Source organism: Shewanella sp. SM101 (genome assembly GCF_025654465.1).
GTDB classification, from domain to species: domain Bacteria; phylum Pseudomonadota; class Gammaproteobacteria; order Enterobacterales; family Shewanellaceae; genus Shewanella; species Shewanella oncorhynchi.
Genome location: NZ_JAKKRH010000006.1, coordinates 115,343 through 173,013, shown reverse-complemented (window position 1 = coordinate 173,013; position 57,671 = coordinate 115,343). Strand labels below are relative to the sequence as shown.

Below are 57,671 nucleotides of genomic sequence, written 5' to 3'. Positions count from 1 at the left end.
AGGGGTGATCCCCGATGCGCACGATGCTTCAAAACGTCATGTGCCAACCATGTTGACCACCGACCTTGCACTGATCTTCGATCCTGATTACGAGAAAATATCACGTCGATTCTTTGAAAATCCCGATGAGTTTGCCGATGTATTTGCAAAAGCTTGGTACAAGCTGACACACAGAGATATGGGGCCATGCACACGCTATTTGGGTCCTGAAGTGCCTGCAGAAACGTTTCTTTGGCAAGACCCCATTCCTGCGGTTGATCATCCCCTGGTTAATGAGCAGGATGTTACTGATCTCAAACTGAAGATTATTGGTTCTGGATTAACGATTTCAGAAGTCGTTGCCACTGCTTGGGCCTCGGCTTCTACCTATCGCGGTTCTGATATGCGCGGTGGTGCGAACGGTGCTCGAATTCGACTCGCACCGCAAAAAGATTGGCCAGTGAATCAGCCTGAACAGCTCGCTAAGGTGCTCAAAGTGCTTGAGAGTATTCAGTCTGAGTTCAATCAAGGAGGTAAGAAAATCTCCCTTGCTGACTTGATTGTGCTAGCAGGTTGTGTCGGTATTGATCAAGCGGCTAGAAATGCGGGGGTTGAAGTGACGATTCCATTTACGCCGGGTCGTATGGATGCCACGCAAGCACAAACTGATGTGGAATCTTTTGCGGTACTTGAACCTGTCGCAGATGGCTTTAGAAATTATCATCCCACTCCGTTTTCTGTTTCGGCGGAGGAGTTATTGGTCGATAGGGCGCAATTACTGACCTTAACTGCGCCGGAAATGACAGTGCTTATTGGCGGTCTGCGGGTGTTAGATACTAACTCTGATCAGTCAAAAACAGGTGTCTTGACTGCGCGTCCTGAGTTTTTGACCAATGACTTTTTTGTTAACTTGCTCGATATGGGGACGACGTGGAAACCCACTTCCAAAGCGGAGGATATGTTTGTGGGTATTGATCGCGTCAGCGGCCAGCAAAAGTGGACTGCAAGTCGTGTTGATTTGATCTTTGGCTCTAATTCGCAGCTGCGTGCACTCGCAGAAGTGTACGCGAGCAGTGATGCACAGCTGCGATTTATCGATGATTTTATCGACGCTTGGACTAAGGTGATGAACTTAGATAGATTCGATCTTCGCTGAGCTTATATTTATTAGTCTTTTTAGTGGTATATGGATCCAATTTAGGCGCCGCTGGGGTTAATGCGGACCAAGCGTTTAAGTGGATTTTCAGTTAAATGATCGCCTAATCCAAAGTGGTTAAGCGGTCATTTTTATTCATGTGCTTTGACGCTCATCAATTTAGGTGGAATATGAATATTCAGCAAATGTCGGGTTTAGCCATTTTACAGGCAATGGCAAGGGGGGAATTACCCGCACCTTCTATCTCTCTCACTATGCCAATGTCGCTGGTTCAAGCCGACGAAGGAACGGTGACATTCCATGCGACTGCCGATGATAAGCACCTCAACCCATTGGGCGGTGTTCATGGTGGTTTTGCCGCGACTGTATTGGATTCGGTTACCGGTTGCGCCGTGCATACATTGCTTGAAGCGGGTGTCGGTTACGGCACTATCGATTTGAATATTAAAATGATTCGACCTGTGCCTAAACATCAAGTGTTAGTGGCTGAGGGCAGGGTGATCAATTTATCTAAGTCTTTAGGTATTTCGGAAGGTACGCTAAAAACGCAGGATGGAAAACTGCTCGCCACTGCTACGGCGACTTGTATGATTTTAAGGCCATAAACCGATTTTGCAGGCTGGCGATATTATCTCTTCGAGTTAACACGCTGAGCAGATAATTAACCTATGCCGAAGGTGCACTTTATCTTCAGGTATTAAGCCGACGGCCTTCTTGCTGGCAGTGAGGTTTTTATGGGCGTAAATTCAGTTAATAACGGAATTTTTTAATCATATTTTCATAAATAAGCCTCAAGATTGAAAATAGCTAGCATGCCATATTCCATTCGACAGAAAGTATGCTAGATTCTGGCGAATTGTTGCTGATCGCTGTATTGTTACCTCTGTCATCAACAGTTCTCCACAGGGCCATCGCTGCAATTGAGTCAGATTTGCAGGGAAGTGTCAGGAAGTTACACCAATTCAGAGTCTGCTTATGCAACCCAATTTATTTCCCGAACAAAGAAACGTTTATCAAGAATCGAGGGTGACACTACCCTCGATTGAAGCCCAATCCTCCTCTCGTCGCGGCCGTTTGCAGCGTATGGTTGGCGGCGTATTGTTAACCTGTAGCGTATTGCTGAGTCTTTCAGCATGTGCGGCAGGTAAGCAGGCGTCACCACAAGAAGGTGAAGAGTTTAGTTACGCTTGGCTAAAGGGTTATGCCCGTACTATGGCGGCACAACCCTATGAGAGTCATAAAGGCGAATTACCTAAAAGCCTTCAGGGCATGAGTTGGGATGATTACCAACAATTCCACTTCAAGAAGAAAGCCGCACTATGGCGTGATCAAGATTCGGAGTTTCGTGCCGAACTGTTCCATCTTGGGCTGTTTTTTGATACCCCTATTCATATTTATGAGCTAAATGAGGGTAAGGCTAAGTTAATCGAGTATTCACCTTCAATGTTCGATTACGGCAAGTCAAAGGTCAAAGGTAGTCAGTTGCCTAAGGATCTTGGTTTTGCGGGTTTCCGTATGCAATTTAATACCGATTGGCAGCGTGACATTGTTGCCTTCCTTGGCGCTAGTTATTTCCGCGCAGTGGGTCAAGAAATGCAGTACGGTTTGTCGGCTCGCGGCTTAGCGGTTGATACTGCACTGCCAAAACCCGAAGAGTTTCCAATGTTCACCAATTTCTGGTTAGAAAAACCTAAACCAGGATCGAATATCACCACTGTGTATGCCTTGCTAGACTCTCCGAGTGTCACAGGGGCTTATCGTTTTGATATCGAACCGGGTGAACGTTTAAAAATGAAGGTGGATGTGGCAGTTTATCCACGTAAAGCGATTGAACGTTTAGGCGTTGCGCCACTGACCAGTATGTTTATGGTGGGTGAGAACGATCGCCGTACCGGTTATGACTGGCGTCCAGAAATCCATGATACCGATGGTTTAGCCATGCACACGGGGAATGGTGAATGGATTTGGCGTCCGCTAGGTAACCCTGAAAACCTGCGATTCAACGCCTATAGCGATGAAAATCCAAAAGGTTTTGGCTTACTGCAACGTGATCGTAACTTTGATCATTATCAGGACGACGGCGTGTTTTATGATAAACGCCCAAGCCTATGGATTGAGCCAACCAGCAGTTGGGGCAAAGGTTCAGTGCAGTTGGTTGAAATTCCAACACTGGATGAAACCTTTGATAACATAGTTGCTTTCTGGAATCCTGCTGAGCCGATTGTACCTGGTCAAGAGCTGCTGTACAGCTACAACATGTACTGGGGTGGCATTCCACCGGTTCAATCACCCCGTGCTCGGGTTGTCGATACCTTCACCGGGATTGGCGGCGTAGTTGGCCAGAAACGCAAATACTACAGTAAGCGTTTTGTGGTGGATTTCGCGGGCGGAACTTTACCTATGATAGGTAAAGACACCCAAGTTAAAGCCGTGATCACAGCATCTGAAGGCAAAGTGGAAATTGAATCAGCCCGTCCTCTAGCCTCGATTAATGGTTACCGCGCTATGTTTGACGTAGTGCCACCGGGAGACGGGACTGAGCCGATTAACCTGAGAGTCTATTTGGAGGTCGATGGTCAGCCATTGTCTGAGACTTGGATGTATCAGTGGAATCCGCCTGCTAAGGATGATCGTGAATTGCACAATGCAGGTCATCTGCAATAAGCGATTCGTGATTCATTAATCTAAAACGCCAGCTAACTTAGCTGGCGTTTTTGTTTTGATGATTAACAAGATGCGGGGAATGCCGCTCATTTGACATCTAAAAAATCAAGCCAGTTGTAATTGCAAGCATGCTACTGAGTTATTGGGGGCTAATTCACTTTTTGACAATCTAAACAATTTTTCACTGTAAAAGACCCTAAACTTGGGCGTAATCTGTGGGCGTTCTCGCCATGGGTAAGTATTTTATGTTTGAAATGTTCACAACGTTAGGCTTTGCGTGGTCGGTGGGTTTAGTCCTTGCCGTACTTTTTGTACTGGCATACGAATTTATTAATGGCTTCCACGACACGGCAAATGCGGTGGCGACGGTGATCTATACCAAGGCTATGCCGGCAAATCTGGCGGTCGTTACCTCTGCACTATTTAATTTTGCGGGTGTGTTGTTAGGGGGGTTAGGGGTGGCCTATGCGATAGTGCATTTATTACCCGTAGACTCCTTGCTCGGTATGGACTCAATCCAAGGCTTGCTGATGGTGTTTTCCCTGCTATTTTCAGCAATTATCTGGAACTTAGGTACTTGGTATTTTGGTATTCCGGCATCGAGTTCCCATACCTTGATTGGTTCGATAATGGGCGTGGGTGGCGCGTTCGCTTGGATAAATCATCAGCCTATCCTACAGGGCATTAATGTCTCTAAAGCAACGCAGATCATGCTGTCCTTGATTATTTCGCCGACCTTAGGGTTTGTGATGGCAGGGATTTTTTTGCTCATCATGAAATACGTTTGGCAGAAACATAAAATTCACCGTACCCCAGATGAGCAGATGCAGATTAATGGTAAAAAACACCCTCCATTTTGGGCAAGGGCGAGTTTAATTATCTCCGCTATGGGGGTAAGTTTCGCCCATGGTTCTAACGATGGACAGAAGGGGATAGGTTTAGTGATGCTAGTGCTGATTTGTATGGCACCGGCTTATTTTGCCTTGGACATGGGCAGTCAAACCTATGATTTAGAAAGAACTCAAGATGCTAATCGTCGCATTATGGCTATTTATGACCGTAACCAAGCCGTTATCGCGGATGTTATCGACTTTAAAGCCTTAGTCAACGTTCCCGAATATATGCTGGCCCATTGCTCATCTGCCAATGTATTACCGGCGATGTCGTTGCTTGACCGTCGCTTAGCAAAAGTCTCGACTTACAAAGATATGGATGTAGAAGAGCGACGCGAGGTGCGACGTTTATTGTTGTGCATCGATGATACTGCTCGCCAAGTGGCTAAATTGGATCTTCCTGCTAAGGATTTGAGTTCATTGGCTAAATGGCGAAAAGATCTCACTAGAACTACTGAGTATGCGCCCATTTGGGTGATTATTGCCATTGCGACTGCGCTGGGTTGCGGCACGTTGGTGGGTTGGCGGCGGATTGTATATACCGTGGGGGAAAAAATTGGTTCATCGAGTATGACTTACAGCCAAGGCATTGCCGCGCAGGTCACCGCTGCCGTCTCTATTGGGATTGCCAGTATGACGGGGATGCCGGTATCGACGACTCATATTTTGTCTTCCGCTGTAGCGGGTACCATGGTGGCTAATCGTTCAGGGCTTCAGATCCAAACCATTAAGCAAATCATGCTCGCTTGGCTGCTGACACTACCTATTACTATGTTGCTCTCCGCGAGTGTGTTTATCCTTGCCAATGCACTTTGGGGTTAGCCAAGAATACTCAAGTTGAATGCTCACATAGCCAAGCCTTGAGGGCTTGGCTTTTCGGTTCAGTGCCGTTTCCCGCGATAATTACCTAAGCCATCTTGTTAGAGTTGAGCCTTCAACACCAACAAGGACATAAGATGGCTGAGCAATCTAGAACATTTTTCAAAGCACTACATCAACAATCAGAGCCGCTGATATTAACTAACGCTTGAGATGCCGCCAGTGCGGCCATCATCCAAGCATCGGGCGCCCGTGCGATTGCGACCAGTAGCGCGGCATTGGCTTGGTCGCTCGGTTATCCCGATGGGCAAGCGCTACCTAAAGCGGCTTTATTGGGCGTAGTGAACAATATCCTACGGCTGAGCCGAGTGCCCGTGACGATAGATATTGAATCTGGTTATAGCCAAGATCCCGATGAGGTTGCTGCTTTTGTTGCGCAGCTCGCTGAGCTTGGCGTAGCAGGAATTAATATTGAGGATGGCAGTGCAAGTGTTGCTGAGATGGTGGCCAAAATTAAAGCTATTCGCGCCCATCCTTGTTGCCAAGGATTATTTATTAATGCGCGAACTGATGTGTATTTACTGGGTTTAGCCAGTGGTGAGGCCGCAGTTGTTATGACTATCGATAGGTTAACTCAATATCAGGCTGCGGGTGCGGATGGCGGCTTTATCCCTGGCGCGATTAAGGTCGAGACCGCTAAGCGCTTGTCTGCCGCTGTGGATATGCCACTGAATTTTATGCTATTGAATGAGCTGATGGATATCGGCGAGTTATTTGCCGCAGGTGTGCAGCGTTTTTCCACTGGCCCAGCTTCATTTTTACAGGCCTATAGCACTTTGCTTAATCCAATTTTGTTAAATTCAATTAAGGCAAAACCGTTTCAGCGAGAGTCAAATAATGCGGTTATTGCCGTTGATAAGGATTCAATACCTAAAGCCATTTCCCTTGGTTTTGAGCAAATGAATAACTTATTTATCCCGAGTTAAAGCTGTTTTTCATCTATACCCAAGCTACCTGAATATACGAGTTTCAGAGCGCCCAGGGTGCTTCAATTCAAGGCGCATTAATGACAGAATGTCGGCGACCTTTAGTCGCTAAAACTCATCAGAAAGAGGACGGGTCCACCTATGAAGATTACTACAATCGGTTTAGATATCGCAAAGTCTGTTTTTCATGCTGTTGGCGTCGATAAAGCGGGCAAGTTAATCAAAAAGAAAATGCTTAGACGCAAAGACTTGCTGCCCTTTGTCGCGAAAATTGAGCCTTGCCTTATCGTTATGGAGGCGTGTGGCGGCGCGAGTTATTGGGCCAGAGAATTCGAGCAATTTGGGCACGTAGTTAAGTTAATTGCCCCGCAGTATGTGGTTCCTTTTAGGCAAGGTAATAAAAATGACTACAACGATGCGCTAGCCATTGCCGAGGCTGCGCAGCGGCCCAACATGCGGTTTGTAAAACCCAAAAGTATCGAGCAGCAAGATGTGCAACTGCTCCACCGAATGCGCGAACGATTAACTAAGCAATCCACAGCGTTAATCAACCAAGTGCGAGGCATGTTAGCAGAATACGGCATCGTGATAGCCAAAAGTAAATCGGCTTTTAAAGTACAGTTCCCAGATATTTTAGCGGATGAAACCAATGCGCTGACCACTAAAGGTCGGGCCATTTTTTATCACTTATATGAAGAATTTAGTGATATAGAAAAACGGCTTAAGAGTTGTGATGCACAAGTGCTTACTGAAACTAAAAACAATGTGATTTGCCAGCGTTTAGAGACTATCCCTGGCATTGGTCCAGTCACCGCTACCGCCTTTTATGCCGCCGCAGGTGATGGTAAAGATTTCAGTAATGGCAGGCACTTTTCAGCTTGGTGTGGCTTGGTTCCCAAACAACACAGCAGCGGAGGTAAAGATAACCTCCTTGGGATAAGCAAGCGGGGAAATGCGTATTTACGCACCCTGTTCATCCACGGCGCCAGAGCGGTGTTGCAACACAGCCAGAATAAGCAAGATAAGTTTAGTTGCTGGGCAATCCAGTTAGCAGAGTTAATAATTAATCAACCAGCAAGTTGCTATGACAATTGATTTGATGATGAGACAGTCAGACTGATCTACTGAAAACCTTAGCTCGCCATAGGCTCATAATGAAGCCGCAAGGATGATAAGGACAGTAGAAGCAGATATCCATCAGGGCCAGAGGCATACCTCAATAACAGGCCGAATATATGGGTGCAATGAACTCTTCTCATAATCGCTATCGAATGTCTTGCAAACCGGATGGGTCCATATATGGCGTGAATGCCATTTATGCAGGAGCAATAAATGGCCTTGCCTAAAGTGCGTTAAATTCCCGCTGAATCCTGCATTTTCAGGTTGTTTGGGTATATACCCACGGCGAGTTTGCCGTGGGTTTCTTCTTACGTCCATTTTACTTAGCGCCCGTTTTACCAAGAAAGTCCCATCTGCGTACTTGTCTCCTCAGGTTTCTTATCAAGTAGTCTTAGCTCGGTGAGGTGAATTTGCGCTGCAATTTGGCTGCGCAATTTTTGATAGAGACGGATGGCTAGTTCAGGCGCGGCTTCATTGTCGGGAGTATGGATAAACAGATAGGGTTCTCGACCTTCTGCGAGCCACTGCGGGAGTTGGGTCAGCCAATTATCAAAAAAGGCATCGTTATCCTTAGGTAAAGCAGTAACGCCTTGCTGTGCGAGTTGTGTTACGGCATCGTCTGGTTGGCCGATAAAGCGCACCACTGGATTATTGGCGGTGGCAATCGCATGCACTGGCACTCGAGGTTTTTTCTTGTGAGCGTCGATAATCGCGACATTGCAGGGCGGCAGTGCAAACAAGGGCCTGCTGTCCATGATGATGCGATTCACTTTTTTATCGATGAGTAATCGATTAAGCGCACGCTCGGCATCTCCCTTAGCAAAAAACGCAGCATGCCTGACTTCGACGCCATAGATTAACCCTTGGGGGATTTGATCTAGAAATTGCGCTAACGCAGACAAGTTTTCTGGGCCGAAATGGGCGGGCAGTTGAATTTTCCAGATCCCTGTTTTATCGATTAATGGTGTCATTATCTGGAAAAAATCTTTCAATTCTTGGCCGCAGTGTTGCAATAATCTTTGGTGAGTGATGGTTTGCGGTAGTTTGAAGGTAAAACGAAAGCTCTCGGGCGTGGCACTGTGCCAATTCATTACCGTTTGCTGTGCAGGCGTTGCGTAGAAGCTGGTGTTCCCTTCGACAGTATTGAATATTGTCGCGTAACGGGCGAGTCGCTCCGCTTGTTTAGTTCCGTGACCATACACACTTTCTTGCCAATTCGAGTGCGACCACATGGCAAGCCCAAGGCGAAAATGGTTGGGTTGATGTAACGGAGAGCACAATCGGTCCAAAAATAAATTCCTTTAATGCGATTTGCGCGTACCAAAGCTGCGCCCTGATGTTGACCAACATTTTAGGGCATTGTGCCGATATCTGTCGTCCAGAGTCAAATAGTGCCACCGATGGCCTTAAGTATTGTGTTTGATTTTGTTTGAATTTAACTCTGTAAAAGTCGGACTTAACTTAGCCAACTCTGGAATGACATTGAAAATTAACCTACTCTAATAGTGCGTTATTATTATTTTTATGCTTATGATCAAACTTAGGACTTAGCCAAAGACGGACGTTTATTGGAGAATTACGTGAATAATGATGGCTACACTTCCTTAAGCAATTTTATCGACCTTCTCTTGGATGCTATTTGTGTCGTCGATAAAGCGGGGAGGTTTGAATTTGTCAGTGCAGGGGCAGAACGTATTTTTGGCTATACCCCAGAAGAAATGATGGGTATGCAGATGCTAGATCTTGTCATTCCAGAGGATAGGGAACGCACTCTCGCAACAGCCAATGAAATTATGGCAGGTCGCTTTAAAGTCGATTTTGAAAACCGTTATGTGCGTAAAGATGGTGTTATCGTCGATATTCTTTGGTCTGCACGTTGGTCCGATGCTTATCAACAGCGTGTCGCAGTCGCTAGAGATATTTCTAAGAGCAAAAATGCCGAACGTAGACAAGCAGCCTTATATGAGATTTCAGAGGCTGTGCATGTCGCTGAGGACTTGCTAGCCCTATATCGTAGAATTCATGAAATTATTGCTAAATTATTGCCTGCAGCAAACTTTGCTATTGCATTGTACGATCAAGATTTAAATGAATTAAGTTTTCCTTATAAAGCCGCTACTGGCGAGGATTCGCTTATCGATATTGCAAGTTTCAGTGTGTTCACTGACCAAGTGATCCGCAGTGCTGATTCTTTACTCCTGTGTCCCGTGACCTTAACTGATTATCCCCAAGCGATTCGTGAAGATTTGGGTAATGGCTGTTTAAGTTGGCTGGGTGTGCCGCTAAAGCTACAGAAAGGCGTTATCGGCGCTTTGATTATGCATAGCTTGCCCACTTCGGCTTCATATACACACCAAGACCGTGAGTTATTGGAGTTTGTTTCTACGCAAATAGCTTTTGCGATTGAGCGTCGACAAATGCTCGCGCGATTAGAGCATATTGCACTTTATGATCAGTTAACCTTGTTACCCAATCGTGAGCTTTTTTACGATAGATTTCAAAAGGCGCTATCTCGAGCCCATAGGGAATCAAGTTATTTCTCTTTGCTTTATTTAGACTTAGATAAATTTAAGTGGGTTAACGATACTTTTGGTCATAGCGTGGGCGATTTATTACTGCAAGTGACTGCACAGCGAATAGTCAGTTGTGTGAGGGGCTCAGATACCGTTGCGCGTTTTGGGGGGGATGAGTTTGTCATCTTACTTGAACGAGTCGATTCAGCACATAATACCCTGCTGGCCGCGCAAAAAATATTGCAAGTATTCGAGCACCCCTTCGAGCTTGCCGAACAGCAGATCCATATTCTGCCGAGTATCGGTATTGCTCTGTATCCAGAGCACGGTGAAAATGAGAAACAGCTTATTTCCTGTGCCGATGCCGCTATGTATAAAGCTAAAAAGAATGGCGGAAATCGAATTGAAATGGGTTATCAAGGATTAAGAAACGTACATGCTGAGCTTCGACCTGAGGCCAATATTCCTGAAAATAAAGCGATGAAGATCATTTAAGCTTGCTTTAGGTAAGCCATTGTAAGTCTATAAAGAAATAATATGTAAAGAAATGCCCGCAAATGTCACTGACACTTGCGGGCATTATTGTATGGAACTGTTGATGTAATCTTTATATAAAATAAGGCTTTTGATTACAGTTTGAAGCGATTAACTTCCTGCTGCAATGATGCGGCTAAATGGGCGAGCTCTTGAGCTTGGACCATAGACGTTTGTGCCTCAATCGAGAGATTCTCTGACACTTCACGAATCGACTCTGTATTACGGTTGATTTCGCTGGTGACTGAGGTTTGCTCCTCGGCTGCAGTGGCAATTTGGCTCGCCATATCTGAAATATCATTAATGGCTTTGCTGATTTGCAACAGACTTTCACTGGCTGAATTCGCATCGGCCACACTGGTTTCTGCCATTTCATGACTTTGAGTCATAGACTTAACGGCTTTGCCTGCGGTTTGTTGTAGGGTTTCGATCATCGCTTGAATTTCTTGTGTCGATGAATGCGTACGTTGTGACAGTACACGCACCTCATCAGCAACTACAGCGAAGCCACGACCTTGTTCTCCTGCACGTGCCGCCTCAATGGCTGCATTGAGTGCTAGTAAGTTGGTTTGCTCTGCGATGCCACTAATGGTCAACAAAATGCTGTTGATCTTTTGTGAGTGCTCGTTCAGTTCACCGATAATTCGCCCTGCAGTTTCGACTTCACTGGCTAAATTACGGATAGATTGCTGGCTTTGCATTACCTGTTTATGGCCATGGTTTGAAAGTCCGACCGCATTTTGAGCGGTCTGCGCTGTATGCTCCGCATTACTGGCAATTTCCTCGGTGGCGCTGGCCATTTCGGTCACCGCAGTGGCAACCATAGTCACTTCATCTTGCTGTACTTCAATGCGCTGACTGTTATCCGTTGCCGACGCACTACTTCCTTTGGCTTGATATTCCAATTGACCCGCAATCTTGTGCATGCGGGAAATCATACCGTGTAGACGTTCTACAAAGCGGTTAAAACCCGAAGCTAACATACCAATTTCATCGTGACTGTTGGCAGTATGAATGCGCACAGTGAGATCGCCATCGCCCTCGGCAATATCATTGAGTGCTTGGGCAACGCGTTCGAGATCTTTGAATTGAATTTTAAAGATGGCGATTAAAATCAAACCAAACAGCACCAATAGTGCAACACCTACGGCTGACATCCACCAAGCAAGATCGGTTGCCTGTGACATGATTTCTTGCTTATCCATTACGAAAATCAGCGCCCAGTCTGTTGAGGGTATTGCCGCAACATAGACTAACTTAGTGGCACCATCGAGGTTTCGCTCTTCCATCGTATTGGCATTAGTGCGCTGTGATAACCAGTTATTACTAAAATTACTATCGATTTTAGTGAGTTGTTGAGTATTTAGCTGGCTATTGGGATGACTAATAATGAGCCCTGCATTATCGACCATCAGAGTGTAACCTTTGCCTGGTACTTGGAGGCGCTGCACTGCATCTGTTAACTGATCTATGGTTAAGTTTGCAGCCGCTACGCCTATGAGCTGGCCTGAGCTCATCACAGGTTCAGCTATAGTTACGACTTGTTTTTTCAATGTGGCGCTGACGTAGGGCGCCGTCATGATCATTTTACCCGCCGTTTTAGCATCCATATACCAAGGGCGAACGCGGGGATCATAATTTGCGGTATTCAGCGACGGATCTTGGCGATACATGTTGCCTTGCTCGTCACCATAGTAAGTGAGGGCAAAGTCAACCGCAGTATGCGCTTGCAACAAATGAGGGGTAACGTTGGTACTAGGATCGGCTTCAATGGTTTGCTTTAGGCTCGTAATGGCCATTTTTCTGTCTTGCATCCACTGACCTATGCCGGATGAAAAGGTATTCGCCAGTTGGTCAATTTCATGTTGGGTGTTTTCTAACGCATTATTTCTAATGAAATAACTAGAGATACTTACGAGTACAGCAATAGTGATCAGTACAGCGGAAAGACTGCTAAACAGCAGCCGCGTTTTGAGTGTCGATCGCATAATCTATATCCTTTATATTCCGTTAGCTCTCTAACGTTGTTTTAGTATAGCGGCAGTACGGGGCAAAACATTAAATCATTGAAGAATTATAGTAATAAATTTAGAAGTGACGCCCATAATTTATGAATTTAATAATTACATGATTTTTATATCAATAACGATTGCGTCAGCGGTTGTTTATTTGATGAACGGATGGAACTTAGCAGACTAAACTGAAGAGATGAATAATATTTTACAGGTGATAAATAACATTAGTTATCGTCAGTAAGCCGTTAAAATACATAAGCTCAAGCTAACAATTTAATTAAATATGTCTCTGGTTGTGAGTGTGATTAATTCATTATTCAGAATGCTGGCTTGTTTATATCAAAGGTTAGTGAGCTTAATTTCGCGCAGGTAGCATCTTGTGTGCTGGTTCAAGTTTAAGACTCATCTGTAACAGAGCATAAAAAAGGGACTCCTAGGAGCCCCTTGTTCATTTTAAAATGACCTAAATATTAGTGGGTCATCTTATTTTTGATCAGCACACAACGCTGCTCTATTTGACGGGTTTCCAGTAGATTACGGCGGGTAAGGTTAGATAGCCCAGTTTGGCGATCAAGTACTTTGTCCAATGCCGCTATGCTAGTGTAATTACAATCGGTTGGGATGAGGAAATGGCTATAATTACGCATAAATACTGGCCCTTTTTTGTCCATATCCATTAAGCTCGTCAGACGCTCTTCCGCTGTAGCTGCGCTTAATAGTTTTTGCTCAGCAGGATAAAGATTTTGCATAATAATCCGCTGTTTGGAGAAAGGCAGGCTGTCTAGATGGACTTTACTTAACCAACGACGTTTTGCGGCCGCTTCAGGGCGGATCACTTGTGCCGCAAGTGCCGCTTTTTCACCAGAGTCTGAATTATCCTTGGCAGCTTCTTTGGTTAAGCGCTGCAGCGCGTTAGGAAAATCATAGCGATTAAGCTGGGTGATGATTGCCCATCGTAAATCTTGATCTAAGGTTAATCCCTTGATTTTTGTTTCACCGTCAATGAGTTGCGCTAAATGACGCAGTGAATCTCTGTCGCTTGCTAAACTGACATAGGCATTGAACCAGATCCGTTGGAAGTCATTATCGCCTTTATTTTCCATTGCTTTTCTCAGACTCATTTGGCTTAAGCCTTTAATTGCATTTTCAGCGTAGTTTTGCTGAATAGGGGCGATCTGAGCGAGATATTCCTTCGAGCGCAACATGCTATCGATGATCTGACCAACAATCGTGTAGTCCGTCTCAGCTGGCGCGTTAACAAACACTGTGCTTAGGTATTGATCTAAGCTCAATTTACCTTCGCGGACGCTGTCCCACAGACTTTGCCACAGCATAGATCGCAGTAGTGGATCGGAAATATTACTCAGTTGTTGTTTTGCGGTATTAAATGACTTGTCATCAAGCTCGACTTTCACAAAGCCCCAATCATCAAAGTTTGGATAGACTAGGTCTGGGCAGCGCTCACCAATCAGTTGTTTAACTTCGGTACGCTCGCCTTTGTAAGTCACTGGCACTGTAATGTCATTTCGCAGATCAAAGCGACCTTGGGTAAATAGAGCCACTTGGACTTTTTGTTCACGTAATGTGGGTAGTTCTGCGCTTGCAGGGAGCTGTCGTAGGCTAAATTCGCTGATTCGGTTGCCCTCACAACGATATTCCGCCTTGATGGTGTTAACGCCCGCGCTGTAGAGCCATTCTTGAGTCCATGCACTTAAATCGCGGCCAGCGGCTTTCCCTAGGCTATTGATAAAATCGTCTAACTCAGCGTTTTGATAACTGTATTGTTTTAAATAGTTACTGACGCCACGACGAAACACCATGTCGCCGAGTAAATGGCGTAATTGTTTTAGCGTTGATGCGCCTTTTTGGTAAGTGATAGCATCGATATTGTCGAAGGCGTTCTGAGTCGTTGCTACGGGTACTTCAATGGGGTGCGTGGTGACTAAGCTGTCTTGCTCATAGGCTTTTTGCTTGCCTTTAGCGTAGAAGGTACGCCAAGCATTGGTGAACTCTGTGGCTTCTTGAGTCGCAAGTGTGCCCATAAATGAAGCAAAACTTTCATTTAACCACAAGCCATTCCACCATTTCATGGTGACGAGATCGCCAAACCACTGGTGCGCCATTTCGTGCATGATCACGCCCGCAAGATTTTGCTTCTGATCCGCTGTCATAGCCGCTTTATGAAGGAAGAGATCTTCGGAAAAGGTCACTGCGCCTGCGTTTTCCATCGCGCCATAAAGGAAGTCGGGCACTAGAATTTGATCGTATTTCTTAAAGGGATAAGGAATACCAAAGTAATTATCGAAAAAAGTTAACCCTTGTTTTGTATAGGTAAACCAATCTTGCTCCGTGACTTGATTAGCAACGGATTGACGGGCGAACAGGCGCATAGGATAGCGGCCTGAGTTGTCTTGCCACATGTGATAAGGGCCCGCGTGCATCGAAAAGTTATATGGGCTTAGCTTAGGTGTTTGTGGGAAAGTCCAACGATTGTAAGCACCTGCTGGGGTGATTTGGCTTTCACGCATCGAGCTAATGACTTGCCAGTCTTTGGGCGCTGTTACCGTAATTTGATAGTTAGCCTTGAGATCCGGTTGGTCGAATACTGCGAACATCTGCTGAGCTGCAGCGGGTTCAAAATGAGAGTAGAGGTAGACCTTGCCATCGATTGGATCTTTAAAACGGTGTAAACCTTCACCATTGGTGCTGTGGGCACGGCTAAATTGCACTTCAATGGTATTTTCGCCTGAGGTGAGCAAACGCGTATTTAAGCTGATGTAAGCGCCATTGTAATTGGGGTATATGGCGGTACCGTTGATGATAAAGCGTTTTATCTGCGCCTTGTTTAAATCTAAGCTCAGTTGTTTTGGCACTTCACTTAATTGAAATGTCACTTTGGAGGTGGCGGAAAACTCGGCATCCCCTGTGAGCTGAAAATCCAAGTCATAGTGAATATCGGAGATGACCTGCGAGCGAAGCGCAGCCTGATATTGGCTAATATAAGCGCTAGCATCACGTGGACCCGTATTGAGTGTACTTTGGGTTGCACACGACATTAATGTGCCGCAGGTAAGGGCAACGAGACTGGCTTTAAACAAGTTCACAACTTAAATCCTTCAACGATTTGTTTTGTTTTCTGCTTGGATGTTTGCATTCAATATCGTGTGTGTAGGTTTGCCTTTGTGGCAAATTATCCCTCGCGCCAGCGCCAATTTTGAGCATCATCATCGCAGTGTATTTTGGCCGAGTACACTACCTTATTTACCTTGGATTACCAATGTTAAAAATGTAAAAAAAAGCCAGCGTTAACGCTGGCTTCTTGAGATTACTGTTTGGCAGAATTAAGTGCCAATAGGACAATTACATGCCTAAGAAAGACTTAGACTTCATCTTACGGATTTCTTTTTCATCAGACCATTCGATAAGGCCTGTTTCTAAATCCATTAAACGCATTGTCATCTTATAGTAGACGTCTTTAGTGCTACCTTCTTGCTTCACTATGCTAGATAAATTGCCATATAACATGTATTGAGCGCCAATTTGACGACCAAACTTGATGGCGGTTGATGGGTCAACCATGCCAGTGTTATTTTGGTAATCCAGTTGTTTACGGACTGAATCTACTTTAGTCATGTCGATAAAACGGAACTTGCCTGAGCGCAATAATTTGTTACTGATAGAGTCAGTGACAGACTCAGTGTCGATATGTTCTGAGGTTTTGTTTTTGATGCTATCAACAAATAAAATCGGGCGGTCATTGGCTGTTATTGCCACGATAGGAGGGAAAGTCATCATGCTATCCACCATCTTGGCTGCAATAGCTTGTAGATCCGTCGAGCCAAAGTTCTCATTGACGGTTTCAACTTCTGTGGCATCGCCATATTCGACTTTAGATTGACATGCAGCTAGACCCATAACGGCAGCCAGTACAAAAATCAGTTTAAATTGTTTCATAGTCAGTTCCATTTTGTGATTGTATAAACTTAATGACACACGTCTTATTCAAATACCACAACCGCTAGGCTAAATGATTATTGAATAAATTCGGGTGTAATTACCAGTATCAATTGCCCAGACTAAGGTGGTTTTGCCTGCTGCAACATCAATTTTAGCCGGTGGCGCTTTGTCTAACTGCAAAGTGTATTCACCTGCACTCAAATAACGCCGCCCGATCTGTGCTTGTTTAGGGAGCGTCAGCCAACTACGACGATCCGCTTGTTCTGTTACTACGTTAAAAATCTGCATCGCAATGCTGCCAATATCGGCCGCATTGTTCCCTGGTTTACCACTCTTCTCAATCTGATAGGCCATCTCAGATTTAGCATAGACCCTAGCGACTTGACGAACTAGCGTCGCGGGCAGATCTTCCTTGAGTGCTGTGATGGCTAAGGCATCGATATTGGTAATAGGTTCAGTTTTCAGCACTGTACCTAAACCTTGCACTTGCGTCTCTGGCACAAAAGTATTGTTTGGCATGTAGGTAGCGAGTGACACTGTCTGCCAGTTACCATGGATAGTAAAAGGTACCGTGAGAGCTTGTTTTGCTGGCACAAAGCCGCGCTCGACCATCAAAATTACTTGGCCATCTTTGGGGTTGGGCAATTTAGCATCGCCCCAACGGCGCTTAAACTCATCATACTGTGGCATGCCGAGTTGCTTGGCGAGGCGGACCAGATCTTGCTGTAAATAGGTGTTATCTGGAGTGATTTGTGCTGCTTTACGATAATCGATATAGGCATCGTTCGGCTCACCCAGCACTTCGTGCAGTACGCCAGTGGTGTAATAACTGTAAGCGTTTAAGAAAGAACTGGTGACTGTGCCCGCGGCTTGTCCTAGTTTGTTAACTTCGGCATCTATGGTGCCGTTTGCCATGGCTTGAACTGACTTTTGTGATTTTTGATAGCGTTCTTGCTCGCTGCTCTGTAGTTCGTTACTGCGACGAACTTCGACTAGAGCCCCCTGATAGTCGCCACTAAACAAATAGTTAAGAGCTTGGTATTGGTGCAGCATAATGCGTTCATACCCAGGGCCCCGGTACGGAATCGCATTGTCGTTTAACACTAAGCTGCTGGCTGTTGCGCCAATGTCACTAACGCTGACTTTGGCCTTATCATCAAAGGCGGTATAAGCATCTACTGCTTGCTGATAATATTTTTTACTGGCAGCAAAATCGCCGGCGACTTGAGCAATTCGTCCCGCTTCTTGGGCATAGAGTAAGCCGTCATTGCCATTGATATTGCTGGCAAGTTTGTCGATATCAGCCATGGGAGTCGCACTATTAAGCTCTTGTTTGAGTGGTTCAATCTGCGCAGGATAATTAATGAAAATACTGTTATAAGCGCAGCCAGATAAGTTTAAAACCAATCCCATTGCAAAGGTTGGTGCAATAAATGCGCGAGAAAAAGGTGTAACGAAGGACAGTTTCATTATTGCGCTTCACCTTTTTTGATGGATTGGGCTGAAATCGCCTGAGTCTGTTCTGGCATAAGTGAACGCTCGAGTAATGTGATCCCTTGAAGGTGATCAAATTCATGTTGAAAAATCCGTGCAATAAAGCCCGTTAATTCAGTTTGTTGCCACTCGCCTTGTAAATTTTGATAGCGTACTTCAATGGCTTGATGTCTTTGTATCGTAAATCTTTGCCCCGGTACAGATAAGCAGCCTTCTTCTCCGCTGACCAACTCGCTTGATGCATTAATGATTTGCGGATTAACCACGACCACAGGCGACATATTAGGCGCGTCGGGATAACGCTCATTAGGGCGAGAAGCCATAATAAATAAGGCTAAAGGGCTGTGAACTTGGGGGGCTGCGATACCAACTCCATTGGCAGCGTCCATGCTGGCAGACATTTGCTCGGCAAGATGCACGAGCTCGGCATCGAAATGGTGCACTGTGATTGCAGTCTGCCTTAGAATGGGTTCACCCACTAACGCTATGGGTAATAGAGTTGGGGTTTCTTTTGGCATTAAATGTTTAAACATCGCATTCCCTGGATATTTTGCAGTAACTGTTTTTTAATCAAAGTTAACATCTAAAGCGTCAGTGTTAATAATGTGGTGGTGGCGTTTCTTCAGCCTGAGTCGCCATATTACTCGGTTCCATGTCCTGCAACTTACCAATTAACATGTGAATTTGGTGTTGCTGGTGAGCCACCAGTCGATTTAATTTGATGACCTCTTGGTTTAATTCTTCGACTGTGAGCTCTTGAAAAGCCAATTTGGTTTCTAGATCTTCAATCTGTGCTTGTACGCCTTGCATGGCTAACCTCTATTTCTGCCAAGTTTCAACTAAGCCTTGGCTACTGATACTAACGACTTTATTGGTATCTCGAATTGCCACAGAGTATACAACGGCTCCTCGATTTTGGCTGTTTTTAGTGAGTGCAACCTGCCATTTTTCAATTTGTTTACCCGAGTCACGTTGCCAGAGTATAACTTCCCGCGCTGGCGTACCTGTTAATATCTGGCTGTCTTGTTTGATAAACCTCACCGCTGAAAAGTTCATTTGACGACGGGTAATATCCAGCTTGTTTAATAGCTTACCGCTTGTGTTATCCCAGATCTTTGCTTCATCTGTGCTGCCATTGGTAAAACTTAAACTACCACTGTCGTTGAGTGCCACTTTGGTTATACGGCTGCCGAGTGTCCACGTATGAAGCGGTTGGCCAGTTTGTGCCTGCCAGAGAATCGCCTGCATATCATTTGACCCCGTTAATGCTAATCGGCCATCAGCAGAGAGGGCAACACTATTGACGCGCTCTTTATGTCCAAGAAATTTGATTAAGGCAGATTTTTCGGCATTAAGCGACATGACTGAACCATCATTTAAACCAATAAGTAGTGCGCCATTATCGGCTACCGCGACACTTTCACCGGATGAAGGTAAGGACCACCAGCCCAAAGACTTACCGTCGGCTATTTTCCACATAGCAACTGAATCTCTGCTTAACGATGCTGCAAATATCCCGTTGGGAGAAATCGCTGTACCTGTGACGCCAGTATTAATATCGCCATGTATCCATTGGTATTTGAGGGTGTGGGTACTGAGATCCCAGCATTGAACTCCACTACTTTGAGTGGCAACTAAGGCGAATTGCCCATTACTTGATAGGCTCGCGCTATAGCTGGGCTCTGTTGTGAGAACACTGATATCTTCTGCTTTGGGGTGGCAAGCGATTAGAAAAACTGTGCAAATTACCAGCAGTAGATTTTTCTTCATGAACTTGCTCCCTAAGTTGTTGTCTTTAGACTTGATCAAGTGACATTAATCACTGTTAACCCATAAAGAATCTAGTTGGTATAACCGAGATAACTAGTATAAAGTTGTCACGCTTAGGTTATTGTAACCGCTTGAGGATGCTGAGGAAGCTTTAATGAAATCGATTTATAAATTATCGTTAGTTGCATTGGCTATTATTGGCCTATCTGCTTGTAATCAAGAAGAAAAAGCAGCTACGAGTACAAATGTTGAATTAACGACTGAAGCTCAAAAAGAAGCTTACAGTGTAGGCGCTTCAATCGGTCGTTATATGTCTGGCCATATCAAAGAGCAAGAAGAATTAGGCCTGCCAGTTGATCGCACTCTGATCGTCACTGGTTTCACTAATGGTCTGAATGACCAATTAAGTTTAACCGAAGAAGAAATGCAAACCATTCTTCAAGGTCTAGATAAAAAGTTAAACGATAAACGTCAGGAACAAGCAACAGCGATTTCTGCGAAAAATATCGAAGATGGTAAAAAATTCCTTGAAGAAAACAAGGTTAAGCCTGGTGTAGTGACAACTGAGTCTGGCTTACAATATGAAGTATTAACTCCAGGCACGGGTGAAAAGCCTGCCGCAGAAGACACTGTAGAAGTGGATTATGTCGGTACTTTACTTGATGGTACTGAGTTTGATAGTTCTTATAAACGCGGCGAAGCGGCTAAGTTCCCTTTGAATCGCGTTATTCCAGGTTGGACTGAAGGCGTGCAATTAATGCCTGTTGGCGCTAAGTACAAGTTTGTGATCCCATCGGAATTAGCCTATGGCGTACGTGATACTGGTACTATTCCACCAAACTCTACGTTGATTTTCGAAGTTGAGTTGAAATCAATCGAGAAAGCTTCTGCGGCGCCAGTAGCTGAACCTGCTAAAAAGTAATTGATTAGCTGCGACGTGTAATACGCCGCGATTGAAAATACCGCTCCTAAATGAGCGGTATTTTTTTGTCTGTAAAATTCGCATTATTGTTTTAATATTTAGCTCACTATCTTACAGCCATTGGTTCTCAGACTGGCTCTATGTTTCATTTTTATACCCATTATCAACATTAATCTGCTGCAATAACCAAGGGTATAAATCATCCACTTTAGCAGTTTGACTGTTATGTTTATTTCAAAATAATGAATGCTAAATTAAGTTTTAATTATATCCATTACCTTTTAAGGACCCGTGTTCCTTATATTTTATTGGGTATTGCATACCGAATAATATCATCAAAATATCACATTAAAATATTGATTGTTATTTAAGCAGGATGCCAAATGCTTTGAGCTTATGTGTATTGCTCTTACTGTTTGTTTTTACATGGCTAATACTTTTGATTTACCATCCTGTTCTGTTAGGTGAACAGTGAGGTGTCTATAATTAGTTACTCATCAATGTGTTACATTGGCAATGTGCGATCTTGCCCTCTTTTTTTACGCATTCAACTCTGAAATAATCCGCTCGCACGTTAATAGAAGTTAGCGGCAATATTATAATAATGGGGTTGATGATATGGATAATGTTAATAAATTAACGGCTATTTCTTTAGCTGTTGCAGCGGCTTTGCCTATGATGGCAAGCGCAGATGTGATGATCACCGAATATGTTGAAGGTAGCTCAAATAATAAAGCGATTGAACTGTATAACAGCGGCGATACGGCAATTGATCTCGCGGGTTATAAACTGGTTCGTTATAAAGATGGTGCTACTGTTGCGTCGGATATGGTGGCTTTAGGTGGTCAAACTATTGCGGCAAAATCGACAAAAGTTATTTTAAATACTAGCGGTACTATTACTGTTGCTCAAGGGGTTGATAGTTACTCTGGTAGTTTAAGTTTTAATGGCGGTGATGCGGTTGCCTTAATGAAAGATGATGCAGTCATCGATATTATTGGTGATGTGCCGACGCCAACGGGTTGGGGATTAGACGTTACCTTAAAACGTAAATTAGATGCGTTAGTGGCGAATACAGTATTTAATGCCGCCCAGTGGGAACAATTACCTAAAGATACCTTCTCTGGTTTAGGTTCTCTAGAAACGCCTGCTGAGCCAGAAGTGCCGCTCTTTAGCTGTACTGGCGCTAAAATTGTGCCTATTTATCAAGTACAAGGTGCGGGCGAGTCGAGCCCATTTGTACCAGCAGGGGCATTCGAATCTGAAGCCGAAGTGACTGTGCGTGGCGTAGTGACTGCCCGTGGTGAAAGCTTGTTTAAAGGTTTTTACTTACAAGAAGTTAAGGGTGATAACTCACCGTATACCTCTGATGGTGTATTTGTATTCTTAGGTGAAGCTGCACCTGAAGCGATTCAACCAGGGGTTGAAGTGTGTGTGCAGGGTAAAGTGAAAGAATACTTTGGCCTAACTCAAATCGATATTAAAGCCGATAAGAAATTTGATGTTGGCGCTAAGGGTGAAGTCCCTGTTGCCGCACCTTTCTATGTGGCCGATGGCGAAACCTTAGCGCAAGCATTAGAGCGCTATGAAGGCATGAATGTGGCCTTAGATGCGGGCAGCGATCTTAAAATCAGCCGCACCTTCAGCTTCGACTATGCGGGTAGTCGCAATAACATGCTAGTGTCATATCAAGCACCTTTGATGAAGCCGACACAGCTGTATCCAGCGCTTTCTGCTGAAGCAACGGCATTAGTTAAATCTAACCGCGAAAACCAACTCTTTATCGAATCCGATTACAAGCCTGCCAATGGTGTTATTCCATACTTCCCTGATTTCAATGTGGAAACGGGTTACATCCGTGTTGGCGATCAACTGACTAACCTGCAAGGTGTGATTGGTTACAGCTACGGCGCTTATCGTTTAGTGGCGACTAATACTATTACAGCGGGTGATTTTATCCGTGGTGACGATAGAACCGAAGCCCCAAGTGTTGCAACTAAGGGAGATCTGCGCGTGGCTAGCTTTAACGTGCTGAACTTCTTTAACGATGTTGATGGTGGCGATACCAATCCATCAGGCAGTAACCGTGGCGCCCTAACGCTGGAAGAAATGGTGCTACAACGTACTAAAATCGTTAGCGCTATTACCGCCATGAACGCCGATATCGTCGGTTTGATGGAAATTGCTAACAACGGTTTTGGTGAGAAGAGTGCGATTAAGGATTTAGTCGATGCACTAAATGACAAGCAGACGCCTGAAAACGCCTATAGCTTTGTTGAAATCACCGATGCTGATAAGTATGACGGCAAGTACTTTGGCACAGATGCGATTACTGTCGGCATGTTATACCGTGGTGGTAAAGTGGCTTTAGCGGGGGCAGCACAAGTTATCGGTACTCCAGAACAGCACGCCAGTGCTGGCAGCGTGACTCGCACAAAAGATGGCAAAACTGAGACTAACCCTGGCAATGATGCTTATCAACGTCACAGCTTAGCGCAAACCTTTAAAATCCATGATGAGTCTCTGACCGTAGTCGTTAACCATTTGAAATCTAAAGGCTCAGGCTGTTTAGAAGATTGGGCTAACTTCGAAGAGTCAGTTGATCCGGCCGATCAACAGGGCAAGTGTAATGCTTTCCGCGTATCTGCAGCCAAAGTCTTGGGTGAAACGCTAAAAGACGTGAAAGGCGACTTACTGATCATCGGTGATATGAATGCCTATGGTATGGAGGATCCTATCCGTGTACTAACCGACTTCGATGCGAGCAAGTCAGAGCGTGACATCCTGACCGCTTCGTGGACGACGCTCGACGGCAAAGTGTTTGAACGCCAAGGCAGCAAGATTGAAAAAGGTTATGGCTTTATCAACTTGAACACGAAAGCCCACGGTGCAAGCACTTTCTCTTATAGCTATAACGGCGAGTTAGGTAACTTAGATCATGCTTTAGCCAATGCTAGCTTAGCCAAACGTTTAGTGGATATTGAAGATTGGCATATCAACTCAGTGGAATCTAGCCTGTTTGAATACGGTAAGAAGTTCTCTGGTGATCTGGCTAAATCTGAAAATGCTTTTTCTGCATCGGATCATGATCCTGTGATTGTTGCTTTAAGTTATCCTGCGCCAGTAGTGCCGCCAAAACCTGAGCCAAAGCCTAAAGATGATGGCGGTGCTTTAGGTTATTTAGGTTTAGCACTGATGTCCTTGTTTGGTTTGCAGCGTCGTCGCCGTTAACCTGTATATGGGGTTAACTCACAAGTGCAATTTGTGAGCTAGACTGAAACAAAGGGATGGTTAACCATCCCTTTTTTATCTCTTTTTTTCAGTTTTTATTAGGAGTGAGTATGGATACCACCTCAAATCCGCTGAAAACCATGAATATCAAGGCGCCACTGTGGTTTTACTTTGTCGCAACGCTCAGTTTGTTGTGGAATATCATGGGGCTGATGGCTTTTGTTATGCAAATGACTATGACGCCAGATGCACTGGCACAGATGAGCCCAGATCAAATTACACTCTATGAAACAACGCCAATTTGGATTGATGCTGTGTTTGGCTTTGCCGTAGTTTCAGGGGTTCTAGGATGTCTATTATTGTTATTCAGAAAATTAATTGCTTATAAAGTGTTGGTCGCCTCGCTTATCGCTATTTTGTTGCAAATGACCTATGTATTTTGCATTCAGCAAGCGGCTGTGGTGCTAGGAGCCGACGCGTTAATTATGCCAAGTGTAGTCGTGGTGTGGGGATTATTTCTTGTCTGGTTTAGTCAGCTAAGTACCACTAAATCTTGGTTAGTTTGAGCCTTATTTTTGCCGATATAGATGTGACTAGCTGAGAGTAAACTAGTTGAACTTCATCCACTTCACAGTAAACTGCTGATTGGTTTTATTGACTAGGAAGTTGCAATGAGTATTTGGTTTAGAGCTGTAACGTTAGAGGATTGCGCGCGTTTAGACGCCGGTATGGGTGGCAAAGGCACCTTGATGCAGACTTTAGGAATTGAGATCAGTGAGATTGGCGACGATTACATGAAGGCCACTATGCCAGCCAGTCCGGCGGTGCATAACCCTTTGGGCATAGTGCATGGTGGCGCGAATGTCGCGCTTGCTGAAACCGTTGCTAGCTATGCGGCAAATTTCGCGGTGGATTTTGAGCAGTACTATTGTGTCGGTCAAGAAATTAACGCTAACCACTTACGGGCTTCCCGTAATGGGGTATTAACCGCCACGGCTAAGCCTATCCACTTAGGGAAGCGCAGCTCTGTATGGGAGATTTTAATCCACAACAGTGCGGGTGAACTGACTTGTATTTCACGGATGACGGCGGCTGTCGTTAAACGCTAAATGCAATGAGCCAGCTTATTACCTGTGGTGTGATTGGCGTATCAATCGTTTGATTTAAATAATATATAGATAAGGATTGGATATGGATAACGCTACAATTTGGGAATGGGTTGGTTATTTAGCTTCAGTGGTCGTTGCAATATCACTGATGATGTCAAACATTAAGAAACTGCGCTGGTGGAATCTCATTGGTGCGGCTTTATTTGTGGCCTACGGTGTGGCAATTGGGGCTTATCCTGTTGCCTTAGTTAACTTTTTTATCGTGCTGATTGATACTTATTATTTGGTTAAGCTTTATCGTGAAGCTGACTTATCCAGCAGTTAATGGTGTATCAGCTTAACTCCGCTTTCTCGCACCGCACTTCGCTCCATTGTCCTGAGCAGCTATTTGGTTTTTCAACAGCATCTTAAGTGATGTGAGCGGACCATTGGCTGTGAGTCCGTGTAATTCATTAACTGTCTTGCCAAACCCATTCTTAATCTTTTTTTTAGATTATGAAAATCTAGTTTAATCGTTTTATTCTAAAGTGGTAATTCTCTATTCTTGCTCCATCGACAACACGTCGCAGCCAAGGAGATAAACCATGGCCACCATTTACGATTTAATTGAAACCTGGTTAACCAGCAATCAAGACTAAGGAGCAGGGCATGAGTCAACAACATCAAACAAGTCAGTACTTAACGAGCCAAAACGGTGCCCCAGTGGCCGATGATCAAAACTCACTGTCGGCGGGTGAACGTGGTCCTTTGCTATTACAAGATTGGCATTTAATTGAAAAGTTAGCCCATTTCAACCGTGAGCGTATTCCTGAACGTATCGTGCATGCCAAAGGTACAGGGGTTTACGGCACATTTACGCTGACTAAAGATTTAAGCGATTACACCATTGCTGACCATTTCAATGGTGTTGGTAAGCAAACCGAAACCTTTATTCGTTTCTCAACCGTAGGTGGAGAAATGGGTTCTGCCGACGCAGAGCGCGATCCACGTGGCTTTGGTTTACGTTTTTATACTGCCCGTGGTAATCACGATATCGTGGGTAACAATACGCCGACCTTTTTCTTGCGAGATGGGATTAAGTTTCCAGACTTTATTCATACGCAAAAGCGTAATCCTAAGACAAACTTAAAAGATCCGCAGGCTATGTGGGACTTTTGGTCATTGAATCCTGAAGCTATGCATCAAGTAACCATTTTGATGTCGGATCGTGGTATTCCGGCGAACTACCGTCAAATGCATGGTTATGGTTCACACACTTTCTCGCTGTGGAATGCCAAGGGCGAGCGTTTCTGGGTGAAGTTCCACTTTAAATCGCAGCAAGGCGTGGTCAACTTAACTAATGAACAGGCTGATAAATTAAAAGGGATTGATCCCGATTCATCACAGCGCGATATGGTGGTTGCTATTACTGATGGAAACTTCCCGCGTTGGACGGTTAATGTGCAGATTATGCCTGAGGCAGATGCCAATACTTACCATATCAATCCATTTGATTTAACTAAGGTTTGGCCGCATAGCGACTATCCATTACTTGAGATTGGTGTATTAGAACTGAATCGTCTGCCACAAAACTACTTTGCTGAAGTTGAGCAAGTGGCATTGGCACCTAGTAATTTGGTCCCAGGCGTCGGGGCTTCACCAGACAAGATGTTACAAGCGCGTTTATTTGCCTACGCCGATGCGCAGCGTTACCGCATTGGTGCTAACTACAACCAATTGCCAGTGAATTGCCCGCATGCCGCTAAGGCAAATCACCATCAACGTGCAGGTGCGATGGCGGGTACACAATGTCCTTATCATGGCAGTCAAACTGGTGGCGACGCTTCGGCAAACTATGGCCCGAACAGCACTGCTGATGCCTTGGTTGAGCCAGTAAACTTTAGCGAACCACCATTGCGTTTAGAAGGTGAAGCGGCGCGTTACAGTCGTTATAACCAAGACGATTATACCCAAGCGGGTAATTTGTATCGCATCTTCTCTGAAGCTGAGAAAGCGCGCCTAGTGGCAACAATTTCGGGTTCATTAAGTCAAGCGAGTTTAGATGTGCAGCAACGTATGGTGGCGCATTTTACTCAAGCCGATGCGGATTACGGACAACGTATTAAACTGGCATTAGGTCTTTAAACTATTGCTGTTGCGAATGTTTGAATAATAGTAGAAACGATAAAACTGAGTAGAAAGCCTCTACTCAGTTTTTATTATCAGCGACAATAATATTAACATTCTCGTTAATGTGCTCTTAGGCCGCGATGAGTGCCGCGTTAGGGCTATTTAGCTGCTTTAACAATCCAAATGCTTGCTGCATTTTATCCTCGGTTACGATAAATCCTATAAATGTTTCATCCACGTCGAATGCTTTAATACTGCTTCCTTGAGCATCAATATCGACTTGCCAGCGATGGACGCCATTCACTGTTATACCGCTGAGTTGCATAGGTAACAGTGGCGTTTTCACTTTAATGAGCATGGCGGGAAAATTCACTGCTGTCGGTTGGTTCAGTAATGTGTTCGCCAGCGCATTGGCGCTCAGTAACGCAGGTTGCAAATAGGCCCTATTTTGGCCGTTGATTTGGGCGCAATCACCTAGCGCATAAATATGGGCATCGTTGGTTTGTAAGTATTCGTTAACGACGATACCTTTATTGACCTCTAGCCCCGCATGCTGGGCAAGTTGGCTGTTAGGGAGAAGTCCCGCTGCACAGATAACCGCATCACAAATAAACCGCTGGTCATTATCTAGGCACACAGAGATACTGCCATCTTGGTGTTGCAGTTGGCTGACTCGGGTTTGCAATTGCACTGTGACGTTATGCTGCGTTAGTACAGCGGTCAGTTTGTGGTTTAACATTTCGGGTAGCATATTCGGCATTAAGCTCGCTTGTGGATCGACCAAAAACACTTGCTTACCTGCAGTTGCTAAGTCCATTGCCAATTCAACTCCGACCAAACCAGCACCGATAACCAGTACTCTCCTCGCGCCATGGATGTCTGCTTCGCAGGCCTGATATTCTATTAAGCTGTTAACTGTGTGGATGATATCGACGCCATCTCCCTCTATAGGTGGAATAAAGGGTCGTGCACCCGTGGCAAGCACTAATTTTTTGTACACAATTTCGCGTCCTTGATGGCAACAGACTACCTGACGAACTTTATCTATTTTTATGACTTCACAGTGATTTATTACATCAATTTGTTGCTCATGTGCAAATTCAGTCGCGGTCAATTTTATGAGGTCTGACGCCATTTTTTTATGGCTAAACACATGGCTTAAATCTGGTTTATGGTATTCGTCACCAGAGTCGGCTGTGATAACTGTAATCGGTTGTTCGCGGTTTAAACGTCGCAGTGTTTTGACTAGCTGATATGCCGCGAATCCACTGCCGATAATGACGATAGGTTTAGACATTAGTCACCTCATTTTTTATGACAGCGAAAACGCTTTTACCTAGGCCACATTCGGGACAGAGGAAGTCTTCGGCCACTTGAGTCCAAGGTGTGCCAGCAATGACATCTTGATTAGGTTCTCCTTTTTCAGGGTCGTAAATCCATTGGCAAACAGTGCAAATCATTGATTGTGTATCATTTAATTCGCACGCTTTTGTTGCAATCGGTGCTGTCACAGGGACGTTATTAGTAGCAGTATTTTCAGCTGTTTGACTGGCCGTGGTGGCTTGGCTAGGTTTTGACATGACTTGATTAATGATAGAGCGACTATTAGCGCTATCAAGGGGCCGCAATGCCCATTCTCGCGCGATTCGCTGGCCGTGCTGACGGCATTCTTGCATCGCATCTCGATCGGGACGCCATTTGACTTTTAATCCCACCGAGGTTTCAAAACCAGCATCCATCAAACGAGTGTGAATTCTATCGACTGCGCCGCCATTCCAGCCATAACTACCAAAAGCTGCCGCCTTTTTATTGCGAAAACGCAGGCCCGTGATTTCTTCAAGCATGGCGGCAATTTTAGGCATCATCACATTATTCATGGTGGATGAGCCGACTAAAATACCTTTTGACCTAAATGCCTGTGCAAGGATTTCGTTTTTATCATGACGTGCGACGTTATACACTTTTACCGCTACATTGGGGTCAACATCATGGATACCTTGAGCAATACCGTCGGCCATCATGCGAGTATTATTGGACATAGAGTCGTAGAAAATCGTGATGCGGTCTTCTTGATAAGCGTCGGCCCAAGCTAAATATTGGTGAATAATTTGGGCAGGATTATCACGCCACACAATGCCGTGTGAAGTTGCGATCATATCTACAGGTAAATTAAAGCTTAATACTTCGTGAATTTTAGCCGTCACTAGGCTGCTAAAGGGCGTTAAAATGTTTGAGTAGTACCGTAGGCATTGTTCCATTAATTCATTTTGATCAACCTCATCATTGAATAAATGTTCGTCGCAATAGTGTTGGCCAAAGGCATCGTTACTGAATAAAACCGCATCTTCGGTGAGGTATGTCATCATGCTATCTGGCCAATGCAACATAGGTGCTTCGATAAATATCAGTTGCTTACCATTGCCTATCGCTAAACTATCCCCTGTCTTTACGGTAATGAAATTCCATTCTGGGTGGTGGTGATGTCCTACAATGGAGTCGACCGCATTTTCACTGCAGTAAATTGGAGTGTTAGGAATTTTGGCCATTAATGCAGTCAGGGCGCCTGAGTGGTCTTCCTCTGCATGGTTCATCACAATATAGTCTATGTCGGTTAAATTAATTTCAGCTTCAAGATTTTGTAAGAATTGCTGGCTAAACCGATGATCAACTGTATCTATTAACACGGTTTTTTCTTCACGGATAAGGTAGCTATTGTAGCTTGTGCCTTTAGTTATCTTGTACTCAGTACCATGAAAATCTTGCACTTCCCAATCGCGTTGACCCACCCAGTGGATATTGTTTTTTACATGAATAGTCATAAATACACCTGTGATAATTAATAATGAATGCGCTACGTAAATCTTGCTTATTTAGTTAAATCTCTTATTGCACTCACTATGCCAACATTCTAAGGTGTTGATTTTTATTTGTATTAATGTATTTCAACATTTGAAATTACTTACTGGTGTCATAATGACAATTTGATATTGGTCAAATTGACATTACACTATTGTCAATATGACTTTATTTGACTGTGGATGTGCTATGAGTGCCCATGCTGATTTAACTCAGTTAGCCTTAGATTTGACTGTCGGCGTGTCGACGCAAGACAGGTTTGAGCGTTTGTTGGCAGTGGTCAGGCGGCGTGTCAATTGTGATGCTGCGGCATTATTGGCATTTCGGGAGCAGCAATTTGTCCCCTTGGCGATAGATGGGCTCTTTGCCGAAGTGTTAGGGCGGCGCTTTCAAATTAGTGAACATCCGAGATTAGAGGCTATCGCCCGTGCTGGCGATGTGGTTCGTTTCCCGGCCGACAGTGAACTTCCTGATCCGTATGATGGTTTAATTCCACATCATAGTGCGAACTTACATGTACATGCTTGCATTGGTTTACCACTAATCGCGAACGATCGCTTAATTGGGGCGCTCACCATTGATGGTTTCAACCCTCATCAGTTTGATGGTTTTAGTGATAGCGAGTTGCGTGTGATCAGCGCACTGGCCGCAGCCAGTCTTAATACTGCGTTATTGATGCAACAGCTAGAATCCCAAGTTGTTGAAGTTTCCAATGGCACTGAGGTGCTCAATCGTCCTGCTAGTCAGCAGGAGATCATAGGGCAATCCACACAGATCCAATCGCTAAAGCAGCAGATAAGTGCCGTGGCAGGCACTGACTTATCGGTATTAATTACCGGCGAAACTGGCGTGGGTAAGGAGTTAGTGGCCGCGGCGATACATAATCAATCGACCAGAGCCGATAAATCACTTATCTATTTGAACTGCGCTGCATTGCCTGAGTCCGTCGCCGAAAGCGAGTTATTTGGGCATGTAAAAGGGGCATTTACGGGGGCAATCAGTCATAGGCAAGGCAAGTTTGAACTCGCTGACAAGGGGACCTTGTTTTTAGATGAAATCGGGGAGCTTCCCTTGGGGCTGCAAGCTAAGTTATTGAGGGTTTTACAATACGGTGAATTACAGCGAGTGGGCAGTGATAAGAGCCTAAAAGTTAATACTCGGATTATTGCCGCCACTAATCGAATTTTGCACCAAGAGGCAACGGAAGGGCGTTTTCGTTTCGACCTTTACCATAGGTTGAGCGTGTTTCCTATCCACGTAGCACCATTAAGAGAGCGTGGGCAAGATATTGTCATGCTGACAGGTTTTTTTCTTGAACGTTGTAAAGCGAAGTTAGGACTCACCCATATCAATATCACACCCGCAGCACAGCAGTTATTAGAGCAATACACGTGGCCGGGTAATGTGCGTGAGCTAGAGCATTCGATACACAGGGCTGCGGTGTTGGCGAAAGCCGAGCTAAAAACGGCTTACATCAGCTTAAGTAATAAACATTTTCAGCTCGATTCTTTGATGAATCAAGCACACAAAACAGTCGACGAAGATAGGCCATCAGATGCCGCAACGCCAGCCAGTGAATTAGCATTTAGGTCTGAGTCGGCCTGTCGTGAGGGACAATCGCAAGATAATTCCAGTGTTATGCTGGGGCTTAAGGCTGCGACTGAGAGATATCAGCGTCAACTTATTCGTCAAGTTTTAGCCGCGAATCAACAAAATTGGGCTGCGTGTGCAAGAATATTGCAAATCGATACAGGTAATTTGCACCGACTTGCAAAACGGTTAGGTTTAAAAGAATAAAATATTGCGTGAAGAGATTTTATTCTGCAGCAAAACCCCAGCCTCGATTCTTAGAAGAACAGTGTTGCTACGCCTAAGAGTGCGAACAATACGGCGCAGCCACGGTGTATCCACAACATAGGTAATTTTTCGGCGCTGAAGTGGCCTGCGATTACTACGGGTACGTTAGCAAGCAGCATGCCTAAGGTTGTGCCTGCAACCACCATAGTTAATGAATCGTATTTTGCGGCTAATACCACAGTTGCGATTTGTGTTTTATCCCCCATTTCGGCGATAAAAAACAGGATAAAAGTGGCGAGAAAGGGGCCCATTTTATAGAAACGGCTCTCTTCTGCATCGACTTTATCGGGGATTAACACCCAAAGAGCGATTGCAAAGAAGGACGCAGCCACTAAATAACGTGCCAGATCTGGGCTTACCCAGTTAATCGCCCATTGGCCAATCCAAGCTGCGGCAAAATGGTTAAATAATGTCGACAGCAAAATACCTAGAATAATGGCGGTTTTATTTTTAAATCTTGCTGCGAGGATTAGTGCAAGTAATTGAGTTTTATCACCAATTTCGGCGATAGCAACCGTAAAGGTTGAGGCAAGTAGGGCTTCCAAGTGTGATCCTTTAGGGGTGGTTATGACATAAGCACAATAAACCGTCCACCCCTAGGTGCAGTCATTGTGCTCAGGTCTTGCTGGGCAAATCTATGATTTGCTGTGAACACCATGGCATGTTGCCAAGTATGTTGATGTTCACCCTAGATGACGATGGCTCGAAATCCAGTTAGCTACTCCCCCGAAGCGAGGTGGGCATTATACCTAGGTAAGATTTAGTTTCAAGCACGAGTTTATAACAGTAGGTGCTGATAAATGTTTGACGGGTGTCAGAAAAATACCGATCCACATTCTGTAACTTAATGAATATAAATGAATTATTTTTTGACAACGTTGTCTTTTGTTGCTAATTTAGCCAAGTCATTTCTACTTGGTTACATACTGTTAACTCGTAGTGACTCAATGATAACGACTGTATTTGGCAAACTAATTGAAAAGTTAGGACGCAAAGCTTCCGGTCTAAGGTTGTAAATGGATTTTTTAGTGAACTAAGATAGCGGAGTTGCCGCAGAATTCGATTTCTGTGAAAGATAAACGACTGCTGTTTAATGCTGTTGTTTGCCCAAATACCACTTTTATATCTAAGCCTATCATTATGTTTAGGATGATAGGCAATCAATGGAGTGCATTAAAGTGGCAAATCCTACTGTTTTTTCCCCTATTTCTAAATTGAGTTTATTGGCCGCGGCAGTAATGGCGACGAATGCGTTTGTGAGTATCTCTGCGCAGGCGCACGGTTATGTTGTGGCACCTGAATCGCGTTCATATGCCTGTAAAACAGGTAAAAATGCCAATTGTGGCGCGGTGCAATGGGAGCCGCAAAGTGTTGAGGGGCCATCGGGTTTTCCTGAATCAGGTCCTGCTGATGGCAAACTGGCGAGTGCTGGCAATGGTGCTTTTTCACCTTTGGATGAACAAAGTCCGAGCCGTTGGGCAAAGACGGATATTAAAGCGGGCTGGAATAAGTTCAGTTGGCAGTTCACAGCAAACCATGTCACCCGTAATTGGCGTTACTATTTAACTCGCCAAGATTGGAACCCAAACCAAGCTTTGAGCCGAGCGAGCTTTGACTTAGCCCCCTTTTGCGTAGTTGATGGTGGTATGGAACAGCCGCCTAAGTTAGTGACCCATGACTGCTACGTGCCAGAAGGTCGCAGTGGTTATCAAGTGATCTTGGCCGTGTGGGAAGTGGGAGATACGACGAATAGTTTCTACAATGCTATCGATGTGAACTTGGGCTCGGGTCCTGTTGTGCCGAGTGAATGGCAAGATGTGGGGGATATCAATCCGTCACTCAATCTAAAAGCAGGCGATAAAGTGATGACCCGGGTGTTTGACGCCAATGGTGAGCAAGCGGCTAAGCAAACAGTCATTACCATTAGCGATGCGACTCAAGGTGATAAACAAAATTGGCCTTTCCTATTAGCGAGCGCGATTAATGCCCAGCAGTCCCAGTTAAAAGCGGGACAAAAAAATGCATCGGGTGTGATTGAGCCTGTGTATGGCAAAAACGACATTTTTACAGCGAAAAACTCAGGTATTGAGCGTGTCGAAGTAGGATTTGATTTAGCTCCTGCTCCGGGCAACAGCTTAGAAGTCACTTCACTTGCCGACGATTATCAAATTATCGATGGTGCGGCGAAGGTCAGCTTTGATGTGACCAGTAACGCCGAGATGCTAGTGTCAGCGTATTTGTTTAGCCATGATGGCACAGCGGCAGGTTTTGTGAGCCAAACTGTTAACAATACCAGCGCGAGCTTAGTGTTAGACGTCGTTGAGCCTAAAGCTGGGCATTATCATTTGCAGGTAAAAGCTGAGCCTAAACAAGGTGATGTTATTCAGCAGAACTTTGATCTCTTCTTAAAGGATCAAGCTCCTGCACCAGAAGCTGATTTTGTATTCCCAGCAGGCGTGAAAGGTTACGTTGCAGGTACTACAGTGTTACAGCCTAAAAATGGCAAAGTGTATCAATGTAAGCCATTCCCTTATAGCGGCTATTGCGTGCAGTGGTCGGCTTCTGCCACAGGATTTGAGCCAGGTGTTGGCGCTTCTTGGGTTATGGCGTGGACTGAGCTGTAAATTAACTTTTTGAGCTAACCTAGCTTCAAAAAGGTGTCATTGGGCTTAAACATATCCGTGTGTTTAAGCCCTTTTTGTCTGCATCGGATGGAAAAGGACCGGCTTTATTTTGATTCGAGCCTAATACAAGATTACAGGTATTCTCAACAAAGGTAGCGATTTTGTTGGCTTGTATATTTTCGTTTATCACAGCGCTATTAAGTTGTTACCGTACCGTTTGCTACCCTTCTTTGTTCACAACTGGCTTGCCCACTGGGTTTGGCTCTGTTAATGTCCCAAACTATCTATTTAATCGATGCTTATATCGGTACATTAATTTGGGCTATCACAATTGAAAGTCATGCCATTTTTCAATAATCGATTTAGTTAGCCTCAATGGCTACTGGGTTGAAACATTCAAAAGCTATTGGGGCCAATTGATCTGCTAGGTCGAGATCTGATTGGATGCTTTAAGTGATGTGTCGCTTATTTCGATTTAAGACGCAAGGCTTTATCGGTTCAAATCTTACTCAAATAAAATAATAATTAATTATTGAACAGGACTATTGTGTGAATTCAAAAATGTTAGGCTCGATCGCCATCGTTGCCGGGACGGCCATTGGCGCAGGTATGTTAGCGTTACCTTTAGCCACAGCGGCTTTAGGTATTATCCCTGCTTTAGTGTTACTCGTCGTTATTTGGGGCGTGTCCGCCTATACCTCATTACTTATGCTCGAAATTAACTTACGTACTGGCGTGGGGGATAACGTGCATGCTATTACGGGTAAGTTACTGGGTAAAAAAGGTCAAATAATTCAAGGTGCTTCTTTCCTGAGTTTATTATTTGCCTTGACCGCGGCTTATCTCACTGGCGGCTCTTCGTTATTAGTGCTTAAAGCGAAGAACATGTTCGATATCGTGCTCGATAATCAAGTCGCAGTGTTGTTATTTACACTGGTGCTCGGTGGCTTTGCGGCGCTAGGTGTTGCTTGGGTCGATAAAGTTTCACGTTTCCTATTTTCGTTAATGATTCTATTGCTCGTGGTGGTGGTATTATTTTTATTGCCCGAAGTCAGTATTGCTAGCATGGCAACGGGCGCGATTGCCGAGTCTATGACCAGCAATTGGATGGCGGCAATTCCCGTAGTGTTTACTTCGTTTGGTTTCCACGTCTGTATCGCCACTTTAGTGCGTTATCTCGATGGCGATGCGGTATCACTGCGTAAAGTGTTGTTAATCGGCTCGACGATCCCACTTGCTTGTTATGTTCTGTGGTTATTGGTGACTTTAGGCACTGTCGGCGGATATGAGGTGAATAGTTTTGAAGGTTCACTACCTTCACTCGTCACGGCATTGCAGGATATTGCTCATACACCTTGGATCAGCAAATGTATTTCATTATTCGCTGATTTAGCCTTAGTGACCTCATTCCTCGGTGTGACCTTAAGTTTATATGACTTTATCGCCGAATTAACTCGCGCTAAAGAAACGTTTGCCGGCCGTATTCAAACTTGGTTACTGACCTTTATTCCGCCTGTTTTGTGTGCCTTGTATTTGCCTGAAGGCTTTGTGGCGGTACTGGGATTTGCGGCCGTACCATTGGTCGTGATGATCATCTTTTTGCCAATTGTTATGGCACTGCGTCAGCGTCAAATACAGCCTCAAGGATATCAAGTTGTAGGCGGCACATTTGCGCTCGGTCTTGCCGGTATCTTGGGGGCCATTATTATTGGTGCTCAGTTATTTGTGGGAGGTGTTTTTGAGCAAGTCAGAGAATTATTCAATTTTATTATAATTATTGTTATCTAATCTCTAGTTCAAAATTAAGAACATGAAAGGCTGAAATTGAGTAGACTTAAACCAATAATGCTTATTAATGTATTTGCTTTGTAAGCGAGTTTTTCAGAGTCTGTTATAGAGAGTGTCGCATGTGATAAAGTCAGGCCCCGGCCTGACTTTTTGCTTTTTAGGTTTTAAAGCGAGTGATGCTGGGTTTTAGCACAGTTATTTAAAATTAAAACAACGCTATTAAAACGAGAAAATGGCCCAGCTTGCGCGTGGCTTCATTCACATCAAACGGACTTAACACAATGAAAAAATGGTTACTCACAGTTGCCGTGGCCGCTAGTTTTGGCGCACAGGCTGACGAAGGTATGTGGCAGCCCCATCAACTGCCTGCAATGGCTGATGAGCTAAAAGCAAAAGGCCTTGAAATTGATGCAAAATCGATTTCTAAACTCACCGAATTCCCGATGAATGCCGTGATAAGCCTTGGCGGTTGCACTGCATCATTTGTATCGCCAAAGGGCCTCGTCGTGACTAATCATCACTGTGCCTATGGGGCAATTCAATACAATTCCACTCCTGAGAAAAATCTGCTGCAGGATGGTTTTTTAGCTAAGACCTTCGCCGATGAATTACCTGCGACCCCTGGCTCACGTGTCTATGTGACTGAAGATGTAACTAATGTCACTGAGCGAGTTAAAAACGGGCTTGAAGGTAAAGTGGGCAGCGCCTTCTATCAAGGCGTTGAAAGCCAAGAAAAAGCGTTAGTTGCTGAATGTGAAAAAGAAGATGGTTACCGTTGCCAAGTGTATAGCTTTCACGGTGGTCTCGAATATTATCTGGTTAAGCAATTGGAAATCCGTGATGTGCGTTTAGTCTATAACCCAGCCGCGAGCGTGGGTAAATACGGCGGCGACGTAGACAACTGGATGTGGCCACGTCACACAGGCGATTTTTCTTTCTACCGTGCTTATGTATCTAAAGCAGGTAAACCCGCAGAATTTAGTGCTGACAACGTGCCTTATGAGCCAAAAAGTTTCTTAAAAGTATCGGCTAAAGGGGTGAGTGAGGGTGATTTTGTGATGGTTGCAGGCTACCCAGGTCGCACCAACAGATATCGCACAGCTACTGAAGTTCAAAATGAGTTTGAGTGGGCTTATCCCGAAGGCAAAATGCTGCGTGAACGCTTTATAGAGATCATTAAAGAAACCGCGCCAGAGGGCAGCGACGAGCGTATTAAGTACGAGAGTCAAATTGCTGGCCTTGCAAATTATGCGAAAAACTTCACTTCTATGATCGAGTTTTACGGTAAATCAACCATGTTGGCTGATCGTAAAGCCCTCGAAGCTAAGCTTGCGGCATGGATAGCCAAAGACAGCAGTCGTGAAGCGAAATACGGTAAAACCTTAGCGGAATTAGATGCCTTGATTGCCAAAGGCAAAACGCATCAAGAGCGTGACATGATCTTAAGCTACATAGGCAGTACGACTATGTTGCCGACGGCGCGCAGCTTATATCGCCTCGCGAATGAGAAACAACTGCCAGATATGCAGCGTGAACCAGGCTTCCAAGATCGTGATATGACTCGCCTCAAAGCGAGCATGGAGCGTATTGATCGTCGTTATGCGCCAAGCGTTGATAAAGCGGTATTGCTCGACATGCTAAAACGCTACGCCGCACTGCCAGAAGATCAGCGCCTACCCGCATTGGATAAATCCTTTGGTATCGATAAAAAGTTTAGTGAAGCTAAGCTTTCGAAAACCTTAGATAAAATGTACGCCAAAACTGAGTTAGGTAAGAAAGATGTTCGCCTAGCGTGGATGGATAAATCCGTTGCCGATTTTAAAGCCTCTAAAGATCCTTTCATTCAATTCGCTGTCGCTATGTATGACACAGATATGGCTGAAGAAAAGAAAGAAAAAGAATTAGCGGGTGAACTAATGAAGGTGCGTCCGCAATATATGGATGCCATTATTGCTTACAACCTAGAGCAAGGTAAGCCAGTGTATGCTGATGCTAACTCAAGCTTACGTGTCACGGTTGGTCATGTGAAAGGCTACTCGCCAAAAGACGGTTTAGTGGCTGTGCCATTCACTCGCCTTGAAGGCATAGTGCAAAAGGACACAGGTGTTGACCCATTCGATGCACCAAAGAAAGAGTTAGAGCTGATTAAGCAGAAGCAATATGGTGATTTCTATATGAAATCAATAGATTCTGTACCAGTAAACTTTTTATCAACTTTAGATACTACTGGCGGAAATTCTGGCTCACCGACCTTAAACGGCCGCGCTGAACTCGTCGGCCTATTGTTCGACGGTGTGTATGAAAGCATTATCGGCGGTTGGGCATTTGATAACGAGATTAACCGTTCTATTCATGTCGACAGCCGTTATATGCTGTGGGTAATGAAGTATTTAGATCATGCCGACAATTTATTAGCTGAGATGGAAATCGTTAAGTAATCCATTGCCGCATCTTGAATACTGTGGCTTAGGACGATTTAGATGAGCTGCATTTAAGCGTGTTTTTGTTCGATTAGCACGCAGGAATTACAAGACAATAAAATAGCGATAGACTCATAATGTTTATCGCTATTTTTTATTCCTAGAGCGCAGTAACTTTAGGTTCTAAATTGCTTTAGTAACCCCTCAATCATCTCCACTTGTTCTTCCAGATGTTGCTGTGATGTTTGTGCTAACTCTCCCGCTTGCTGATTTATTTTGGCTTGTTTTAGAATATTTGAAATGCTGTAAGTTATATGTGCCATCTCTTGTTTTTCATCTTCTGAAGCGCGGGCAATATCTCCATTCATGATTTTTATTTGATCAACAACGCGGATGATATCTGCAAACGCATCAGAAGTTTCTCCGATCCGTTCTTTTATCATTAACGCTTGCTTCTGTGCACTATTCATTACATCTACAGCTTTAGCTGAACCGGAAGATAAATTCGTGATGATGATTTCAATGGATTTGGTGGATTCCTGTGTCCTCGATGCAAGGTTGCGAACTTCGTCCGCGACTACGGCAAAACCGCGCCCAGTTTCTCCTGCACGCGCGGCTTCAATAGCTGCATTGAGTGCTAGCAAGTTGGTTTGCTCTGCGATACTTCGAATAACATCTAACATGGCGCTGATATTTTGACTGTCGGCAACCAAACTTGAAATGACTTGTGAGGCTTTATCTACCTCACTGGCAACGAGAGCGACTCCTTGTTGAGCCAAAACGACAATCTGATTACCTGTATAAGTGCTTGAGACTGCTTGTTCAGAGGCTTTATTTGCACCCTCAGCGGAGTCACCTACTTGATTGAGGGAGTGAGAAATTTTTTCTACTGCATCTGCAACTTGAGTTATTTCTTGTAACTGTGCGCCAGCAACCTGTGAACTTGTGGTAATGGACTGGCTTATTTGCGTGCTAGCGGTGATGAGAGAGTGATTACTGAGTTGGACTTTACTAATCAAGGCTTGTAATTTTTGTATAAACCCATTAAATGCGTCAGCTAAGCGTCCAACTTCAGTTTCTGCATTGGCATTGGGTAATCGCACTGTTAAATCGCCAGACCCTATGCTTAAATCAGCCAACTTATCCGTTACTACCGCTATCGGGGTCAATATTAATTTGATCGCCATGAAATACACAAATACAGCGACAAGCACTGAGGCGATAAAACCTAATATTAACTTTGTGTTTGCACTGGTAACAATGGAATCAATTTGGCTAGATTCCCCCTCTACCTTACTATCAGCAGCTTCCTCTAAACTGGTTATAAATGCTAACAGTTCACTTATTTGTTGATTAAATTGTTTAATATCATTTTCTGGTACATCTCCGCTTTGCAAGGCTGAAAATATGACTTCGCGGATATGATTAAAACTCTCTAAACGATGGTTTAATGAGTTAACTTGCTGAGGCTCTATCAAGTTTTGTGATTTCATTCGCCCTAAGGCTTCTTCTGCGGCTTCAATGGCGGCATCCATTTCAGTTCGAGCTGCGGCTGGATCAATTTGTTTTTGTTGTAAACGGTTAATAACAATAATTTGTTTTTCAAGCTCTATCTGCCCCTCCATGGCACCATCGGCCGTATTCCAAGCCGGACCTGTGATGTAGGTTAGCATGTTTGACATTTGTACTGTCGCTGAGTAACCCACATAGGTATTAATACCGATAGATATTAAAAATGCCACTAAACCCGCGATAATTGATTGTTTAATATTCATATGCTGTCCCTAAAATCCTTAATAGATCCACAAACTTTAATTTTACAGCGTCATCTACGATTAATTTATTAGCTCAAAATTCAATATAAGCTCGCACTCCAAATGCTAATGCGTTATCTAGCACTGATGACATACTTGGATTATCAATACCGTACAAACTGGCTTGCATACTCACTGAAGATGTGACTGGACATAAATAACTCAGCTCTAAAATATTCTCATTGAAGAGTAAATCAGTATTTACGCGTAAGAATGGCGAACTATTTTGAGTAGAAGCATAGGCTAAACCAATGGTATCTTCTTCAAACCAAATATTATTTAGAGTGAACCCGATACCTAGATAGGATGCTAATTGATTTTTACTGGCATCAGCTCGTCCATATTGGAAAAAAGCGGTCAATCTATCGTTAATATTCTTTTCGCCAATTAAATAAAAACCGCTATTTGAATCACTGATATTCTCGTCAACGGGATTTTCTATTTCTGCAGAATGGTGCCATGCACCGATGGCAAATTTATAGGAATGTTCATTTTTTATTCCCCATTCAATGGCATTGAATAAACCATCAGATTGTTTAAATTTAATGTGAGTACCATGCGGATGCTCAGGATCGCCGGGAATGCCATCGTATGTCGCAAGTAAGAGATATTGATGTTCACCAACAAGTGTTAGTTGAACTCCTACCGCGGTTGTCGCAAAAATGGAAGGGCCTACTTGAGCGACTTCTGGACCAATACCAAAAGATGACGTTGTTAATAGTCCCGCAGATTCAAGTGTGTAAAAGGTTGAGTTGTAATCATGCAGGCCTGCCAATAAATTTACCGCGCCATTTGCAAAACTATGCTCATACCACAATTCATAGAGTTTAAGATGATTATCGGTTTGAATATTCGAAATGGTTTGTAAGTCGCCAGTCAAATCAGAGGGCGCCTTTCCATAATTACCTAAGACATAAATAAAGATGTTGCCATTATTCGACCAATTGGCAGCTTGCGTATCGATCGCTAAGGTTAAATCCAAATTTGCGAGATTGCGTGTTCCCTCTGCGATCCCTCCTTTAAGATTGGTGACAGACTCCAGTGTAAGGGCATTCGACCAGGTATACGGGGAGTTTTCTTCCGCCATCGCATTCACAATCGTCAACTGCAACATTATGGTAAAAAAGCACTTTTTCAGCATAAGGCAAATCCATTCGCTTCATATGAATTAAAAGTATAGGTAGGATTGTAAAATATGCAGAGAAATGAGACGGATGTGATTCTAGCAATGAAAGAGTTGTCTACCTCTTATCGCCAAATACGTCTTATCACCAAAATAGTGCGACACTTGGTAATGCTCCCACTTTTTAAGAACAGTAAGGCACATCGTACGAAGTGGCTACAGTGATACTAAAGACTGATGTGAAAAGAGCGCAAGACTTCTCTGAGTGCCGCTAGGGTGAGGCATACAACCGCCTATATTATTGCCAGCGCGGCTTTTAGCGTTGCAATTTCATCTAGTGTGAGTGGTCGCATTTCTCCCTCTGCTAATGCTGCTTCAGTACAAGAGTCTTCCGCCTCTATCGCTAACCTTAGCGTCATTAGCTCGACGCGTTGTAAGTCGATAACCTTATAGCGTAAGGCGCTGGCCATACGCCGAATTTGCCTATTTAAGCCTTGCGTCAGCACGATTTCAAAGCTGTCCGAACTGAGGCGGTGGACTTGGCAGGGCAGGGTTTGCAGGTCTTTATAACGCACTCCACTGGCCATTTGTTCAACAAAATCATCAGTGAATGGCCTATCGAGGCGCACATGGTAGGTTTTGCTGTGGGCAAAACAGGGGTGCATCAGTTTATGGGTCAGCTCACCATCGTTAGTTAACAGCAACAGGCCGCGGGAATCTTTATCGAGTCTGCCGACGGGGTAGAGTCTTGGCGCTTTGGGAAGCAGGTGTATGAGGCTCGTTTCATCCTGCTCAAGCAGACGGCAATCCGTGCCCACAGCTTTGTTAAATACCCAATAGGCGAGCGTTTCGGTTTGAGTGATAGGTTTGCCATCAAACTCAATACGGTCGAGGCAGTTTAATGACTCGTCTAAACAGATGGGATCTGTGTGGCGGGCGATACCGCCATTGAGTGTGATGCGCCCAGCCTCAATCAAACGGCAGGCTTCACGGCGTGAGCCTATGCCACACTGGGCGAGGTATTTTGCTAAGCGCATGGATTACCCTAAAGTATTTGGCGTTCTTGGGCGCGATGATACAGTATTTTTGATAGGCGCCGCATTGCAAAGGCTAGGCTTAAACACCAAATAATACTCAAGTTAGTTTGGAGCCACATATTGGCTGAAACAGTACAAAAGTGTGTTTGGGGCACACAGGGAGGGAAATCCAATATTGTCCAATCTAATTGCAGGGTTAAACTCACTGCACTACAAAAGCTGATCAGGCTCAAATAGAACAGTGGCTTTGGGCAAATAAACCGAGGCACTATCCCCGCTATAATCACAAGGCTGTGTAAGATGAGGGTGCTTAATAGATAACTCGTTGAAACTATTCTGTGTATGCTCAAAAAATTAATGGGGAATATTCCCATCAAAATCACAGAGACTCCTACCCAAGCACCTGTAAGTGCTATGCATTGGCTGAACGTATCCAGTTTTAGTAAGTAGAGCCCGGTCATTGAAATGAGTATGCAGAGCCCCGCAGCCAATAAGCTTAAATTAAACACATAAGCGAGGGGTGAGTTGATATAGTTACCTAAAAAATCAGCTCGTATCTGTAAGACTTGAACTCAAACGTTTTGATATTCAGCATAAATAGCAATTAAAACTCCAGAAGCGCTAATAAAGGCTGCGCCTACAATCAACCATGTAATGAGACGATGTAGATCGTAATAACTTGGTTCTTGGTGATAAAGAGGATTCATGGGGGACTAAAAATATACTGACGGGATATGACCACATTGAATGCGGTAACTTGCCTGAATTGTTTAATGAAGGCAAGCGAGCTAATGCTTTTTCGTCAAAAGAGGGCTTTAAAATGACAAGGAACGCCTAGTGCGTCCCTTGTCATAAACGTTAGATTCTACTCATGCGACTCAAATATCATTTAGTGTCGTTTGCGGAAAATTACAATCGCAACAGCCACTACGGCTAAAATCATACAGTACCAAGCGTGTGATACCGCTGCTAATGGCGTGATGCTAAAGGTCGAAGCAATTAAGAGTGCCTGTGCACCATACGGGATCAAACCTTGGATAATACAGGCGAAAATATCGAGTATGCTGGCGGCACGTTTTGGACTCACGCCATGCTTCTCTGCTAAGTCTTTTGCAATATCACCCGTCACCACGATAGAAACCGTGTTGTTAGCCACACAAGAGTTAGTCACTGCGACTATACTTGCCATACCTAGCTCAGCTGCACGGCATGAAGCTTCACCTTGCGCCTTAGAGAAACGAGTGATCAGCTTTTCAATCTGTTTACTCACAAAGGCAAGGCCACCTTGCTGCTGCATGAGTGCGGCTAAACCACCCACTAGCATAGACAGAATGAAAATCTCCTGCATATTGCTAAAGCCAGCATAAATATCTTTACCGAATTGGATCACACCGTAATCCATAGTAAACAGGCCGGTTGCGCCCGCTAATAAGATACCTAAGGTTAAGACCACAAATACGTTCAGACCTGCCACAGCTAAGATCAAAATGGTCAGATAAGGAATGACCTTAATAAGATCGATATTCTGCGTTGCTAATTCTGCTTGGCCTTGTCCGGCAAATACAAAGGCGATTAAAGTTAGCAGTGATGCGGGGATAGCGAAAATTAAATTTTCACGAAATTTATCTTTCATATCACAGCCTTGGGTGCGCGTAGCTGCAATTGTGGTATCGGAAATAATCGATAAGTTGTCACCAAATAGGGCGCCAGACATCACGGCTCCCGCCATCAGTGCATAGTCGATTTGCGCTTGGTCGGCTACGCCTAGGGCGATGGGAGCGACAGCCGCGATTGTCCCCATAGAGGTTCCCATGGCCGTTGCGATAAAAGCGGCAATCACGAAGAAACCAGGTAGTAACAGATTCGATGGTATTAACGATAAACCAAGAGCAACAGTAGCATCGACGCCGCCAGTGGCTTTAGCGACTGCAGCGAAGGCGCCTGCAAGTAAGTAAATTAAACACATAGCAATAATATTGCTGTGACCAATACCGCCAATAAAGGTATCAATCGATTGATTTAATTTCTGTTTTGATAAAATCAACGCCAGAATGATTGCAGGTAAAATAGCGATAACGCTGGGTAATTGATAGAAGGCAAAGTCGACACCTTGGCTTTGGAAATACACACCCGCGCCAATGAAAAGACCAAGGAAAACAAATAATGGCAACAGGGCAATAAAAGATGCCGGGCTGTGCTGTGCTGCTGTTGGATTGCTCAAATGTTATCTCTCTTTCGCTTAGGGTTTTTCCGCAGGATCCTTGGCAGTCAAACTCGCTTAAATTCAGTGTTGCCTCGGCATCGTATCCTAGCAACTTGAGGCAAAGCATATTTGATCCCTGATAACCTGTCAATTTAGACGTCTAGATGTTTTTACTTCCGTTGTGATCGCTAGGTTATTAATAGGTTGTATAAGATGAAAATTAGTCTTTATTTTAATTACTAATCAATACTTTACCTGTTTTCATTTAGATTGAGTTAGAGGGTTTATATCTGATTTAGCGTGTATTTCAACTGAATGGAATAGCGTAAAATTTAAGCGGATGACTGGTGTGATGGAGTAAGCCGGCTATTTATTGCTCCATTTAGTTTGAGTTGTTGGTGGGTAAGACAGCATAAATAGCGTAAATGATGAGTGGCATTAATCAATAGGGCTCATTTGGGGACGTATTGACTTAGTTCGCTTGTGCAGCGTTGTGATAGCAATGATAAGTCAAATAACTTTAATAAAACCTTAATAAGCAATCTATTGTTTTTAAATGTAAAACAGTTTCAAGCATCTAAAATCCCCATAAAAACTAATGGCAACAATTTGTATTGAAGTAGAGACTTTAATAGAATCCGCACAAATTATGTTAATTACTCTTAGTGCTTTGTTTAAATTTAACTGGATGAAGCGTTTATTGCTGATCCCTCAGATCTTCCTACCACAGTGGGTATTATCATGATACGTCGCGCTAAGCCATTACTCGGAACGCTGGTGGAAATCGCTGCCGAGTCACTGCCAAATCAAAGCGGTGAGGTACAACTTAAAGATAAAGCATTGGAAGCGGCTATTAGCGCGGCTTTTTCGCGTGTGACCCATATTGGGCGGTTGCTGAGCTTCCATCAACAGGACAGCGAGTTAAATCAGTTAAATCGGCAGCCGGGAATATGGGTAACGTTAAGCCAAGATAGTTTACGAGTGCTCAAGTTGGCTAAGGGGCTGGGTAAGGCGAGCAACAACTTATTCAATTGTACCGTTGGCGGCGAAATGATGTCTCGCGGCGCTTTGCCTGCTTACCTTGGTATGCCATTGTTATTGCAAGGTGACTGGCAAGATATTGAAATAAAAGGTAATCAAGCGCGATTAGCTAGACCGCTAATTTTAACCTTAGATGGTATAGCTAAAGGTTATGCGGTCGATATGGCAGTGAGTGAGCTGTGTCGCGCTGGCGTGAGCGGAGGTTGGGTCAATGCGGGTGGCGATTTAAAAGTTTTTGGCAGTGCATCTTTAAATGTAGTGTGCCGCGGTCCATTAGGAGCGAGCCAAAAGCTCTGCGTTAGCAATATGGCGCTCGCCAGCTCAAGGGTCTCACAAACCTTAAGTCATGATTACCCTGCACTATTACTGCCAACTGGCAATGTTGCCGATACGAACGTCGATGCTGAAAGCGAGCGTATTGTTAGTGTGAGAGCCTCTTTTGCTTGGCGTGCCGATGCGTTAACGAAAGTCGCAGGCTATCTTAATCCCGACTTGGCCGCTGAAAAAATTGCTCACTTGGGTGGTCAATTAGTCAGTTTTGATTGATGTATCTTTTGGTTGTTTTACAGCTTTTGCAGATGATTGAATTAGAAATTCAATCATTACTATGAGTTAACATTAAGCAGTTAGTACTGTTATTCGCACTTTAACGGGTGAATCGATACAACTTGGGTTCAGTATCGTTACCGTTATTTGCAACTTGCATACGGTTGTGGGCTTTTATTGTCTTCAAGCTTTTCTTGGTATTATTTCCATTAAAAAGAGTGCCTACATTGGGCACTCTTTTCGTTTCAATAGCTTATCGCTAACCATGTGTTGTTAGTCATTTATCTTAAGCGACTTTAAATCGCGCAACTTCTTTTTGTAGGTTGCTGCAAATGGCTTTAGTGTTGACGACTATTTGCTGCGTTTCTTGGATCACTAAGTTGCAGTATCTTGTTTTATCGGATAATTCGGTCAAGTTACGATTAATTTCTTCGGTCACATGGGTTTGCTCTTCGGTTGCAGTCGCCGTTTGAGTGGACATCTCACTGACCTTAGAGGTGGAGTTTAGAATTTCATCTAATGCATCTTGGGTCTGGCTGGCGAGGGTCACGGTTGATGTGGTCAGGCTAGCTCCCGATTCAATGCTTTTAACCGCATCATTTACTCCGCGTTGCAACTCTTCAATCATGCGCTGAATATCTTGGGTTGAGGTTTCGGTACGACTCGCCAGTGTACGTACTTCATCGGCAACTACGGCAAAGCCACGGCCCTGTTCGCCAGCGCGCGCCGCTTCAATGGCCGCGTTAAGGGCAAGGAGGTTAGTTTGCTCAGCGATTGAGCGGATCACATCAAGCACTGAGGCAATATTGGCAGAATTGACTGAAAGTTTTTCAATAACAGTCACAGCATTTTTAACTGATTCAGATAGTTGCTGAATATGATTAACGGACTGGGCGAGGATATTCTTACCCTCTACTGTTTGGTCATTCACCTTAGTGATTTCGGTGGCTGTATGAAGAGCGTTACTGGCGACTTCTCTTACGGCTGCACTCATTTCATTTACTGCTGTGACAATGGTATCGACAAACTGCTCTTGTTCATGGCTGATGTTGATTGTGGTAGCTGACTTAGTTGCAAGGCTTTCAACGGTTTGGCTCACATCTTTAGTTTGACCAATAATCGAGATGACCATTTGCTGTAGCTGCTCTACAAATAAGTTAAATGCATGGGCGAGCTCGCCGATTTCATCCTGACGTGTGATAGGGATCCTTTGGGTTAAGTTACCGTCACCATCGACAATGTCATTGATCCTGCTAGTGATATCTTCAATTGCATTGACTATGATTTTAGGGCCGAAGTAGGCAATCAAAAGCGCCACAATGGCGACTAAGCTTGCTATCGTTAAGGATATTTGGGTTTGGGTGGTTGCCTGTTCCGTTGCTTGTAAATCTAGCTCTTTTACTCTGTTATCGGCGGCTTCGCCCGCGGCATTGTAGATATCTCTTAATGCCTTAAATTCTTGCTTGGATTTGGTTTCGTGGAGTTGTTTCGCGCGTTCAAAATCATTACTTTTAACGGCATTAATGACCTCTGATGAGGCTTGATACCAGAGCGAAAACTGCGCCTCAAAGCCATTGGTTGATTGCAGTACTTGCAGGTGACCTGTAAGGATTTTTTTAAATTCTCCCATTCTGTCACGGGCTTGATCGACATTCTCTTGCCAGTTATCAATCTCACTCTTGCGATTATCGGCAGATAATTCTTCCCTGAGTAACACTTCTTCACTTAGCTGCGCTTGATAAAGGTCGCGATCTGCATTGAGAATTGCCGAAATTGCGGGATTAAATAACTGACTAAATTCCTGCATCTGTTTCACAGTAGCACGGCTTTGCATAGCATCGGTGACTGCCATGACAATGAGCGCTGTCGCCATAATTGCAAACATCAGTGAAAACTTAACGCGAATACTGTTAAACATAGGACGATCTCCATTAATAACTTAATAAATAGCTTAGCCGTTATTTATAGAATTGCCTTTGCGTGCAGCAGATTGCGATGGGATTTTGTACGCATTGAAATAAGCGAAACCGCCTTGGTCACTATTACCAAGGCGTTGACGCATTACTTTGGATTATTCAGGACAAGCTAGGGTAGGGATGACTTTAGGCTTAGGTTTTATCTGCACTAGCATGACGCCAATAATGACCATAGAACCGCCAATATAATGATAAATGGCTAAGGTTTCATCTAGGATGATGGCCGCCAGTATCGCCGCAATAATAGGCATTAAATTAAAGAATACGCTGGTGCGATCGGCGCCGAGTTTGCTTATGCCATTGATCCAAGCCCACGGCGCTAAAAGTGAGGCAGCGATAGCAGCGTAAAGTATCAGTGGTGCCGATTGGGCACTGATCGCTATGCTGGGACTCGTAAACAGCAGTGGCGTTAGCATGAATACGGCTATGAGTCCTTGAATATAAACCGATTCCCAAGTCGGTAGTGGCAGTTGCCAGCGTTTCAGTAATACGCCATAGAGCGCATACACAAAGGCGCTAAAGAGCAACAGTAAATCACCTTGGGTCACGCCGATGGCAAGGTTCATCATATCGCCGTGACTGAGCATAAAAATCAATCCAAATAGCGAGATTAAGGTGCCACCAAAGGCTAACGGTGATAATTTTTGCTTGAGTAATGGCACGGCTAAAAACAGACTGATCATAGGCACGAGAGAGGTGATTAATGCCATATTTGTTGCCGTGGTGGTTGCCGCCGCAAAATAGGCCAGACTTTGGTTTAGCACCATACCTAACAAAGCCAAAGTAGCGAACTTAGGTAACAAAGGTAGTATCACTTGGCGTTTTTGCCAGACGTGACTTGCGACAAAGGGGGTTAACAATAACATAGCGAAAAACCAACGGTAAAATGCTATGGCTTCAGGATCGATAATCCCAAATGAGAGCTTGTTGACTATCGAATTGCCTGCCCAAATTAATACGGCCAACAGGGGAAACAAATACAGCATGGTCTTGCCTTTAGGTACTGGCTAAAGTGACTGGCCATAGCTTATGACTTATCACTTAAGCATCCAGATAATAGATTAGTGGCTATTATCCATGGTCGGTTATGATATAAATATCGCTTATCAGACAAGGTCAGTTCCTCTACGGACAAGCGTAATCTGGGTTAGCGATTTTGTTTGAGTTTTTGGACCACCATAGCTTTGAGGGCATCAAAATGCGCACGGTTTACCATCCGCTCACGGCAGAGCAAGAGCCTGCTGCAGATATCTTCTTCAACTATGAAGCTTTCCTACCAAATACGGTAACGCCAAAACATCAACATGTTTGGGGGCAACTGCAGTTAATCAGCGGTGGAATTATGGAGTTACATGCTGCAGGGCAACGGTTTTTATCGCCGTCACAATATGCGATTTGGGTTCCTGCGGGGATAGAACATGAAAGTTACACTCGGCGCAGTATTCATTATTGCTCGATGAATATAGTTGCCGAGCGAGCTGCGGCTTTTCCCATAGAGACTTGTCTTTTAGCCGTAACATCCATTGCCCAATCGATCGTTAACGATCTGCGAGAACGGCAAGTCACTGTGGCAGAAACTGCGGCGGATAAGCGACTGGTTGAGGTTTTGCTCGATCAGCTGACCTTGGGTAAAGCTCTACCGCAATTTTTGCCCACCGTTTCAGATAAACTGTTACAGCCGTTGTTGCTGGCACTTGAAGCCGACCCTGCGAGTTCGAAAACCTTTAAATCTTGGGCCAGTGAATTACATACCACAGAGCGTACTTTAGCTCGTCGCTGCCAAGAGGTTCTGGGGATGAGTTTTACTGAGCTAAGACAAAGGCATAAGTTTATCTATTCCTTACAACTATTACGTCAGGGACTTGCGATCAAAGAAGTGGCATTGACGCTCGGCTATAACCAAACTTCGCCTTATATCGTGATGTTTAAAAAATATGCTCAGTGCTCACCTGAGCAGTATCGCCGCCGATTGTGATTGAGTGGCTGATGGAGCAAGGCTTAATAAAGGCGAGATAATGAGATCCTATGCGAAAGTCGCGCTAGATGATGCACTAAAAATATTGGGGGAAAACTGTGAAATAAGATAGGGTGCTAAAGTATTAACACCCTATTTTCGGCCTATTTAAAGAGAGGATTTAAGGTTTTTTACAGAGTTAGATAAGTTAGTCGGAAGCCTTTTGGCGGTTCCGTTTATCTTGACGCTTCTCTTTTAAGGTTTTCATTGGCGGTTTTTTGTTTTTTTCTTTACTCATAGATATAAACTCCAAAGTGAAGGTTACTATCCGAACCCGCGCCGCAAATCGGTTTCGATAGTTGGGCTCAATTTTTTATTTCAGGCTTTAATTGAGACGGTTTATTTATAAAGAGTATAAAAATAAATTTAACGATTGAGGCGCCGTGCTAAACCTCTTAACCCCTTTGCTGTTTTACTCTAAAGCGCTGCCATGACTTATACGTAAATAGTTGCAAAGAGTCGTTAATTGCAGTGTTAAACTTATCTAAAGTGTCTCTTTAATAAATATCGCGGCCAGTTAATGACTTCAAAATAACATTCCCTCTTATTATATTATGTTGAAAATGCCGCTATAAGCCGCCGCTAATAGCGAGTTCAAAGCATGTTGCCACTGAATTGAACATGCTTTATTTTAAAATGCTTACAATCTAATAATCATATCTTTAAAATTTATGAAATTTTATCAAGTAGCAATACTCAATAGCCATTTACAAAAAGTATGCCCAAATGATTTTTTCTATACAGACTTTTTAGGTTGTTTTTTCGTTAAACTGACATCTTTAATCATAAACAGAACTGGTTTGCCTAAAATGCTCACCTCTGCCAGTTCGCCCTTTGATAACCCAAGTAAGCTGACACCTAAATCTGATATGACAGAGAAACGTCTTGCACTGGGTTTATGCCTTGGTGGATACACGAGTTCAATTTGGTACTCTTGCTGATCCTGCAGATTAACTAAGTGAATTTCCCGTCCCACAGTCACTTTATCACTCGTCGTATCATGCTTTAGCTGCTCAAGCTTACTAATCACGCCTGCCAAAGCCGTTGGGCGTAGAGAGGCATTAAAACTGTTTTGTAAATAATAGGTTTCAGTTTTTAGAATAAAATTATGGAAAAGACCACTAAAAAAAGAATATGCCATTGCCGCCTCTGAAATAACAAATTTAAAATATAAGCATAGAAATTAAAATGAGTATTACTCTGTGCTTATTTCACAAGAAGTTATAATTCTGCCGAGCGCGAGTGACGCTCGGCTTAGACTGGGAATTTGAGCGAGAGGCGGATTGAGCTTACTGAACTAGATGTGTTAGCTAACACATGGGAAAATAGTGATGAAAATGCAGTGCTAAACATAGTGTTACATCTCCAGTCAAAAGTTGATATTCGATTGATTATTTATTTTTGTATATCGATTTAGTATATCGGCCTTGCTGTTAACTAAATCTCGCCATTAACTAAATAAGTAATTGCTTGGCTGATACCATAGGTCAAGTAAAAATATAAAGCAAGCCTAACTAAGCTAATCTTGCTGAATATACTGATAACAGTAAAGCTGGATTTAACATAGTTTTAACTTTGCTACATTGGGGCTAGTCTTCGTCAATTTAATGCTAGCACTCGTAAAGTAAACTGAGCACTTGTTAATTTGGCGGAACTGAAAGCCAAATTAATTCAACCATTGAATGTTCTAGTGCATTGTCGCTAGATGCTATGGGCACTAACTGAATTAAGCCTTAATATAAGCTTCTAAAGTCAATATTTACTTAGGTTGTTAAGCCCGCACCTTTTAAAAGTATTTTGATACACATAGAGACGAGGAACAGACAGCTTACGCTTGTACACCAAATCAGCACTAACCAGCCGAGTCGATAGGCGAGGGATTTCGTTTGGGTCGTCATGTTGATCTCCTGCATATGTAAAGTCATCTAAGGTGAATCAGCGACCTAAGCCAAGTTGGCTTCAGTCGCGTTTTGGGAAGCCTCTTTTACCTGAGTCATGGCTAGTGATAGCCTGCATCCTTGGTTACTTTGCCGCGGAACACGTAGTAGCTCCAAAAGGTATAAACCAAAATCAGCGGGATGATCATCAGGGCGCCGACGAGCATAAAGCTTAGACTGCTGTCGGGGGCTGCTGCCTGCCAAAGGCTGATGTTGGGTGGAATAATGTGCGGCCAGATGCTGATCCCTAAGCCACTAAATCCTAAGAAAATCAGCCCTAGAGTGAGTAGAAATGGCTGATAGTTATCATCACGATTTAGGGATTTTATCAAGGCCCAACTGCAGGCTAATACCAGTATTGGCACTGGGGCGAAGTAGAATAAATTCGGTAAACTAAACCAGCGCAGGGCAATATTGGGTTGCACAAAAGGCGTCCATAAACTGACTAAACCTATGGTCATAAGCAGGCATAAGGTCAGTGCTCTACCGAGTTGTTGCATGGCCGTTTTAAGCTCGCCTTGGCATTTTTTCACCAGCCAAGTCGCGCCGAGCAGAGCATAGGCCAGCATAAGGCCAAATCCACAGAAAAGTGAGAAGGGCGTTAACCAATCGAAACTACCGCCGCTAAATTGTTGGTTACTCACCGAAATGCCGGAGATAAACGCCCCCAGCACTACGCCCTGTGAAAAGGTGGCCGTGATAGAACCGAACATAAACGCTTTATCCCAGAATGGTTTAGCTTCTGCACCCGACTTAAATCTAAACTCAAATGCCACGCCGCGAAAAATCAATGCCAGCAGCATGATGAGCAGCGGTATGGTTAGTGCTTCGAGCACTATGGCATAGGCGAGGGGAAAGGCACCGAGCAGACTAGCGCCGCCGAGCACTAACCAAGTTTCGTTTCCATCCCAAACGGGGGCGACGGTATTAACCATAATATCCCTGTCGTCCTCGTCGTGAATGAAGGGAAACAGTATGCCGATGCCGAGATCGAAGCCATCCATCACGATATACATTAAGGTGGCAAAAATGATGATCCCGAACCAAATCAAGGGTAGATCGAATTCCATGGTGAGCCCTTAAATATGTTTAAGATTGAATAAGTAAACCTAGATTTATTTTCTTTAAAATTAATGGCTTGTTGCCGCGATATCAGGCCCTTTGCGGATGAGTCGCATCATATAGCGATAACCCACGCCGAAGATGCCGCAGTAACTGACGATGAAAATCCCTAGGCTGATACTCAGGTGGGTAACGCTGTGGGAAGACACGGCATCCTGAGTACGCATCAACCCTTGGATCACCCAAGGTTGACGGCCAAGTTCGGTAGTGAACCAGCCTGCCAGTGTGGCGAGCAATCCGGCGGGGCCGAGCACCAATACAAATCGCAGAAAGTGTTTGTTGCTGTAGAGGCTGCCTTTGCGCCTGAGATAAGCACTCCACAGTCCAGCAAAAATCATCAATAAGCCTAAGCCGACCATGACCCTAAAACTCCAAAACACTAACAGCACATTGGGTCTGTCCTCGGCGGGATACTCAGTCAAGGCTGGCACTTGTTTGCTTAAATCATGCTGTAAGATCAGGCTCGCGAGCCCTGGAATTTCGAGACTGAAGTGGTTTTTCTCTGCGTCCATATCGGGAATCGCAAATAAGATAAGCGGTGTGGCTTTATCGCCCTCATTACGCCAATGGCCTTCCATTGCCGCGACTTTTACAGGTTGATATTCAAGGGTATTTAAACCATGGAAATCACCAATCACAGCTTGCAGCGGCGCGACGATTAACGCCATCCACATAGCCATAGACAACATCTTGCGGATAGCGGGCGTGTCGTTACCTTTGAGTAAGTGCCAAGCCGCCGATGCGCCCACAAAGAAAGCCGATGAAATAAAGGCCGCCACTGTCATATGGGCTAAACGATAGGGAAATGAAGGGTTAAACACTATCTGAAACCAATCCACAGGAATGACGCGATTATTCACAATTTCAAAACCTTGGGGCGTCTGCATCCAGCTGTTTGAAGCTAAGATCCAGAAGGTTGAGATAATCGTGCCCGTGGCGACCATACAAGTGGCGAAGAAATGCAGGTTTTTGCCTACCTTCTGCTGACCAAATAGCATGACCCCCAGAAAACCCGCTTCGAGGAAGAAGGCGGTGAGGACTTCATAGGTGAGTAGCGGCCCAGTTACGCTGCCCGCGAAGGCGGAAAAAGCACTCCAATGGGTACCAAATTGATAGGCCATCACTATGCCTGAGACCACGCCCATGCCAAAGTTTATGGCAAAAATCTTCGACCAAAATTGATAGAGTTGTTGGTAAACCTCATTCGCTGTTTTCAGCCATAAGCCTTCTAATACTGCTAGATAGGTGGCGAGGCCGATAGTGATGGCAGGGAAAATAATGTGAAAAGAGATGGTAAAAGCAAATTGGATCCTAGCGAGTACTGTGGCATCAAAATCAAACATAATTTCCTCGAGCGATAGGCATTTCTCGTTACAAAGGCATTGTTCTAGTCGCGTTCACTGAACCCTAAATTGGCTTGACGGTGAAAGCTTGTGTGCTATTAGACCATGGGATATGCTGGCTATAACAGACACAGAATATCTTGACTTGGCTATAACAGATGACGAAGTACGAGCAGTTAGCGCAGGAATTAAAGACACGAATAGCCCAAGGTGTCTGGCAGGCGGGGGACAAGTTGCCGTCGCTGCGCCAAACTGTGGCCGATTCGGGTTTGAGTCTGATGACAGTGCTCAATGCCTATCAGTTATTGGAAAGCCAAGGCGTGATCTCGGCGCAGGCTAAGTCTGGCTATTTAGTGGCGCCAAAGCCGGAATTAATCGCGCGGCAGGGAGAAGCCTTTCGTTATCCCGAGCGACAAAAGCCGATTTATCTTTCCGATAGCGTGGATATTAATGAGTTTGTATTCAATGTTCTGCAGGCTTCAAAGCAGGCGGATATAGTGCCCTTTGGCTCAGGATTTCCCGATCCTAGTTTATTCCCGCAACAAGCACTGGCGCGATCTTTAGTTAAGGTGACTCGGCACATGTCACCTTCTTTTGCCGCCGATAATTTACCGCCAGGCAATGCGGGACTGCGTAAGGCTATCTCCCAACGTTATGCCAAATTGGGCATGAGCATTTCGCCCGACGAAATCATCATTACCTCGGGTGCCATGGAGGCGCTCAACTTGAGCTTAGCGACGCTGACTCAAGCGGGTGATTGGGTTGTCATTGAATCACCGACCTTTTATGGCGCGATGCAAGCCATTGAACGGCTTAAACTCAGGGCGATTGCGGTTGCTACCGATCCACAACAGGGGATTGATCTCGAGGCGTTGGCAGAAGTGTTAAATACCTATCCAGTGAAAGCCTGCTGGTTGATGAGCCAACATCAAAATCCCTTAGGTTGCAGTTTATCGGATGCTAAAAAACAGGCGCTTTATCAGCTACTAAACGAGCATAAGGTCAGTCTGATTGAGGATGATGTTTATCAAGAACTCTATGTCGATTCCAGCGCGCCAAGGCCAGTAAAAGCCTTCGATACCGAAGGACGGGTGTTGCACTGCGGCTCATTTTCTAAGTCTTTGATTGCTGGTTATCGTGTCGGCTGGGTGGCGGCGGGATACCATGCACCGCAGTTACAACGCTTACAAGTCATGTCGACGTTATCGACCAGTGCGCCGATGCAGCTCGCCATCGCCGATTTTATTCAGTCGGCGCAATATGAACGGCATTTGAAACAGTTACGTAAAAAGTTAGCCAGCCGTAAATTGGCCATGTATCAATTATTGTGCGCGCATCTGCCCGAATCTGTGGGGGTCAACTTCGCCCAGGGCGGCTACTTTCTCTGGTTAGCGCTGCCATCACACATGGACGCTACACAAATTTATTATCAGGCGATTGAGCGTGGGATCAGTATTGCACCCGGAAATCTCTTTAGTAATCAGGTCGAATTCCGCCATTTTATGCGTTTGAATGCCTCATACGAGTGCTCGCCAGAGATAGTCTCTGCGGTCGTGGTGCTGGCCGAACTTATCCGCAACAATTTGCGCCGAAGTTAAAGGCTGTTGCTAAAAATTTTTAGACTTCTAGATGTCTATCTGTTAGCTTGTTGAACATGCACAAATCTTGTGCAATTCTCAATGTCGATTGAATACTGGGCTGCTACGGATAAGGAAGGGAAAATGAAATTAGAGTCACTGGCATTACACCATGGTTATGAGTCAGAAGCGACCACGAAGGCGGCCGCAGTACCTATCTATCAAACGACCTCTTATACTTTCGATGATACCCAGCATGGTGCTGATTTATTTGACTTAAAAGTCGCTGGCAATATTTATACTCGGATAATGAATCCTACTACTAGCGTGCTAGAGCAACGTCTGGCGGCCATTGAAGGCGGCATAGGTGCGCTGGCCGTAGCATCAGGTATGGCGGCGATTACCTATGCGATTCAAGCTTTGACTCAAGTTGGCGATAACATCGTCAGCACCAGTCAGCTCTATGGCGGCACTTATAATCTGTTTGCCCATACATTGCCGCGCCAAGGCGTTGAAGTGCGCATGGCGGCCTTCGATGATTTTGAAGGCCTCGATGAGCTGATCGATGACAAAACTAAAGCCTTGTTCTGCGAATCGATTGGTAATCCAGCCGGCAATATTGTCGATTTACAACGTTTAGCCGAGATTGCCCATAAACATGGCGTGCCTTTAATTGTCGATAATACGGTCGCGACGCCAGTATTATGTCGCCCCTTTGAGCATGGCGCCGATATCGTTATTCACTCTTTAACTAAATACATTGGTGGCCATGGCACGACGATTGGTGGCGTGATTATCGATTCTGGCAAGTTCGATTGGGTGGCGAATAAGGAAAGATTTGCCTTACTCAACCAAGCCGATCCTTCCTACCACGGCGTGGTTTACACCGAAGCCTTTGGTCCTGCGGCATTTATTGGTCGCTGCCGTGTTGTGCCGCTGCGTAATACCGGCGCCGCACTGTCACCGCACAGCGCATTTTTACTGTTGCAAGGCCTTGAAACCTTAAGCCTTAGAATGGAGCGCCATTGCTCAAATGCCTTGGCATTAGCGGAATATCTGGTGCTGCATCCGGCGGTCAGTTGGGTGAACTACGGTGCCTTGCCGAGCAGCCCTTATCAGGATA

General features: G+C 44.5%; 40 protein-coding genes, 2 pseudogenes and 1 riboswitch (2 of these 43 running past the window's edge). Of the genes and pseudogenes, 21 read left to right on the top strand and 21 right to left on the bottom strand.

Annotation, left to right across the window (positions count from 1 at the left end):
• The 6 genes and pseudogenes from katG to L5M38_RS05295 all read left to right on the top strand — a co-directional run.
• Nucleotides 1–1,135, top strand: partial view of a catalase/peroxidase HPI gene (katG, locus tag L5M38_RS05320; protein WP_168824902.1) — the 3' portion only. It extends 1,031 nt beyond the left edge of the window; only the last 1,135 of its 2,166 coding nucleotides appear in the window; its start codon lies off the left edge, out of view; the stop codon is at nt 1,133–1,135.
• A gap of 170 nt (nt 1,136–1,305) precedes the next feature.
• Nucleotides 1,306–1,740, top strand: coding sequence for a PaaI family thioesterase (locus L5M38_RS05315; protein WP_173246528.1), 435 nt, complete (start codon nt 1,306–1,308; stop codon nt 1,738–1,740).
• Nucleotides 1,741–2,110: 370 nt separating this feature from the next.
• Nucleotides 2,111–3,799, top strand: coding sequence for a glucan biosynthesis protein (locus L5M38_RS05310; protein ID WP_131524680.1), 1,689 nt, complete (start codon nt 2,111–2,113; stop codon nt 3,797–3,799).
• 245 nt (nt 3,800–4,044) lie between these two features.
• Complete coding sequence (locus tag L5M38_RS05305) at nt 4,045–5,514, top strand: inorganic phosphate transporter (protein WP_263145400.1); 1,470 nt, start codon at nt 4,045–4,047, stop codon at nt 5,512–5,514.
• Between the two features lie 221 nt (nt 5,515–5,735).
• Nucleotides 5,736–6,497: pseudogene (locus tag L5M38_RS05300) on the top strand (isocitrate lyase/phosphoenolpyruvate mutase family protein); the annotation flags it as partial.
• A gap of 141 nt (nt 6,498–6,638) precedes the next feature.
• A pseudogene (locus L5M38_RS05295) lies at nt 6,639–7,553 on the top strand (IS110 family transposase); the annotation flags it as partial.
• Nucleotides 7,554–7,951: 398 nt separating this feature from the next.
• Here the strand turns inward: L5M38_RS05295 and L5M38_RS05290 are convergent.
• Nucleotides 7,952–8,905 (bottom strand): DUF72 domain-containing protein, encoded by a 954-nt coding sequence (locus tag L5M38_RS05290; RefSeq protein ID WP_263178512.1) that lies wholly within the window; start codon nt 8,903–8,905, stop codon nt 7,952–7,954.
• A gap of 291 nt (nt 8,906–9,196) precedes the next feature.
• On the opposite strand from L5M38_RS05290, the gene L5M38_RS05285 reads away from it, so the two are divergent.
• Nucleotides 9,197–10,624, top strand: coding sequence for a GGDEF domain-containing protein (locus tag L5M38_RS05285; RefSeq protein WP_263178511.1), 1,428 nt, complete (start codon nt 9,197–9,199; stop codon nt 10,622–10,624).
• A gap of 134 nt (nt 10,625–10,758) precedes the next feature.
• Here the strand turns inward: L5M38_RS05285 and L5M38_RS05280 are convergent, their stop codons facing one another.
• From L5M38_RS05280 to L5M38_RS05250, 7 genes are all read right to left on the bottom strand, one after another.
• The gene (locus L5M38_RS05280) at nt 10,759–12,651 is read right to left on the bottom strand and encodes a methyl-accepting chemotaxis protein (RefSeq protein ID WP_263168118.1); all 1,893 of its coding nucleotides are present in this window, start codon (nt 12,649–12,651) and stop codon (nt 10,759–10,761) included.
• A gap of 497 nt (nt 12,652–13,148) precedes the next feature.
• Entirely contained in the window at nt 13,149–15,782 is a 2,634-nt protein-coding gene (gene pepN / locus L5M38_RS05275; RefSeq protein ID WP_263178510.1) for an aminopeptidase N, read from the bottom strand.
• Between the two features lie 256 nt (nt 15,783–16,038).
• On the bottom strand, nt 16,039–16,632 hold the full coding sequence (gene lpoB / locus L5M38_RS05270) for a penicillin-binding protein activator LpoB (RefSeq protein ID WP_263178509.1): 594 nt from the start codon (nt 16,630–16,632) through the stop codon (nt 16,039–16,041).
• 69 nt (nt 16,633–16,701) lie between these two features.
• Nucleotides 16,702–18,105: a COG3014 family protein gene (locus tag L5M38_RS05265; protein ID WP_263178508.1), complete on the bottom strand. Its 1,404-nt coding sequence runs from the start codon at nt 18,103–18,105 to the stop codon at nt 16,702–16,704.
• Entirely contained in the window at nt 18,105–18,662 is a 558-nt protein-coding gene (gene def / locus L5M38_RS05260; RefSeq protein ID WP_263178507.1) for a peptide deformylase, read from the bottom strand. Before def ends, L5M38_RS05265 begins: the two co-directional genes overlap by 1 nt.
• A gap of 64 nt (nt 18,663–18,726) precedes the next feature.
• Nucleotides 18,727–18,939 carry a SlyX family protein gene (locus L5M38_RS05255; RefSeq protein ID WP_006080410.1) on the bottom strand — a complete coding sequence of 71 codons (213 nt, stop codon included), beginning with the start codon at nt 18,937–18,939 and terminating at the stop codon, nt 18,727–18,729.
• A gap of 9 nt (nt 18,940–18,948) precedes the next feature.
• Nucleotides 18,949–19,899, bottom strand: a complete 951-nt coding sequence (locus tag L5M38_RS05250; protein WP_263178506.1) for a WD40 repeat domain-containing protein — start codon at nt 19,897–19,899, stop codon at nt 18,949–18,951.
• A gap of 154 nt (nt 19,900–20,053) precedes the next feature.
• Here L5M38_RS05250 and fkpA point away from each other — a divergent pair, with 154 nt between their 5' ends.
• The 6 genes from fkpA (at nt 20,054) to katB (ending at nt 27,285) form a co-directional block, all read left to right on the top strand.
• The gene (gene fkpA, locus L5M38_RS05245) at nt 20,054–20,821 is read left to right on the top strand and encodes an FKBP-type peptidyl-prolyl cis-trans isomerase (RefSeq protein ID WP_105250047.1); all 768 of its coding nucleotides are present in this window, start codon (nt 20,054–20,056) and stop codon (nt 20,819–20,821) included.
• A 618-nt stretch (nt 20,822–21,439) separates the two neighbouring features.
• Nucleotides 21,440–24,052 (top strand): extracellular exonuclease ExeM, encoded by a 2,613-nt coding sequence (gene exeM, locus L5M38_RS05240; RefSeq protein ID WP_168824918.1) that lies wholly within the window; start codon nt 21,440–21,442, stop codon nt 24,050–24,052.
• A 110-nt stretch (nt 24,053–24,162) separates the two neighbouring features.
• A complete protein-coding gene (locus tag L5M38_RS05235) occupies nt 24,163–24,618 on the top strand; it encodes a hypothetical protein (RefSeq protein WP_168824920.1) in 456 nt (151 codons plus the stop codon).
• Between the two features lie 105 nt (nt 24,619–24,723).
• A complete protein-coding gene (locus tag L5M38_RS05230; RefSeq protein WP_028761594.1) occupies nt 24,724–25,161 on the top strand; it encodes a PaaI family thioesterase in 438 nt (145 codons plus the stop codon).
• Nucleotides 25,162–25,243: 82 nt separating this feature from the next.
• Nucleotides 25,244–25,486 carry a YgjV family protein gene (locus L5M38_RS05225; protein WP_028761593.1) on the top strand — a complete coding sequence of 81 codons (243 nt, stop codon included), beginning with the start codon at nt 25,244–25,246 and terminating at the stop codon, nt 25,484–25,486.
• Nucleotides 25,487–25,809: 323 nt separating this feature from the next.
• The gene (gene katB, locus L5M38_RS05220; RefSeq protein WP_173246491.1) at nt 25,810–27,285 is read left to right on the top strand and encodes a catalase KatB; all 1,476 of its coding nucleotides are present in this window, start codon (nt 25,810–25,812) and stop codon (nt 27,283–27,285) included.
• Nucleotides 27,286–27,400: 115 nt separating this feature from the next.
• Here the strand turns inward: katB and norW are convergent, their stop codons facing one another.
• Together norW and norV are read right to left on the bottom strand one after the other, a co-directional pair.
• Nucleotides 27,401–28,567, bottom strand: coding sequence for an NADH:flavorubredoxin reductase NorW (norW, locus tag L5M38_RS05215; protein WP_263178505.1), 1,167 nt, complete (start codon nt 28,565–28,567; stop codon nt 27,401–27,403).
• Complete coding sequence (norV, locus tag L5M38_RS05210; protein ID WP_173497349.1) at nt 28,560–30,089, bottom strand: anaerobic nitric oxide reductase flavorubredoxin; 1,530 nt, start codon at nt 30,087–30,089, stop codon at nt 28,560–28,562. Before norV ends, norW begins: the two co-directional genes overlap by 8 nt.
• Before the next feature lie 226 nt (nt 30,090–30,315).
• On the opposite strand from norV, the gene norR reads away from it, so the two are divergent.
• Complete coding sequence (gene norR / locus L5M38_RS05205) at nt 30,316–31,923, top strand: nitric oxide reductase transcriptional regulator NorR (RefSeq protein ID WP_113939855.1); 1,608 nt, start codon at nt 30,316–30,318, stop codon at nt 31,921–31,923.
• Nucleotides 31,924–31,973: 50 nt separating this feature from the next.
• Here norR and L5M38_RS05200 read toward each other — a convergent pair whose 3' ends face one another.
• Nucleotides 31,974–32,528 carry a TMEM165/GDT1 family protein gene (locus L5M38_RS05200; RefSeq protein ID WP_131524629.1) on the bottom strand — a complete coding sequence of 185 codons (555 nt, stop codon included), beginning with the start codon at nt 32,526–32,528 and terminating at the stop codon, nt 31,974–31,976.
• Between the two features lie 410 nt (nt 32,529–32,938).
• Nucleotides 32,939–33,038, top strand: a riboswitch (cyclic di-GMP riboswitch).
• A gap of 123 nt (nt 33,039–33,161) precedes the next feature.
• Between L5M38_RS05200 and gbpA the strand changes: the two genes are divergently transcribed.
• From gbpA to L5M38_RS05185, 3 genes are all read left to right on the top strand, one after another.
• Nucleotides 33,162–34,607 carry an N-acetylglucosamine-binding protein GbpA gene (gbpA, locus tag L5M38_RS05195; RefSeq protein WP_263178504.1) on the top strand — a complete coding sequence of 482 codons (1,446 nt, stop codon included), beginning with the start codon at nt 33,162–33,164 and terminating at the stop codon, nt 34,605–34,607.
• A 561-nt stretch (nt 34,608–35,168) separates the two neighbouring features.
• Entirely contained in the window at nt 35,169–36,395 is a 1,227-nt protein-coding gene (locus tag L5M38_RS05190; RefSeq protein ID WP_263178521.1) for an aromatic amino acid transport family protein, read from the top strand.
• 281 nt (nt 36,396–36,676) lie between these two features.
• Nucleotides 36,677–38,833, top strand: a complete 2,157-nt coding sequence (locus L5M38_RS05185) for a S46 family peptidase (protein WP_263178503.1) — start codon at nt 36,677–36,679, stop codon at nt 38,831–38,833.
• A 158-nt stretch (nt 38,834–38,991) separates the two neighbouring features.
• Here the strand turns inward: L5M38_RS05185 and L5M38_RS05180 are convergent, their stop codons facing one another.
• From L5M38_RS05180 to L5M38_RS05165, 4 genes are all read right to left on the bottom strand, one after another.
• Nucleotides 38,992–40,590, bottom strand: a complete 1,599-nt coding sequence (locus tag L5M38_RS05180) for a methyl-accepting chemotaxis protein (RefSeq protein ID WP_263178502.1) — start codon at nt 40,588–40,590, stop codon at nt 38,992–38,994.
• A 73-nt stretch (nt 40,591–40,663) separates the two neighbouring features.
• Entirely contained in the window at nt 40,664–41,770 is a 1,107-nt protein-coding gene (locus L5M38_RS05175) for a carbohydrate porin (RefSeq protein ID WP_263178501.1), read from the bottom strand.
• A 275-nt stretch (nt 41,771–42,045) separates the two neighbouring features.
• Complete coding sequence (locus tag L5M38_RS05170; protein WP_263178500.1) at nt 42,046–42,789, bottom strand: 23S rRNA pseudouridine(2604) synthase RluF; 744 nt, start codon at nt 42,787–42,789, stop codon at nt 42,046–42,048.
• Nucleotides 42,790–43,678: 889 nt separating this feature from the next.
• A complete protein-coding gene (locus L5M38_RS05165) occupies nt 43,679–45,010 on the bottom strand; it encodes a Na+/H+ antiporter NhaC family protein (protein WP_263178499.1) in 1,332 nt (443 codons plus the stop codon).
• A 723-nt stretch (nt 45,011–45,733) separates the two neighbouring features.
• Here L5M38_RS05165 and L5M38_RS05160 point away from each other — a divergent pair.
• Complete coding sequence (locus L5M38_RS05160; RefSeq protein ID WP_263178498.1) at nt 45,734–46,579, top strand: FAD:protein FMN transferase; 846 nt, start codon at nt 45,734–45,736, stop codon at nt 46,577–46,579.
• A gap of 286 nt (nt 46,580–46,865) precedes the next feature.
• On the opposite strand, the gene L5M38_RS05155 is transcribed toward L5M38_RS05160, so the two are convergent.
• A complete protein-coding gene (locus L5M38_RS05155; protein ID WP_263178497.1) occupies nt 46,866–48,497 on the bottom strand; it encodes a methyl-accepting chemotaxis protein in 1,632 nt (543 codons plus the stop codon).
• 153 nt (nt 48,498–48,650) lie between these two features.
• Nucleotides 48,651–49,541, bottom strand: coding sequence for a DMT family transporter (locus tag L5M38_RS05150; protein ID WP_263178496.1), 891 nt, complete (start codon nt 49,539–49,541; stop codon nt 48,651–48,653).
• A 212-nt stretch (nt 49,542–49,753) separates the two neighbouring features.
• Between L5M38_RS05150 and L5M38_RS05145 the strand changes: the two genes are divergently transcribed.
• On the top strand, nt 49,754–50,530 hold the full coding sequence (locus L5M38_RS05145) for an AraC family transcriptional regulator (protein ID WP_028759458.1): 777 nt from the start codon (nt 49,754–49,756) through the stop codon (nt 50,528–50,530).
• Nucleotides 50,531–51,305: 775 nt separating this feature from the next.
• On the opposite strand, the gene L5M38_RS05140 is transcribed toward L5M38_RS05145, so the two are convergent.
• From L5M38_RS05140 to L5M38_RS05125, 4 genes are all read right to left on the bottom strand, one after another.
• Nucleotides 51,306–51,710 carry a GreA/GreB family elongation factor gene (locus L5M38_RS05140; protein ID WP_219250317.1) on the bottom strand — a complete coding sequence of 135 codons (405 nt, stop codon included), beginning with the start codon at nt 51,708–51,710 and terminating at the stop codon, nt 51,306–51,308.
• Between the two features lie 622 nt (nt 51,711–52,332).
• Nucleotides 52,333–52,467, bottom strand: a complete 135-nt coding sequence (locus L5M38_RS05135; protein WP_105250029.1) for a DUF2474 domain-containing protein — start codon at nt 52,465–52,467, stop codon at nt 52,333–52,335.
• A gap of 101 nt (nt 52,468–52,568) precedes the next feature.
• Complete coding sequence (cydB, locus tag L5M38_RS05130; protein WP_219250316.1) at nt 52,569–53,576, bottom strand: cytochrome d ubiquinol oxidase subunit II; 1,008 nt, start codon at nt 53,574–53,576, stop codon at nt 52,569–52,571.
• Between the two features lie 60 nt (nt 53,577–53,636).
• Nucleotides 53,637–54,971 (bottom strand): cytochrome ubiquinol oxidase subunit I, encoded by a 1,335-nt coding sequence (locus tag L5M38_RS05125; RefSeq protein WP_263178494.1) that lies wholly within the window; start codon nt 54,969–54,971, stop codon nt 53,637–53,639.
• Between the two features lie 158 nt (nt 54,972–55,129).
• Here L5M38_RS05125 and L5M38_RS05120 point away from each other — a divergent pair, with 158 nt between their 5' ends.
• Complete coding sequence (locus tag L5M38_RS05120; RefSeq protein ID WP_263178493.1) at nt 55,130–56,569, top strand: PLP-dependent aminotransferase family protein; 1,440 nt, start codon at nt 55,130–55,132, stop codon at nt 56,567–56,569.
• Between the two features lie 123 nt (nt 56,570–56,692).
• A protein-coding gene (locus L5M38_RS05115) for an O-acetylhomoserine aminocarboxypropyltransferase/cysteine synthase family protein (RefSeq protein WP_131523875.1) crosses the window boundary here: on the top strand, nt 56,693–57,671 show its 5' portion. 320 nt of this gene lie beyond the right edge of the window; 979 of the gene's 1,299 nt are visible here — the first part of the coding sequence; the start codon lies at nt 56,693–56,695; its stop codon lies beyond the right edge, outside the window.

Coding starts and splice junctions, on each gene's coding strand:
- L5M38_RS05170 (WP_263178500.1), bottom strand. CDS start 42,789: ATGCGCTTAGCAAAATACCTCGCCCAGTGTGGCATAGGCTCACGCCGT.
- L5M38_RS05305 (WP_263145400.1), top strand. CDS start 4,045: ATGTTTGAAATGTTCACAACGTTAGGCTTTGCGTGGTCGGTGGGTTTA.
- L5M38_RS05230 (WP_028761594.1), top strand. CDS start 24,724: ATGAGTATTTGGTTTAGAGCTGTAACGTTAGAGGATTGCGCGCGTTTA.
- norW (WP_263178505.1), bottom strand. CDS start 28,567: ATGTCTAAACCTATCGTCATTATCGGCAGTGGATTCGCGGCATATCAG.
- L5M38_RS05160 (WP_263178498.1), top strand. CDS start 45,734: ATGATACGTCGCGCTAAGCCATTACTCGGAACGCTGGTGGAAATCGCT.
- L5M38_RS05315 (WP_173246528.1), top strand. CDS start 1,306: ATGAATATTCAGCAAATGTCGGGTTTAGCCATTTTACAGGCAATGGCA.
- L5M38_RS05145 (WP_028759458.1), top strand. CDS start 49,754: ATGCGCACGGTTTACCATCCGCTCACGGCAGAGCAAGAGCCTGCTGCA.
- cydB (WP_219250316.1), bottom strand. CDS start 53,576: ATGGAATTCGATCTACCCTTGATTTGGTTCGGGATCATCATTTTTGCC.
- L5M38_RS05155 (WP_263178497.1), bottom strand. CDS start 48,497: ATGTTTAACAGTATTCGCGTTAAGTTTTCACTGATGTTTGCAATTATG.
- katB (WP_173246491.1), top strand. CDS start 25,810: ATGAGTCAACAACATCAAACAAGTCAGTACTTAACGAGCCAAAACGGT.
- lpoB (WP_263178509.1), bottom strand. CDS start 16,632: ATGAAACAATTTAAACTGATTTTTGTACTGGCTGCCGTTATGGGTCTA.
- L5M38_RS05135 (WP_105250029.1), bottom strand. CDS start 52,467: ATGACGACCCAAACGAAATCCCTCGCCTATCGACTCGGCTGGTTAGTG.
- L5M38_RS05255 (WP_006080410.1), bottom strand. CDS start 18,939: ATGCAAGGCGTACAAGCACAGATTGAAGATCTAGAAACCAAATTGGCT.
- L5M38_RS05235 (WP_168824920.1), top strand. CDS start 24,163: ATGGATACCACCTCAAATCCGCTGAAAACCATGAATATCAAGGCGCCA.
- norR (WP_113939855.1), top strand. CDS start 30,316: ATGAGTGCCCATGCTGATTTAACTCAGTTAGCCTTAGATTTGACTGTC.
- L5M38_RS05190 (WP_263178521.1), top strand. CDS start 35,169: ATGTTAGGCTCGATCGCCATCGTTGCCGGGACGGCCATTGGCGCAGGT.
- L5M38_RS05175 (WP_263178501.1), bottom strand. CDS start 41,770: ATGCTGAAAAAGTGCTTTTTTACCATAATGTTGCAGTTGACGATTGTG.
- def (WP_263178507.1), bottom strand. CDS start 18,662: ATGTTTAAACATTTAATGCCAAAAGAAACCCCAACTCTATTACCCATA.
- L5M38_RS05125 (WP_263178494.1), bottom strand. CDS start 54,971: ATGTTTGATTTTGATGCCACAGTACTCGCTAGGATCCAATTTGCTTTT.
- L5M38_RS05120 (WP_263178493.1), top strand. CDS start 55,130: ATGACGAAGTACGAGCAGTTAGCGCAGGAATTAAAGACACGAATAGCC.
- L5M38_RS05180 (WP_263178502.1), bottom strand. CDS start 40,590: ATGAATATTAAACAATCAATTATCGCGGGTTTAGTGGCATTTTTAATA.
- fkpA (WP_105250047.1), top strand. CDS start 20,054: ATGAAATCGATTTATAAATTATCGTTAGTTGCATTGGCTATTATTGGC.
- L5M38_RS05250 (WP_263178506.1), bottom strand. CDS start 19,899: ATGAAGAAAAATCTACTGCTGGTAATTTGCACAGTTTTTCTAATCGCT.
- L5M38_RS05280 (WP_263168118.1), bottom strand. CDS start 12,651: ATGCGATCGACACTCAAAACGCGGCTGCTGTTTAGCAGTCTTTCCGCT.
- L5M38_RS05310 (WP_131524680.1), top strand. CDS start 2,111: ATGCAACCCAATTTATTTCCCGAACAAAGAAACGTTTATCAAGAATCG.
- exeM (WP_168824918.1), top strand. CDS start 21,440: ATGGATAATGTTAATAAATTAACGGCTATTTCTTTAGCTGTTGCAGCG.
- L5M38_RS05185 (WP_263178503.1), top strand. CDS start 36,677: ATGAAAAAATGGTTACTCACAGTTGCCGTGGCCGCTAGTTTTGGCGCA.
- L5M38_RS05225 (WP_028761593.1), top strand. CDS start 25,244: ATGGATAACGCTACAATTTGGGAATGGGTTGGTTATTTAGCTTCAGTG.
- L5M38_RS05140 (WP_219250317.1), bottom strand. CDS start 51,710: ATGGCATATTCTTTTTTTAGTGGTCTTTTCCATAATTTTATTCTAAAA.
- L5M38_RS05150 (WP_263178496.1), bottom strand. CDS start 49,541: ATGCTGTATTTGTTTCCCCTGTTGGCCGTATTAATTTGGGCAGGCAAT.
- norV (WP_173497349.1), bottom strand. CDS start 30,089: ATGACTATTCATGTAAAAAACAATATCCACTGGGTGGGTCAACGCGAT.
- L5M38_RS05265 (WP_263178508.1), bottom strand. CDS start 18,105: ATGAAACTGTCCTTCGTTACACCTTTTTCTCGCGCATTTATTGCACCA.